Source organism: Aliishimia ponticola, from assembly GCF_004803475.1.
Classification (GTDB): Bacteria; Pseudomonadota; Alphaproteobacteria; order Rhodobacterales; family Rhodobacteraceae; genus Aliishimia; species Aliishimia ponticola.
Genome location: NZ_SRKY01000001.1, coordinates 794,855 through 851,428, shown reverse-complemented (window position 1 = coordinate 851,428; position 56,574 = coordinate 794,855). Strand labels below are relative to the sequence as shown.

Genomic DNA, 56,574 nt, shown 5'->3' with positions numbered 1-56,574 from the left:
AAAACCTTGCCCCGCTTCGCCGGCCCGCGCGGCCTCGACCCCGGCATTGAGGGCCAAGAGGTTGGTTTGAAAAGAGATATTGTCGATCACGGAAGTGATCTTGCTGATATCGCCCGAGGTCGCCTCAATCCGTTCGATTGCAAGCGCGGCCTTTTCCACGATGTTGCGGCTGTCATCGGTGGTTTGCTGCACGCGGCGGGTCACATCGGCGGCTTCGCCGGCGGTTTTCGAGGCAGAGGTCAGTTCGGCGGTCAGGGCTTCGATGGCGGCCACCGACCGTTCAAGGATCGCATTCTGCTCCTGCGTTTTGGAGTTCAGATCACTGGTGGCCGAGGTAATGGCTTCTGCCTCTCCACGCACGGTTTGGGTATTGTCGACCATAAGCGCAATCGTGCTGCGCAGCTGATCCACGGCGGCGGTGAAATCATGCGCGACTTCGCGATACTCGCTGGGCAGATCATTCGGCATGGTGACGGTCAGATTGCCGGCGGCAAGATTGCTCAACCCGACCTGAAGCGCATCCAGCACCGATTGCAGTTCTTCACGCAGACGGAGCTGCGTTTGTTCTGCCGCAGCAGCCTCTTGCGCCATTTGATCGGACATGGATTTGATCTGATCCTTGTCCTTTTCTGCCGCTAGACGGGCGCGCCGCGCTTCTTCGGCCAGTTCCTCGGTATGCTGGCTTTTCTCTTCGGCTTCAACGGCAAGCGCTTGCGCCTTTGCCGCGTTTTCATCGGCGGCCTGGCGGGCCTGGTCTGCGGCGTCACGTTCCTGCGCAAGGGCCGCGGTCATCTTCTGACGGGTCAGGACCACTGCAATGAGCGCAGTTGTTTCCATTGCCAGAACGACGCCGTGGAACAGGCTGCGCATGATGTTTTCCGCAATGGCCCCATCGGGGTAGACGAAGGTGGGCAGCAGAACCGTGAACCCGACATGGTGGGCGGCCACGATCAGCGTGGCAAAGACCAGCGGCCGCACAGCATTCAGCGAGACCAGCGTCGCGGTCACGGCAAAGAACAGCATATGCGTATCCAGCTGAAAGCTGTTGCCCGCAAGCGCGGCGGTGAACGCGATCGGTTGGCCAATCGCCGCAAAGGCGATCATGTCCTTGAGCAGCCCAGGACGCAGAAGTGCCACGGCCATGCCGATCAGCAGAAAACCCAGCGATATCGCGGCCACCGGACCCAGTGAATTGCCGTCGATCAGGCACGCCCCGAGCGAGATCGGAACGCCCAGGGCGATAATCATGAAGGCCTTGAATGTCATTGGTGTGTCGCTGTTATCTGCGGTGCTCATGTCAAGTTTCCTCAAGGGCGGGCGCACAAAGGGACCGCAGCTTGTTTGCTGGAATCATCCAGCTTGAATTGGCCTGAAGCGAGGAGAGTGTTTCGGGGGTTGTCTGGATGAGGGTCGCGAAGGGCGCAGTGAACGGCCCCACGGGATGCCCGCCGGTTTCAAGCGCAAGCCTGTGCACATCCTCCGGCGAAAAGGTCAGCACGACCCACAGATCGGACGGCGCGTCCGTGCGGGCAGCCTGCCAAAGCGCTGCGGCGGGCGTGCCGATAGCGACGATTGCCAGTAGTCCCGTGAGCAATGCGAAATCCTGAAGTCTCCTCATGGCGCGTACTGATAAGCGCATTCCTCTAATCATCAGTTAAAAGCGCCCGGGACATTTTGATGACAGGTGTTTCTATTTCCCGCTCAAGTGACTAGATTACGCTTCGTGCAGATGCTGGAGAGCCCATCCCGATGCGTGATCTGAAAATTCCCGCTCAACGACACCCTGAAAAAGCCCATCGGCCGGACAATGCGCAGCCGAAAAAGCCTGCGTGGATTCGCGTCAAGGCGCCGGGCGGCGAGGGCTATGCCGAAACGCGCAAGATCATGCGGGATAATAATCTTGTGACGGTCTGCGAAGAGGCCGGGTGCCCGAATGTCGGCGAATGCTGGAACCAAGGCCACGCGACGATGATGATCATGGGCGAGGTGTGCACGCGCGCCTGCAGTTTCTGCAATATCGCCACCGGCAAGCCGCCCGAAGACCTCGACCCGTTCGAGCCGGGGCGCGTCGCCCATGCGGTGCAAAAGCTGGGGCTGAACCATGTGGTCATCACCTCTGTCGACCGGGACGATGTCGAAGATGGCGGGGCGGATCACTTCGCGCAGACGATCCGGGCCATTCGCCACCGCAGCCCCGAGACGACGATTGAAATCCTGACGCCCGACTTCCTGCGCTGCGATCCTTCGGTACTGGAAACCGTGGTCGCGGCGCGGCCCGATGTGTTCAACCACAATCTTGAAACCGTGCCGGGCCTTTACCCGGAGGTCCGTCCGGGTGCGCGGTATTTCCACTCGCTCCGGCTGCTGCAGCGCGTGAAAGAGCTTGATCCGACGATGTTCACCAAGTCGGGCATCATGGTCGGGCTGGGCGAGACACGCCAGCAGGTCATTCAGGTGATGGAAGATATGCGCGCCGCCGATATCGATTTCCTGACCATCGGTCAGTACCTGCAACCGACGCCGAAGCACCATGCGGTGGACCGGTTCGTGACGCCCGAAGAATTCGCGGCCTATGAAAAAGCGGCCTATGGCAAGGGCTTTCTGATGGTCTCTGCCACGCCGCTGACGCGGTCGTCCTACCACGCGGGGGATGACTTTGCCCGGTTGCGCGATGCGAGGCAGGCAAAGGTCGCCGGGCGTTAAGCGGCACGGCAGCGCAAGGCCCACAACAAAGGCGGGCTGCGCTTACCCGTCGGTGAAGCGCACCTTTCCGATATAGGGCAGGTTGCGGTTCCGCTGGGCATAATCAATGCCATACCCCACGACAAATTCATCGGGGATTTCAAAGCCGGTCCAATCGGCCTTGACCTCGACCTCGCGGCGCACCGGCTTATCGAGAAGCGCGATGGATCGCAGCTTGCGCGGATGGCGCGCTTTGAGCAGGCCCAGAACGTGTTTCATGGTGAAGCCGGTGTCGATGATATCTTCGACCACCAGCACGTCGCGCCCTTCGATCGCGCCGCGTAAGTCTTTGAGAATACGAACCTCTCGCGAGGATTCCGTCGAATCGCCGTAAGAGGACGCCTCAAGGAAATCCACCTCTACCGGCAGGTCGAGCTCGCGCACCAGATCGGCGATGAATACGAAAGAACCGCGCAGCAGCCCCACCACGACAAGCTTGTCGGTATCCGAAAACTCGGTCTCGATCAGCGTGCTCAGATCCTCGATCCGGGCCGCAATCGCTTTGGCGGAAATCATCTGATCGATCACATAAGGCCGGTGCGTCATCGCGCCCTCCTTGATTCCATGGGGTTTTCGGGACACATGCAGGGAAACGACTATCGCAGACGGACCCGCATGCCCACCCATTCCGAGACGAAATTCCTGCCCTATAGCGCCCAGCAGATGTATGATCTGGTCGCGGATGTGGGCTCTTACCCGCAATTCCTGCCATGGTGCGCCGCCGCGCGTATCCGATCGACGCGCGACGTCGGCGAAAGCACGGTGATGGAGGCCGATCTGGTGATCTCCTTCAAAGTGTTCCGCGAGAAATTCGGCAGCCGCGTGGTGTTATGGCCCGACCAAAAGAAGATCGACACCGAATATCTGGACGGCCCGTTCAAGTTCATGAAGTCGAACTGGGCGTTTGAGGATGTCGAAGGCGGCTGCAATGTCTCTTTCTTCGTCGATTTCGAATTCAAGAACGCCATTCTGCAAGGCATCATCGGTGTCGTGTTCAACGACGCGATGCAGCGGATCGTGCGGGCGTTTGAGCGCCGGGCACAGGAATTGCACGGATGATGCTGGCGGCGCGCCTGTCCGATTTCGCATTGGGCGCCGTTGCGGGCGACGCTGCGGCCTCGGCAAAGCGGATCATGGCGCTATCGCTGTACGACTGGATGGCATGTGGGATCGCCGGCGTTGATGAGCCTGTGTCGAGGATTATGCGCCTTGCGAAACCTGAATTGCCGGATGGATCGCGCGTGTTCGGCAGCGATGCGACCTATGCGCCCGCCGATGCGGCCCTGATCAACGGGGCGACCAGCCACGCATTGGATTATGACGACACGCATTTCGCCCATATCGGCCATCCATCCGTCGCGGTGCTGCCTGCGGCTTTTGCAGCCGGGCAGGGTAACGGGGCAGATGTTCTGGACGCGGCTTTGATTGGCACGGAGCTTTCCGTGCGAGTCGGGGAATGGCTGGGCCGGACGCATTATCAGACCGGGTTCCACCAGACTGCCACCGCAGGCGCGTTTGGCGCGGCCGCGGCGGCGGGGCGCTTGTTGGGACTATCGCAGGGCCAACTGGTTGCCGCCTTTGGGATCGCCGCGACGCAGGCCGCCGGGCTGAAATCCCAGTTTGGCACGATGGGCAAACCGTATCATGCAGGCTTGGCCGCGCGCACTGGGGTCGAGGCCGCAACGCTGGCCCGCGCCGGGTTCGACACGCGCGGCGAGGGGCTGGACGGGGCGCAGGGTTTCGGGCCGACCCATCACGGCGAAGCAAACCTTACCGCATTCCACACGCTGGGCACGGCGTGGCGGATGGAGACGGTCAGTCACAAGTTTCATGCTTGCTGTCACGGGCTTCATGCGATGCTGGAGGCGTTGGCGACGGTCGCGGTCGACCCCGGCAGAATCGAAGCGGTGACAGTGACCACGCATCCACGGTGGATGAGCGTTTGCAACATTCCCGACCCCAAAACCGGGTTGGAGACGAAGTTCAGCTATCGGCACACGGCGGCGATGGCCCTCACCGGGATCAGCACGGCGGCGCTGGACAGCTATACCGATACGCTGGCCGGGGATGCGGGGCTTGCCGAACTGCGCGCCCGCGTGACGGTTGTTGCGGATGAGGCCGTGGCTGAAACCGCTTCTCGGGTAAATCTTACTCTGACAGGTGGGGAGGCGATAGCCGCCGACCATGATCTGAATGCGCCAATCTCGGCAGAGGCGCGCGCGGCGCGGCTGCGTGGCAAGGGGCGGGCGTTGTTGGGTGATCAGACGGAAGCACAGCTTTGGCAGGCGAGTGATCCGCAAAAAGCGCCGAATTTGGACGCGCTACTGGACCTTATGTCCGGCTGACCGGGCCGCCTTCGGCCTGTCGGTCCCGCGGTCGCTTCATGCAGCCGTGGCAGCGCGGGCGAACCTTAGCCCAATGCGCGCAGGAGAAGACCAAGCGCATGGTCCCGCGCGGCGCGTCGGACCTGCGCCCGGCCAAGCGCGCCGAATTCGATGGTTTCGGTCTGCGTGCCTTCGGGCGTCGCAAGGCCAAAGCAGACGCGCCCTTCGGGTTTGAACTCCGACCCGCCCGGTCCCGCAATCCCGGTGATGGACACGGCCAGATCGGCCCTGGCGGCACCGCGCGCGCCAATCGCCATTTCGCGCGCAACCTCTTCCGATACCGCGCCATGCGCATCCAGCGTTGCGGGGGCGACGCCGATCATCTCTGTCTTGGCGATGTTGGAATAGGTGACGAAGCCGCGTTCGAACACGGCGGAAGACCCGGCAATATCCGTGATCGCCGCGCTGACCATACCGCCCGTGCAGCTTTCTGCCGTGGTGAGGGTCAGGCCCGCGCGCGTCGCCCGTTCGACGATCTCGGCCGCGTCGCCAGATTCCGTCACAGTCCCAGCACCCCGTGCCAGAGGCCCGCCAATACGATGATCCCGAGGGCGGCAAAAAGCCCCGCGATCACATCGTCCAGCATCACGCCCAAAGCATCGCCGCGTCGATCCGCCCAGCCGACCGGACCGGGTTTCCAGATGTCGAAAAGCCGAAACAGCAGGAAGGCCGCGATCCAGCCGGGCCAAAGCACAAGGATGTCGAGGCCCATGGACCACGCCGGATAGCTGAGCGCCGCGACCGCGATCCATTGGCCGATCACCTCGTCGATGACGATTTCGGACGGGTCTTCATCCTCGCTGTCGCGCGTCATTACCTGGGTGGCCCACCAGCCCTTGGCAAAGCCGACAACAATCGCGAGCGCCAGCAGGGGAAAACCGCCAAGCACATGCAGCAGCCAGGCCCAAGGCAGCGCCACAAGCGATCCCCAGGTGCCGGGCGCGGGGCGGATATAGCCAACGCCCAGAACGGTTCCGATCATCCTTGCGAGGGTCATTTGCCCTCCAACATGCAGGTGGCCATGCAGGCGATGCCCTCGCCGCGGCCCGTGAACCCCAGTTTCTCCGATGTTGTCGCCTTGACGGAAACCACGCCGACATCCACGCCCATGATCTGGGCCATGCTCTCGCGCATCGCCTGCGCATGTGGGCCGATCTTCGGCGCCTCGCAGATGATCGTGCAGTCGATATTCCCGATGGTCAGGCCCTCTTGCGCCGCCAGATCGACCGCATGGCGCAGGAATACCGCGCTGTCCGCGCCCTTCCATTGCGGGTCCGACGGCGGAAAATGCTGCCCAATATCGCCCATCGCCAGTGCGCCATAGATCGCGTCGGTGACGGTGTGCATCGCCACATCCGCATCGGAATGGCCGACAAGCCCATGATCATGCGGGATTTTCACGCCGCACAGGGTCACGTGGTCTCCGGGTCCGAAGGCGTGAACATCGAAACCATTGCCAAGGCGTATCTTCATGCGTCCTCCCAATATCCGTTCTGCCCGCGCGAAATCGGAGGCATGTGTGATTTTCAGATTATCCTCATCGCCCGGCACGACGGAAACTTCGATCCCGGCAGCGCGGGCAACTTCGACATCGTCAGCGGCGGGGCCGTTGTAATGCGAATGGGCTTCGCGGATGGCACGGTAGCGAAAGCCTTGCGGCGTTTGCGCACGAAATAGGCCATCGCGCGGATGCGTGCCTGTCACGTGACCATCCATTCCGGTCCACAGAGCATCCGTGACGGGCAAGGCGGGCGCGGCGGCGGCGCTGTCATAGAGCGGCTCGATCACGTTCGAAATCAGCTTGTGAGAGACGCACGGCCGCGCAACGTCATGGATCAGAACGCCCTGCGCGGGGTTATCGCTGAGCGCGTCGAGACCCGCCCGGACCGAGGCCGCGCGGCTGGCGCCGCCATTTGCAAACAGGTCAGGCTGCGTTTGCAAAGTCTTGCAACGCTCTGAATCTTCAGGATGAATGACCAGCACGATCTTTTTGATATCGGGATGTGTGCGAAACGCGCGCAGCGTGTGTTCGACCACGGGCGCGCCGTGCAATTCGCGCCATTGCTTGGGTGTGCCACCCCCGGCGCGCAAACCGCGACCGGCAGCGACGATAATGGCATCTACGCCTTGTCTCTTCATTTTCGCGTCCCCTCCCTCCACGTTGCCGCGGGCACTCCTACTGCGAATTTGATTAAATTTTGTGCATATGCCAAAATTCTACAATCTCCGCCTTTGGTGGGGTGTTGAAGCCCCCAAGGGCAGGCGCTACGCCAGAATGAAGTACACATCAAGTTCCCGGTGCAAATCGCCCTGATGCTCACACTATCGCCACAAGTCACTTTGGACACGCCAGTTGCTCTTGCGCCGATGGCCGGGATCACTGATCTGCCGTTCCGCAATCTGGTCGCGTCTTTCGGCGCGGGGCTGGTCGTGTCGGAGATGGTGGCCAGCACGGATATGCTGAACGCACGCCCCGGCACGCGCGAACGGGCCGAACTGGCGCTTGGCGTCGCGGGCTCTGCGGTGCAACTGGCCGGACGCGAAGCGACCCCGATGGCCGAGGCGGCGCGTCTGGTCGCGGGGCAGGGCGCGCGGATCATCGATATCAATATGGGCTGCCCGGCCAAGAAGGTGACGAACGGGTATTCCGGCTCGGCGCTGATGCGGGATCTGGATCACGCGCTCCGGCTGATCGAGGCTGTGGTCGGCGCGGTGGATGTGCCGGTTACGCTGAAAACGCGGCTGGGCTGGGACGACGATCTGCGCAACGCGCCAGAGCTGGCCCGACGGGCCGAAGCGGCGGGCGTTGCGATGATCACGATCCATGGCCGGACGCGCTGTCAGTTCTACAAGGGTCATGCGGATTGGACCGCGATTTCAAAGGTGAAAGAGGCCGTGTCGGTTCCAGTCCTGGCCAATGGCGATATCGTTGATGAGTTGACCGCGCGGCGGGCCTTGCAGCGGTCGGAATGCGACGGCGTGATGATCGGGCGCGGCGCGCAGGGGCGGCCCTGGCTGCCCGCACAGATCGCCCATGCGCTTTGGGGGCGCCCTGCGCCCAAGGTTCCAACCGGCGCGGCGCTGGCCGACATGGTTGCAGGTCACTACGACGCGATGCTCAGTTTCTATGGCGCGCATCTTGGGGTGCGCTGCGCGCGCAAGCATCTGGGTTGGTATATGGACCGCTCCGATACGCCCATTGCCCTGCGGCGCGAAATTCTAACTTCGGTCGAGCCGAAAGATGTCTTCCGGCTGCTGCCGCAGGCGATTGGCCAGCCGTCCGCCGATCCGGCGGGCGCGGCGCGCGCGCATCAGGATGCGCAGGTGAACGATCAAGATGTGGTGTGTGCATGACGCCTGAAATGGATCTTTGGGCCTCGCTGCCGGTGCCGGCGGTGCGGATCGATGTGAATGACCGCATTGCCGAGGTGAACCCGGCGGGCGAAGGGTTTCTGAATTCGTCCTCCAAGGCGCTGACGGGGCAGCCTGTCTGGGACATGATCGCGGTGGATGCGCCGCTTGAAGAGGCGTTCGAACGGGCGCGCATCAACGGCACGCCGCTTTTCGTCAACGATGTCTATGTTGGGTCGGGCGTGCGTGCGCCTGTGCAATGTGCGCTTCAGATCGCGCCGCTGGTTGGGGCTGAAGACGAAATGCTGATGATGATCACCCCGCGCGAGCTGGCGGGGCGCATGACGCTGAACCATTCGGTCAAATCGGCGGCGCAATCGGCAATCGGGATGGCCGAGATGCTGGCCCACGAGATCAAGAACCCGCTGGCGGGGATCACGGGCGCGGCGCAATTGCTGAGCATGAACCTCAAGCCTGACGACCTTGAACTGACCGATCTGATCGTGGCCGAAAGCCGCCGCATCGTGAAACTGCTGGAGCAGGTGGAGCAGTTCGGCAACCTGTCGCCGCCCGACTTCAAGCCGGTCAACCTGCACGACGTGCTGGACCGCGCGCGGCGCTCTGCCTTGCTGGGCTTCGGCGCGCAGATGAAGATCGTAGAGGCATATGACCCCTCGTTGCCGCTGGCGCTTGGCGACCCGGACCAGTTGCTTCAGGTAATCCTGAACCTTCTCAAGAACGCGTCAGAGGCGGCAGGCAACAAGGGGGGCAAGATCACCCTGCGGTCGTTCTTTGAGCACTCTTTCCGCCTGCGCCGGTCCGATGGCTCGGGTCAGTCGCTGCCTTTGCAGATTGAAGTGATCGACGATGGTCCCGGTATTCCTGCCGATCTTCAGGAAGACATCTTCGACCCCTTCGTGTCGGGCAAAGAGAACGGCACCGGGCTGGGCCTTGCGCTCGTATCCAAGATCATCTCGGACCATAATGGCTGGATTTCAGTCAAATCGGTGCCGGGTCAAACGGTTTTTCGCATTTCCCTGCCGCGTGCGGCGGGCGTGCCTTATCATACGGAGTAACTCATGGACGGAACGGTTCTTGTCGCCGATGACGATCGCACAATTCGCACGGTGCTGACACAGGCCCTGACGCGGGCAGGATGCCGGGTGCATGCGACCTCTTCGCTGACCACGCTGATGCGCTGGGTCGGCGAGGGGAAAGGCGATGTGGTGATCTCGGACGTGATGATGCCGGACGGGAACGGGTTGGAGATGCTGCCGAAAATCCAGCAGGATCGTCCCGGCCTGCCGGTCATCGTGATCTCGGCACAAAATACGATCATGACCGCCATTCAGGCGGCTGAGGCAGAGGCCTATGACTATCTGCCCAAGCCGTTCGACCTGCCGGACCTGATGAAGCGCACGGCGCGGGCGCTGGATTCGCGCCAGAACATGCCGCGCGCCGAAGAGACAGAGCAGCCCGAGCGCCCCGAAGAGCTGCCATTGGTCGGGCGCACCGATGTGATGCAAGCGCTCTACCGTGTGGTGGCGCGGGTGATGAATACCGATCTCCCGGTGCTGATCTGGGGCGAAAGCGGCACGGGCAAAAGCCTGATTGCGCGGGCGATCCACGATTTTTCCGATCGGCGCACCTTGCCCTTCGTCAGCTGCACCGCGGCAGAGCTTCAGGACCTTGAAGGCCCGGCGCGGGTGCTGGCCCGCGTGAAGGGGGGCACGCTGCTGATCGAGGAAATCGGCGATATTCCGCCCGAGGTTCAGGCGCGCATCGTGCAGATGATGGACGCGCCCGGCGAATATGTGCCGCGCTTTCTCGCCACCAGCCAGACCGACCTGACTCAAGCGATGGAAGAGGGCGCGCTGCGCAAGGATCTGTTCTATCGTCTGAGCGGCGCAACACTGTCCGTACCGTCCCTGCGCGAGCGGGTCGATGATATCGAATTGCTGGCCGAGAACTTTCTTGCCAAGGCGGAAAAGGCGGGCGGAGCGCCGCGTCAATTGTCGCCCGACGCCACCACGATCCTGCGCCGTTATTCCTGGCCGGGCAATGTGCGTCAGCTTGAAAACGCGATCCGCCGCCTGTCTTTGACCTCGCGCGCGGCGGAAATCACTGCCGCCGAGGTGGAGCAGGTCTTGGGCGCGCAGCCCGAACTGGAGCCTATTCGCGGCAGTGCCGTGGCTTCGGAAAAGCTGGGCGCATCGGTGGAACGCCATCTGCGGCGCTACTTTGATCTGCATGGCAACATGCTGCCGCCCGCCGGGCTGTATGCGCGAATCCTGAAGGAGGTCGAACTGCCCCTGATCGAAATCGCGCTGGAAGCGACCGGTGGGAATCAGGCGAAATGCGCCGATCTGCTGGGCATCAACCGAAATACTTTGCGCAAGAAAATCACGGATCTCGATATTCAGGTGACACGCCGCCGCAAATTGATGTAAAACCGCCACATCAACCGTGGCATTCGGGGGACACCCCCGAGAACGACTACGAGATATGGCGGTCAGGCGCGAGCAGCGCCACAGATTTGGGTGGATGTCGGGTGGCAACCCAGACACGAAAATTGCGTTGGGAAACGCTTGGACGTCTGCGCCGTGTGCGGCGTTTGCGCAATCTTGCGACCTTTGGGTTGATGATCCTTGGGCCGCTGCTGGCGCTTGTGACCTTCCTTGTGCTGGGTCCGCTGGATCAGGGCGCGTCCTCAATGGGGCTGCGCCTCGTTCTGTTGACGGACCTTGTTTATGTTCTGGTGGTGGCGGCGCTGGTGCTGGGGTCGGTCGCGCGGCTGATTGCGGCGCGCCGCGCCAAATCGGCAGGGTCGCGGTTGCACCTGCGTCTTACCGGCGCTTTCGCGATGCTGGCGCTGATCCCGACGGTGACAGTGGCCGTCTTCGCAGCGCTCACCGTGAATATCGGGCTTGAGGGCTGGTTTTCGGACCGGGTGCGCAATGTGGTCGGCACGTCTCTTGCGGCGGCGCAAGCCTATGAGAACGAACAACGCCAAGACCTTGTCGAAGATGCGCGCGACCTGGCCCGTGCCTTGGAAGAGGCGCGGCGGGTCGATGTGTTCGTGGCCGATGGCGATCTGCTGGCGCAGGGGCAGGCGGTTATTCAGCGGGGCCTGCGTGAGGCGTTTCTGATCGACGGCACCGGGCAAATCCGCGCGCGCGGAGAAGGCTCATACCTTTTCAACTTCGAGGAACCCACCGCCGAGCAGATTGCGCAGGCGGCCGCGTCCGAGAATGGCGTGGTGATCATCGAAGACTGGGCCAATAACGAATTCCGGGCGCTGCTGCGAATGCCGTCATCGCTGGATCGCTATCTCTATGTCAGCCGCGACGTGGATGGTGAAATCCTCGCGCTGCTGGATGACACGCAGGAAACGGTGCGGCTGTATCAGCAGCTTGAAAGCGAACGTGGGCGCGTGCTCTTTGAATTCGGTCTTCTGTATCTGGGGTTTGCGGTGATCCTGATCCTTGCGGCGATCTGGACCGGGCTGTGGTTTGCGGAACGTCTGTCCGGCCCGGTCGGGCGGCTGACCGGTGCGGCGCAGCGGGTCGGGGCCGGTGATTTGGATGTGCGCGTGACCGAGGAACAGGGCGATGACGAAATCGCCATGCTGGGCCGCTATTTCAACCAGATGACGCGGCAGCTTAAAGGCCAGCGCGAAACCTTGCTGGAAAACACGCGGCAAATCGAACGGCGGCGGCGTCTGTTCGATTCCGTGCTCAGCTCCGTCACCTCCGGCGTTGTGGGGCTGGACGCGGATGGGCGGATCGCCTTCGTCAACCGCTCTGCCGAAAGGTTGCTTGATTGGCACGAGGATCGGCAGGCGCTGGACCTTGCCGTGGCCGTACCCGAATTCGGTCCGCTCTTTGCGGAGCTGAAGAATTCGCCGTCGCAGGTGGCGCAGCGCGATATCAAGGTGACGCGGCAGGGGCGGCTTGAGAACCTGTTGGTGCGCATGTCCACCCGCCAGACGGAAGACGGGCGGCTGGAAGGCTATGTGGTGGCCTTCGACGATGTGACGGACCTTGTTTCGGCCCAACGGATGGCCGCATGGGGCGATGTTGCCCGGCGGATCGCGCATGAGATCAAGAACCCGCTGACGCCAATCCAGCTGTCGGCAGAACGGATCAAGCGCAAATTCTCGCGCGAGGTCGCCGATAGCGAAAAGCTGGACCAATTGACCGATGTGATCGTGCGGCAGACCGGCGATCTGCGGCGCATCGTTGACGAGTTTTCCAAATTCGCGCGGATGCCGGAACCGGACCGGCAGGCGCAAGACCTCGTCGATGTGCTGCGCGACGCGGTTGTGCTGCAACGGCAGGGCCAGCCGGGTGTCGACATCGCGGCGGAGCTTCCTGACGCGCCGATCGCGGCGGAAATCGACGCGACAATGATCGGGCAAGCGCTGACCAACCTGATCAAGAACGCGGGCGAAGCCATTGAATCGCTGCAAAAAGAAGGCGCGCCCGAAGGCCATGTGCCGCGGATCGAGGTGTCATTGACCCAAGATGCGGGGCGCGCGGAAATTCGCATTGCCGATAACGGGATTGGCCTGCCGGAAGACCGGGCGCGGCTATTCGAACCCTACGTGACGACGCGCGCGGAAGGCACCGGACTGGGCCTGCCGATCGTGAAGAAAATCATCGAAGAACATGGCGGAACGCTGGTGCTGGAAGACGCGCCGGTTTTCGCCGGAGCAACTGACCATTTTGGTGCGATGGCGGTCATTCGGCTGCCCTTGTCGCCCGTGACATGAACGAGGAAGGGAACAGTATGAGCGATATTCTGATTGTGGATGACGAACGCGACATCCGTGAGTTGATCTCGGACATTCTCGAAGATGAAGGCTACACCACCCGGCTGGCGGGAACGTCGGACGAGGCAATGAACGAGATCAACGCCGAGCCGCCCGCGCTGCTGGTTCTGGATATCTGGCTGAAGGATAGCCGGATGGACGGGATCGACATTCTGACGACGGTCAAGCGGGATAACCCGGATGTGCCGGTGGTGATTATCTCGGGGCATGGCAATATCGAGATCGCGGTCGCGGCGATCAAGCAAGGCGCTTACGATTTCATCGAAAAGCCGTTCAATATCGAACAGCTGCTGGTGGTGATCCGGCGCGCGATGGAAACCTCGCGCTTGCGCCGCGAAAACCAGACGCTGCGCCGCAAGGAAGTCACCGCGGCCGAGATGATCGGCAATTCCGGCGCGTTCCGTGCATTGGTGGGGCAATTGGACAAGGTGACGAAATCCAATGGCCGGGTCATGCTGAGCGGTCCCGCCGGGTCCGGCAAGGAGGTCGCCGCGCGCTATATCCACAGCAACTCCAACCGCTCGGGCGCGCCTTTCGTCAGCGTCAATTGCGCCTCGATTGAGCCGGAGCGCATGGAAGAAGTGCTATTCGGGCGCGAATCCTCGGAACGGGGGGTCGAACCGGGCCTGCTGGAACAAGCGCATGGCGGGGTCATCTATTTCGACGAAGTGGGCGACATGCCCCTTGGCACGCAGTCCAAAATTCTGCGCGTGCTGGTCGATCAGCAGTTCCAGAGGGTCGGCGGCAATGACAAAGTGCGCGTCGATATCCGGGTGATTTCCAGCACGAACAAGGACTTGCAGGCCGCCATCGACAGCGGGGATTTCCGGCAGGAATTGTATCACCGGTTGAATGTGGTGCCGATTTCGGTGCCGTCGCTGGAAGAGCGGCGCGAGGATATCCCGGTGCTGGCAGAGCATTTCATAGAAACCTTCAATGCCGGGCAGGGTTTGCCGTTGCGCGCGATCAGCGAAGACGCGGCCGCGCTGTTGCAGACGATGATCTGGCCGGGCAATGTGCGGCAACTCAAGAACCTGATCGAACGTGTGTTGATCCTGGGCGAAGGCACCGGGCCCATCGAAGTGCGCGAATTGCCCCGCGATGATGGTGCCCCGACCGATGAAGGGCGCGTGATCCTGTCGGGCGGCGTGGCGACATTGCCACTGCGCGAGGCGCGCGAGGCGTTCGAACGGGAATACCTGCTGACTCAGATCAACCGCTTTGGTGGCAATATCTCGCGCACGGCGAGTTTCGTCGGGATGGAACGCAGTGCGCTGCACCGCAAGCTGAAGTCGCTGGGTGTGGTGACAACGGCGAAGTCGGGCGCGCGCGTGGCCCATATCGAAGAGGCGGACGAGATCACCTGAGACCGGTCCATCTGGTCAGATCTGCGATGGGGTCAGGGCGCGGCGGGCGCGCCCTCCACGATGGCGAAACCGCCGGTCTCAAGCCGCACCGCGCAGCTACGCTCGGTCAGGGGGGGCAGCACGTTTGTCGGCCCGCTGACCTTGGTGCCCGGTGGGCAAAGCGGGATTTGCGCGGGCCGGTAGCCTTTGGAGGCCATGCATTGCGCTTCGATCCGCCGCCGCAGGCCGGCATTCACATCCACCGTATAGATATTGCCCGGCCGCCAGTATCCGCCATGCGTCCGGCAATGGCCGTGGCGTCCGCAGACCCGGCGCGGCGGCACGAAGATCGGCGGGTCCTGGCGCAGTTCATTGGCCACGGGGGCGTCGCGCAGGGCGCGGGTCTCGCAGGTCAGCTCATCCTGTTGCAGCCGGGCGACCGAAACGCCGGGTTTGTGATACAAGGTCAGCGGGCCGCAAGTCGCCAGCAGCGCCAGAAGAGGCAGGGAAAAGGCCAGGTGTCTCATGGTTTCATCATGGCGCGAAGTGTGGCGATCGGCAACCGGCACCAGCAAGACATTGAGATTGACCACCTTCCCGGCTTCTGTCATGCAAATCCGGGTATCCTACGCGGCAGTAAGGCGGGACCATGAAGGTCATCATTTGCGGGGCAGGGCAGGTCGGTTGGCAAATCGCACGGCACCTGTCCGGGGAACGCAACGACGTTACGGTCGTCGACAATAACGCAGATCTTGTACGCCGCGCGACGGAGTCGCTGGATGTGCAGGGTATTGCCGGATTCGCCAGCTATCCAGAGGTTCTGGACCGCGCTGGCGCGCGCGATGCGGACCTGATCATCGCGGCCACCCATTCAGACGAGGTCAACATGGTCACCTGTCAGGTGGCCCATTCGGTCTTTGGCATTGATCGCAAGATCGCGCGTCTGCGCAGCCAGTCCTACCTGACCGCGATCTATTCGGACCTGTACCGGCGCGATCACATGCCCATCGATGTGGTGATCAGCCCCGAGCGCGAGGTCGCCTCGGCCGCGTTGCAGCGTTTGTCCGCGCCCACGACATTCGACACCGAAACCTTCATGGACGGGCAGGCGCAGCTTCTGGGGATCAATCTGACGCAGGATTGCCCGGTGGTGAACACGCCGCTGCGGCAATTGACCGAACTTTTCTCGACCCTGCGGGCTGTCGTCGTCGGGGTGCGCCGCGATGGCACGCTTTTCGCGCCGGAATCCGGGGATCAGCTTTTCGTGGGCGATGAATGCTATGTCTTTGCCCATATCGAAGACGTGGATCGCACGCTGGATATTTTCGGCAAGAAGGCGACACGGCTGGACCGTGTTGTGCTGATCGGTGGCGGCAATGTGGGCCTTGCGGTGGCGCAAGAGCTGGAAAAGAGCAAGGCGCGGGTACGCACCAAAGTGATCGAGATGAACCGCAAGCACGCGGAAAACGCCGCCGAAGCGTTGGAGCGGACGATCGTTCTGAACGGCGATGGTCTGGACATGGCGCTGCTGGCAGAAGCCGGGGTGGCGCGCGCCGATGCGGTGCTGGCGGTGACGGATGACGACAAGACGAACCTGCTGGCTGCGGTGCGGGCGAAATCCGCCGGGTGCCGTTACACCATCGCGCTGGTCAATGATCCGTCGCTGGTCCCGCTGATGGAACCGCTGGGCATCGACGCCTATATCAACCCGCGCGCCACGACGGTCAGTTCGATCCTGCGCCATATCCGCCACGGGCGGGTGCGCGGGCTTTATTCCATTGGCGACGCAGAGGCGGAAGTGATCGAGGCCGAAGTGCTGTCCACCTCGCCGATGGCGGGCAAGCAGATCGGCGAGATCGATTTCCCCGAAGGCGTTCTGGTCGGTGCCGTGCGCAAAGGGGACGAGATCATCCGCCCCTCGGCAGAGACCCGGATCGAAGAGGGCGACGTGGTGGCGATGTTCGCGCTTGCCGAAGACGTGCCGGAGGTCGAGCGCCTGATGCAGGTCTCGATCGACTTCTTCTGATGGGGACCATTCGGCCCCAGAAACTGCGCCGCACGCCCGGATTCTGGCAGCAGGTGTCAGAGCTTCCGATTTTCCTGCTGGCCTTCGGGATCGCGGCGATCTCCATGCTTGTGCCAGCGCTGCATGGGCTCATTCTGGAAGACTTCATCGCCGCGCGCATGTTCTTTTATGCGTCGATCCTTGGCACGATCCTCTTCGCTCTGATCGGCATCGCCCTGTCGGGGCGCGAGCCTGCAACAGGCCCGTTGGGCCCGTTGCTGTCGCTGTTTTCGATCATGGTGATTTTGCCCGTGGGTCTGGCGGTGCCGTTTTTCGAGGCGCTGCGCACCACCGCGTTCTTCAACGCCTATCTGGAGATGGTCAGCGCCATTACGACAACCGGCGCGCCGGTCTTCGACGATCCCACGCGGCTGTCCGACACGTTGCACCTGTGGCGCGCGCAGGTGGCGTGGATGGGCGGTTTCGTGATGTGGGTCGCGGCTGTGGCGATCCTTGCGCCGCTTAATCTTGGCGGGTTCGAAGTGACCGCCCGTGCAGAGCCGGGCCAAAGCCAGGATGACGCCGCGCGGATCGACCGGGCCGATACACATAAGCGGCTGATCCGCTCTGCCGGGGCGCTGCTGCCCATCTATGTTGGGCTGACGCTGCTGCTATGGGTCGTTCTGCTGGCGGCAGGCGACCGGTCGCTTGTGGCGCTGGTTCATGCCATGTCGGTGATGTCGACCTCGGGGATTTCGCCCATCGACGGGCCCGCCACTGCGGGATCGGGCCTGACGGGGGAAATCCTGTTGGTGCTGTTCATGGTCTTTGCCGTGTCGCGCCTGACCTTTTCGACCGATACCGTGACCGTTGTGGGCAAGGGGCTGCATACGGACCCGGAAATCCAGCTTGCGGTGGCGATCGTGGTCTCTGTTCCGCTGCTGTTGTTCCTGCGCCACTGGGCGGGCGCGTTCGAAGTGGATCAGGAAGAGGACATCGTCAGTGCGGCGCTTGGGCTGTGGGGCAGCTTTTTCACGGTCACGAGTTTTCTGAGCACCACGGGGTTCGTGTCGTCCCATTGGGGCGCGGCGCAGGGCTGGTCCGGGCTGGAGACGCCGGGACTGATCCTGATGGCGGTGGCGCTGGTCGGGGGCGGTGTTGCGACTACGGCGGGCGGGGTGAAGCTGCTGCGGGTATTCGCGCTGTATCGTCATGGCCTGCGCGAGATGGACCGGCTGGTCTATCCGTCCTCTGTCAGCGGCGCGCGCGGGCAGGGGCGGCGGCTGCAACGGCAGGGCGCATTCATCGCGTGGATCTTCTTCATGCTCTTCGCGCTGTCGCTGACGGCGGTGAGTTTGCTGCTCGCCAGTCTGGGGCTGGGCTTTGAAGAAGCGATGGTGCTGAGCGTTGCCGGGTTGGCCAATACCGGGCCACTGATCGACGCGGCGGGGGAAAACCCGATACCCATGGTCGAACTCTCTGGCGGGGCAAAGGCGGTTTTTTGTGCAGCAATGGTCGTCGGACGTATGGAAACACTGGCGATTATCGCGCTTTTGACCCCTGAACTGTGGCGTACCTGACGCGGAAGTGAGCGTGTCAAGGCAAGCTGTTGGAAATGGGGCTGGAAACTTCCAAACCTTACCGACATACTCGCTCGGAGGGACGGTTCGCGCCAAGCGCGTACAGCAAGAACAAAGGCAATATATAAAATGGCTTCTGACAAACAGAATCTGCAGGACGCATTTCTCAATCATGTCCGCAAGACGAAGGTTCCGGTAACGATCTTTCTGATCAATGGCGTCAAGTTGCAGGGCGTCATCACATGGTTCGACAATTTCTGTGTTCTGCTGCGCCGTGATGGACAGAGCCAGCTGGTCTACAAGCACGCGATCTCCACGATCATGCCGTCGCAGCCGATCAGCCTTTATGAAGGCGAAGACGCAGATTGAGCGAACCCACCGCTGCCGCAGTGACCCGCGCATGGGTCCTGCATCCCGACATTCGCAAGAACGAACACCGGCGCGCCGCGGCACCCGCGCTGGAAGAAGCCGTGGCTTTGGCCAAGGCGCTTGGCGAGCTTGAGGTCGTCGGGCAGGAAATCGTGCCGCTGCCCAAGCCGCAACCGGGCTATCTGTTCGGCTCTGGCAAGGTCGAGGAACTCGGCCAGCGCTTGAAGGCGAATGATGTCGAACTGGTCCTGATCGACGGGCCGGTGACGCCGGTGCAGCAACGCAATCTTGAAAAGGCGTGGAACTGCAAGCTGCTGGACCGCACCGGGCTGATCCTTGAGATTTTCTCTGACAGGGCGGCGACGCGCGAGGGCGTGTTGCAGGTCGAGATGGCTGCGCTCAGCTATCAGCGCACGCGGCTGGTCCGGGCCTGGACGCACCTTGAACGGCAGCGTGGCGGGCTTGGTTTCGTGGGCGGCCCCGGCGAGACCCAGATCGAGGCCGACCGGCGCGCCATTGACGAACAGCTTGTGCGTTTGCGCCGGCAGTTGTCCAAAGTGGTCAAGACCCGTGGTCTGCACCGCGCGGCGCGGGCCAAGGTGCCTTATCCGATCGTCGCGCTGGTGGGCTATACCAACGCCGGAAAATCCACTTTGTTCAACCGTCTGACCGGGGCCGAAGTCATGGCCAAGGACATGCTTTTCGCCACGCTGGACCCGACGATGCGGCGGGTTGAACTGCCCGAAGGGCCAGAGGTGATCCTGTCCGACACGGTGGGCTTCATCTCGGACCTGCCGACGGAACTGGTCGCGGCATTCCGCGCCACGCTCGAAGAGGTGCTGGAGGCCGATGTCATCGTGCATGTGCGGGACATTTCCCACGCAGAGACCGACGCGCAGGCCCGCAATGTCGAGGATATCCTGACCTCTCTCGGGGTCGATGACGAACGCCCGCGCTTTGAGCTGTGGAACAAGGTCGATCAGTTGGAACCTAGCACGGCAGAGGCGCTGCGCACCAAGGCCGCGCGCGAGGACCATATTTTTGTGACCTCCGCGCTGACCGGCGAAGGGCTCGATGCGCCATTGGCCGCGATTGCCGAGACCCTGCGCGGCGCGGTGAGCGAGGAAGAAATCCGTCTTGGCCATAATGAAGGCCGCAAACGCGCATGGCTTTATGAGCGTGATCTGGTGCAGGACGAAGAGATGGAAGAGGACGGCGTCGCCCTGCGTGTGCGCTGGACCGCGCGCCAACGGGATGATTTCGGCAGGTTGTAGGCCGTGATGCGCCCCGCGCGGGCGTGTCCGATCATTGGTTCGTCACGGTGCCGGGGCGCGCGGCCCCGGCCTTGACCGCCGCCATCAGCCGAAGCGGCGTTTTAACCAGCTTGTCGCCTGCATCGGCGCCTTTAGCGGTCCGATAAACTCGACATTGTCGATATGGGTCAATTCCGCCAGATCACGTTGGAAACGTTTGTTCAGGGATTGCCGCTGTGCCCGTGTGAAAAGATCGGGCGTGCCGTTCCACCGGCTGCGCGGATTATCGAACAGGATATCATCCGCTTGTTCGCGCGTCAGTTCCGTGCCGCGCAAGCGTTTGAATTCCTTGAGCGCTTTGGCCGACATACCGGGCCGCGCCACTTCGTCGAGCCATTCGATCTGTCCGGCGCGCTGTTTGCCGACATTCAGCATCCGTTCCGACACTTGCCGCCAGATCGTCGGGTAATATTCGAACTGCCATAGGCAGATCTTTACCCCCGGCGCTGCCTTTGAGATACGGCGCACCAGATTGGACCAGCGCATTTTCTTGAGGTCGTCCCCATCCACGTAGTCTTCGAACGGGATATAGCCTGAATGGCGCACCGCCTCGCAATAGCTGGAGGTGATGAAATCCGCCGGGTTCCGGATCGCAAGAAAAACAGTCACGTCATACCCGGCCAGCAGGCGCTTTACACGGCGCATCCGGCGTTCCGCGTTGGGGTAGAACTGATCCTTCTCAAACAGGGATGTGGTGGTGCCAAGGATGTTCTCGTCGGACACCACGATGGTGGATTTACGCCGCAACAGCTTCGTGACCCCCGCGATCAGTTCGGGCGACAATTCTTCCTTGTGCTTGACCTGATCCAGCTTGCTGGTGATGGCATCGCGGATGTCGCGCTTTTTCGCCACGCGAATTTCGCTGAAGCCATGCGCGCTCACATTCTGCCGCAGCATCCGTTCCAGATGCGTCGATGCTGTTTTATGCGCGCCGAGATGGAGGCTCACTTTTACCATTTCTTACCCTCGTTCATGGACCGCCGGTAAAAACCGGTACCGTTTGCGACACCGTTCACGCCGCATACCAGAGTGTTTCCCGCTGGCTGTGCCTTGCGTTTCTCACTCCGGCGTCGGACCTTCAGTCGATATTTTTTCCAGCGTTTTTACAACCCGAGGTTTTGAACGCAACCGCGGATTCCCACTTTTTGGCGCCGGCGCGGGGGTCTCTTTGGGCGGTGCGGGTTTTTCAGGCTTCGCGCCATTGTCCCGGGTCCAGCCCGGCCAGCGACCAGTCGCCGATGGACCAGCGGATCAGGCGCAGGGTCGGGTGGCCGACATGGGCTGTCATCCGCCGGACCTGCCGGTTGCGCCCTTCGGTAATCGTCAGTTCAAGCCATGTGTCGGGCACGGATTTGCGCACGCGGATCGGCGGCGTGCGGGGCCAGAGCCATGGCGGCTCTGTCACCATGCGGGCCTTGGCGGGACGGGTCGGGCCGTCTTTGAGTGTGACGCCCTTGCGCAGGGCGGCGATGGCGTCGGGCGAGGGGGTGCCTTCGACCTGTACTAAGTAAGTCTTGGGCGCTTTGAATTTCGGGTGGGCGATGCGGGCTTGTTCGCGCCCGTCATCGGTCAGCAACAGCAGGCCCTCGCTATCGCGGTCAAGCCGTCCCGCCGCATAGACGCGCGGCGGCAGCCCGAAATCGGACAAGGTCGCGCGCGGACTGTCCTGCGTGCCCTTGTCGGTGAACTGGCTGAGCACGCCGAAGGGTTTGTTGAACCGGACCAGCATGGCGGGCTTAGCGCGGGCGCAGGGTCGTGATGCCGACGGCCGCGGCGCGGGCAAGATCCGGGTCGAGGGACATCGGGATATACTCCCCCCGCCGCCAAAGCTGCGCCAGATCGTCGTAATACCGCGACAGGAAGTGCCCCGATTGCCCGGTAGAGATGATAAAGACCGAGCTGTCCGGGTCGGCGAAGTCATAGACCCCGCGATACCCCGCGCCATGCACGTTGAAGAACGGGTCCGGCTCGACGCCGCTGGTCCGGCCTCGCAGCAGTGTGTTGTCGCCGCCCGATGTGGACTGGCGAATGTTGAAGATGCCGCCGATCAGGGGAATTTCGCCCAAGACCTGATGGTCATGCGTGGCTTGGTGCGCGTCGCCCCAGCGCAGCGCTTCGAAATTGTCGCCCCAGCGCTCTTCGATCCAGATCAGCGCATCATCCAGTGCGGCCCGCGCGATATCGGTGCAGGTTTCCACCGGGGCGGATTGTTTGACGTCGCACCAGATCGACGCGCCATCGATATCGCGGAACACACGTTCGATGAAAAGGGGGTCCACATGGGTGAATTCCTTCTCCAACGGGCCCAGATCGTCTTGGATCAGCCGGGTTTGCAGGGCGCGCAGCCACGCCGCGTAAAGCAGCGGCTCTGGCAGGTGCTCGTTCATCTCGCCGTTCCAACTGGCCAGCAACGAGAGCGCGCGCTGGCGTTTGCGTTCGGGGGTGCCGTCGGGGGCGGCGTCACCGGTGAACCACAGATCCGCGCCGATCAAGGGCAGCAGCGACCGCGCCGTATAGCTGACCGTATCAAGCTGCGCCTCGATAAAGCTGTCGCGCGTGTGGACTTCGCGGCTTTGCATCAGGTTCTGCCAGCGCCGTACCCGCTGCGCATCGCCCCACATGAACGAGATGTGGTTGGGGAAAGGGCGTTCGACCGTCTTGTTGTTGGTATTGCCCAACAGTCCCGATACGGGCGCCACGAATTCAGGGTTGGACAGATAGGGCATCCGCCCATCCCACCGGTTTTCAGCCCGCCACCCTTGCGAGGGGATGCGCCCTTGGCTGGCGTGGCGTGCGTCGCGGCGCGGCACATAGCCGATGGTTTTGAGCGCGATGGTTTCGGTATCCACCAAAGTCAGATTCTGCGCCGGCGCGACATAGACTTCGGCGGCGCGGATCGCTTCCTCGACGCTTTGGGCACGCATGACGCCAAGCGCGGCGCTGACCGAGGTGTCTTCGCCCGTCAGCACCGTCCAGGCCACGCTCGCCACATGCCCCGGCGGTGTGATCAGGCCCAGCCCATAGCGGCTGGGGGGCAGCACCGGGCCGTTTTCGGTCCAGCGCAGCTGCACGGTGATCGGTGCCGCATCCTTGATGTTGATGATCGAAGCGCGGCTTTCGAACGGTTTGTATCCGTCGGGTGTCAGATATTGGCCGGTATCGTCGGGGTTCAACTTCTCGATATAGACGTCCTGATCGTCGACATAGGCTGTGGTCAGGCCCCAACCCAGCCGGGCGGAGCGCCCCGTCAACACGGCGGGCATTCCGGGAATGGTGCCGCCGATCACGCCGCCGCTTTCCAGCTCCAGCCGGGCAAGAAACCAGATCGCTGGCGCAGAAAAGCCCAGATGCGGGTCATTGGCCAAAAGCGTGCCGCCCGCCGCGGACCGGTTCGGGGCGGCGGCCCATGCGTTCGAAGCCCCGGCAAAGCCGCGTTCGGGCACCGGGTCCAGCGGGTGGCGTTGTTCCATGCGGGCCTTGGCGTGCCGTTCCACTGTCGGGAAAAGCTGCGCATATTCCGGCAGCACTGCGATACCGGGGCCGGGGTGGTCGGGCATCACGTCGGCAACACGGGACGGATCGTCGAGCGCGAGAGAGACCCTTGCCCGCAGCACTTCCTCTTCGAGATGGCCAGAGAGTTGCACCGCCAGCAGCTTCGAAATCGCGAGGGAATCGGTTGGCACCCACGGGGCAATCGGTGCGTTGAAGACGAACATCTCGGGCGCGCCGCGTCCCAGCGCTTCGGCGTTGATCTGTTCCAGCCGTGCATTGACCCCGGCGGAATACGCCTTGAGCGCGGCGGTGGTATAGGCGTCCTGCACGCTTTGGCTTTGGCGGGCGTACCCATAAAGATCGAGCCGCCGCAGAAAGGTGTCGACGCCAAGGGTCGCTTCGCCGAACAACTCGCTTAGCCGGCCCTGCGCGGTGCGGCGCAGCATGGTCATCTGCCACAGCCGATCCTGCGCATGGGCGAATCCAAGGCCGAAAAAGACATCCTCGTCACTCGCGCCAAAGATATGCGGCACATTGGCGTTGTCGCGCACGATCTCTACCGGCGCGCCAAGGCCGGCGGTTTCGATGGTGCGGTCATAGTCCGGCAGCGACCGGGAGGCGAAGTAATAGACCCCCAAAAGCGCCAGAAGCACCAACAGCACCAACCCGCCTGCTATGCGCAGCAGCCAGCGAAACACATGCGCCATTGTGGTCTCCTTCTCCCGCATTTGGTTTCCAGACTGTTAGGCAGACCGGGGGGGCGATGCAACCAGCCCCGCTGAAACAGCGCCGACGTTAAACGGATCGAAACGGTTGGCATGCAAGAAAACGTTCAGTTCACGTCAGCAAAAGGCGGTTTTGGTTGTGCAGAGTGATAAGTCCAATATGCGTTTCAAGCTGGAAGACCTGTTCTTCTCGCGCACCGATAATCGCGGGATTATTCAGGCGGGGAACCAGGTGTTTCAGCATGTCAGCCACTTTCCATGGGACAAGCTGATCGGCGCACCGCACAAGATCGTGCGCCACCCTGACATGCCACGCGGGGTCTTTTCCCTGATGTGGCGGATGATCCAGAACGGCGAGCCATTCGGCGGTTATGTGCTGAACCGGGCGGAAGATGGGATGCCTTATTGGGTCTACGCCGTCGTTCTGCCGCAGGAAGACGGGTATATCTCTTTGCGGCTGAAGCCGTCTTCCGGGCATCTGGACAAGGTCATCCCGATCTATGAGCAAATCCGCCGGCAGGAGAACGACAATGACCTGAAGCCAGAGGCAGCGCGCGACCAGATCGTCGAGGCGGTGCAGCAACTGGGCTTCCGTAGCTATCAGGAATTCATGACGCGGGCCTTGTGCGACGAGGTGGCGTCGCGGGAGACCAAGCTTGGCCTCACCCGCTTCGAGTTGCGCGAAACGCTGACGCGGATGCTTCGGGATGTGGGGGAGCTTGAGACCCTTGCCATCAAGGTCGACAAGACTTTCGCCAAAACTCATCAGATCCCCTATAACATGCGCCTTCAGGCGGGGCGTCTTGAGGGCAGCGATGGGCCGATCAGCGTGATTTCCGGCAATCACCGGATGATGACGCAGACGCTGGAGGAACATTTGGTCAAGTTCAGCCGCGAATCCGCCGTGGGCGCAGAGGAAGTGCGCGATTCACTGTTCCTGACGATGGTGGTGCATTTGGTCCGGGAAGTTACCGCCGCTTTGAACAAGGAACCAAGGCTGAAGCCCGACACGCGAGACCGGGAAAACAAGGTTCTGACGGAGCTTGTCGAGGCCTACGAAACACGCGCGGTAAGCGAAGTGCGCGGCATGGCGGAACGTGTGCGCCGCTTTGGCGATCAGTGCCGTGACATGCGGCGCATGATGTCCGGGCTCGAACTCACGCGGATCATGTGCAAGATCGAGCGGTCGAAATTTTCTGGCGAACATTCGGGACTAGACGAGATCGTCAACCGTCTCGCATCCGCGCAGGAAAACCTGTCGGCTGAATTCGATCAAATCCTCAGCACGGTTGCCGAAATCCTGCAGTGTAGTGAAGAGGTAGAGCGCGCGGCCCAGTATGGGAACTGGGCCAACGTCGCCTAAGCCATGCGCCGGATCAGGGAATGATCCGGGTGTATTTCGTGCCTTCCAGCGTTGCGCCGACGCGCAAACCGGCACGGCCAAAGACTGCCGCCAGAACCGGGGACAGAACGGTGGTCGTATCGGCGGCAACGCTGTCGCCGCGATCGGAAATCACGTATTCCAGATCCGCACCTGCCGCCCAACCGGGGGATTTGCGGAATTCGCTCAGCGCCGCTTCGGTCATGAAGAACAGAACATGCGCATATTGTTGCGCGCCGATCTGCAACCCGCCGGAACCTTTGACGACCGAATAGTAATCCACCGTCACGCCGCCGACGCGCAGGGCGCCGCGGCCATAGGCACCGCCAAAGCCAAGGCCGGCCTCGGTGACCAGCGGCATGACCAGCATGCCATTCGCCTTTTGCGCCAGCTGCGCCGTGTTCGGGTAGAGCCGGTACATCTCTTGCAGCGTGGCATCCACGCGCGCATCGATCACCGCCGGGCCGCGCCCGCCGATACCGTTTCCGCAAGCAGCAAGCGTACCCGCGCCTGCGACGAGAGAGAGCGCGAAGCCGCGCCGTGTCAGATCCGTCATTTGTCCTGAACCGCCTGTGATTTGAGTTGCTCTGTGCCGGGTTCGCCGGTCTTGCGCGCAACTATAGCGGCCTGTGGGGGCGCTGTCACGCGCCAACAGTCCCGATCGCGCTGCGCCGCCTACGCCCCCGATCAGGCGGACCGCCAATCCGATCCGGCCAGCAGTTTCGCGGCGGCGGGCGCGAAATAGGTCAGCACGCCATCGCAGCCCGCGCGTTTGAAGGCCATCAGGCTTTCCATCATCACCTTGTCGCCGTCCAGCCAGCCATTCTGCGCTGCCGCCTGCAACATCGCGTATTCGCCGGACACCTGATAGGCGAAAGTGGGTGCGCCAAAGGCGTCCTTCACGCGGCGGCAGATATCCAGATAGGGCATGCCGGGCTTGACCATCACCATATCCGCGCCCTCGGACAGATCGCGTTCGACCAGACGCAAGGCCTCGTCCGAATTTGCCGGGTCCATCTGATAGGTTTTCTTGTCGCCGGTCAGCGCGCCCGATGCCCCCACCGCGTCGCGGAACGGGCCGTAAAAGCCGCTCGCGTATTTTGCCGAATAGCTCAGGATCGATACCTTGTCGTGGCTGCCCGCTTCCAGCGCGGCCCGTATCGCGCCGATGCGCCCGTCCATCATGTCCGACGGCCCGATGATATCCGCGCCCGCTTCGGCCTGTGCGACGGCCATCTTGACCAGCGCCTCAACCGTGCGGTCATTCACGATCTCGCCATTCTCGACGAAGCCGTCATGGCCGTTGATGTTATAGGGGTCGAGCGCGACATCCGTCATCACGACCATGTCGGGCACCGCGGCCTTGATCGCACGAGTGGCACGATTGGACAGGTTCTGCGCGCTCCAGGCTTCGGCGCAATCCTCGGTCCGGTCGGCGGCCTCGGTATAAGGGAAAATGCACATGGCCGGGATGCCAAGATCGGCAGCCTCGCGCGCGGCCTCGGCGATTTTGTCGACAGAGCGGCGCAGCACGCCGGGCATGGAGGGGATCGGTTCCTCGACCCCGTCGCCCTGGCGCACGAAAACGGGCCAGATCAGATCGCCGGCGGACAGGTAATTTTCCCGCACCAAGGCGCGTGTCGCGGCGGATTTGCGCGTGCGGCGCAGGCGTGTGGCGGGATAGGGGGCTTGGGTCGGGCGCATCGGCAAATCCTGTCAGATCGGCTTGGGAGTTTCCTAGCTGCCACGGTTGCGCAAACTACTCAAGCCTCGGGTCTACCATTCCGGCGCGGCGGGCGCTAAAGGAGCAAGAGTCACCCAACGCGCGAGGACCCCCTTTGGACCTGCAACAGACTATTTTCGAACAGATCGACATGCGCTCTTTCTCGAACCTGTGGTTCTGGATCGCCCTTGCGGTGCTGTGGTCCACCGCCAGCCATTGGGTGCTGGGCGTTCCGCATGACATGGTGGCGCGCGCGCGCAAGATCGAAGGGCAGGCTCAGGTGGATCTGGAGGACGTGGTTCGCGTCAATGTGAATCGGCTGATCTATATCGTGCAGGTGTCGGGGCTGTGGCTGCTGGGCTTCGTGTGTTTCCTGATTACCGGGCTGGGCATTCTGGGCTTCATCTATGATGTGGAATTTGCGCAGGCCGTGTTCCTGCTGGCGTTCCCGATGACCATTCTTGGCCTGATGAGCTACAACGCTGCGCTGCAAATCTATCACCAGGACCTGTCTGGGGAGCCGCTGCGCGCCCGCCTGATGCGGCACCGGGTGCATACGCAGATCTTGGGCGTGATTTCGATTTTCTGTACCGCGCTCTGGGGGACTTACCAGAATGCGTCCTTCGGCGCGCTCTGACTGTTGACAATAGCGGCGCAAACGCCAGATAGCCCTTAGCGCATGTCCGACCCCTCCAAAATAACCGTTTCCGGCGCCCCCGAGGGGTTCGACGCGAAGCTGATCCTCGACGAGGTGGCGGCGCGCGGTCCGGTATTGCACGTGGCGCGGGACGACAAGCGGCTGGCGGCGATGCAGTCCGCACTGCGGTTCTTTGCGCCCGAGATGCCGGTCTTTGTTTTCCCCGGATGGGATTGTCTGCCCTATGATCGGGTGTCGCCCCATGCGGATATTTCGGCGCAGCGGATGGCGACGCTTGCGGCACTTGTTCACAAGATGCCCGATGCCTTCGTGCTGCTGACAACGCTGAACGCGGCCACCCAGCGGGTGCCAGAGCGGGCGCTGCTGCAAGAGGCGGCATTTTCGGCCCGCGTTGGCGACCGCATCGATGAGGCGGGGCTGCGGAATTTCCTTGTGCGGATGGGCTTTGTGCAGTCGCCCACGGTGATGGAGCCGGGCGACTACGCGGTGCGCGGCGGCATCATCGACATCTATCCGCCCGGTGATCTGGGGCCGGTTCGGCTTGACCTGTTCGGTGATGTGCTTGACGGGGCGCGCCGCTTTGATCCGGTGTCACAGCGCACCACGGAAAAGCTTGATCTGGTCGAATTGGCGCCGGTGTCCGAGGTGATCCTTGACGATGCGGCGATCACGCGGTTCCGGCAGAACTACCGGTTGGAATTTGGTGCGGCGGGTACGGATGACCCGCTGTATGAGGCGGTCAGCGCAGGGCGTAAGCACCAAGGGGCAGAGCATTGGCTGGCGCTGTTCCATGAACGGCTTGAGACGCTGTTCGATTACTTGCCGGGCGGAACGATTTCACTGGACGATCAGATCACGCCCGCGCGCCTGTCGCGTTGGGAAAGCGTTGTCGACCAATATGAGACCCGCAAGATCGCCATGGGGCAGCGCGGGACGATGGACACGGTCTACAAGCCCGCCGCGCCAGAGGGGCTTTATCTGGACGAGGCCGCGTGGGCCACGGTCGTCGAGGGGCGCAGGGTTCTGCAATTTACCGCATTGCCGCAACCAACCGGACCGGGCGTTATCGACGCGGGTGGCCGGATCGGGCGCGATTTCGCGCCGGAGCGACAGCAGGAAAATATCAGCCTTTTCGGGTCATTGGCGTCACATGTTAAGGCAAAGCTTGAGGATGGGCCGGTCGTTATCGCATCCTATTCGGAAGGCGCGCGAGAGCGTCTGACCGGACTGATCGAAGACGAAGGGCTGGCCGAGGCGATCCCGATCGCCAATGGCACGCGCATTGGCAAGCGTGGTCTGCATCTGGCGGTGTGGGCGCTCGATCACGGGTTCCAGGCGCCGGGGCTCACGGTTATTTCCGAACAGGATGTGCTGGGCGATCGCCTGATCCGCCAGACCCGCAAGAAGCGCCGGGCCGAAAACTTCCTGACTGAAACGCAATCGCTCTCTCCCGGTGATCTGGTGGTCCATGTGGATCACGGTATTGGCCGGTTTCTTGGGCTGGAGGTCGTCACCGCGCTTGGCGCGGCGCATGAATGCCTGACGCTGGAATATGCCGAAGCGGCAAAGCTGTATCTGCCGGTCGAGAATATCGAACTGTTGTCGAAATACGGCCATGAGGAAGGGCTTCTCGACAAGCTTGGCGGCGGTGCGTGGCAGGCCAAGAAGGCCAAGCTGAAAGAGCGCATCCGCGAGATGGCCGACCGCCTGATCCGTGTCGCGGCAGAGCGAGCCTTGCGAAAGGCGCCGATATTGGAGCCGCCGCCGGGGATGTGGGACGCCTTTGCCGCGCGCTTCCCCTATGAAGAGACCGAAGACCAGCTGCGCGCGATTGCGGATGTGATGGGGGATATGACCTCGGGCAGTCCGATGGACCGGCTGGTCTGCGGCGATGTGGGCTTCGGCAAGACCGAAGTTGCCATGCGCGCGGCCTTTGTCGCGGCCATGTCTGGTGTGCAGGTCGCGGTGATCGCGCCGACGACCCTGCTGGCACGGCAGCATGCGAAATCCTTCAAGGAGCGGTTCCGGGGCTTCCCGATCAATGTGCGTCAATTGTCCCGCTTCGTCAGCGCCAAGGATGCCGCCGATACCAAGAAGGGCATGGCGGATGGCACCGTTGATATCGTGGTCGGCACCCATGCCTTGTTGGCCAAGGGCATCCGCTTCAACAATCTGGGGCTGCTCATCGTCGATGAGGAACAGCATTTCGGTGTGACGCATAAGGAGCGGCTCAAGCAGCTTCGGTCGGACATTCACGTTCTGACGCTGACCGCGACGCCGATCCCGCGCACGCTGCAATTGTCGCTGTCCGGGGTGCGGGATTTGTCGATCATCGGCACGCCGCCGGTGGACCGGTTGGCGATCCGCACATTTGTCAGCGAATTCGACGCGGTGACCATCCGCGAGGCGCTGCTGCGCGAACGCTATCGCGGCGGGCAAAGTTTTTATGTGGTGCCACGGATCAACGATCTGCCGGATGTCGAGGCGTTCCTGAAGGAACAACTGCCAGAACTGACTTACGTGGTTGCGCATGGGCAGATGGCGGCGGGGGAACTCGATGACCGGATGAATGCCTTCTATGACGGTAAGTTCGACATCCTGCTGGCCACGACCATCGTGGAATCCGGGCTGGATATTCCGGCGGCCAATACGATGGTGGTGCACCGCGCCGATATGTTCGGTCTGGCGCAGCTGTACCAGATTCGCGGCCGGGTCGGGCGTTCCAAGACGCGGGCCTATGCCTATCTGACGACCAAACCGCGGGCCAAGCTGACCCCGGCGGCAGAGAAACGTCTGCGCGTTCTGGGCAGTCTTGATACGCTGGGGGCGGGCTTTACGCTGGCCAGTCAGGATCTGGATATTCGCGGCGCGGGCAACCTTCTGGGCGACGAACAATCCGGCCAGATGCGCGATGTGGGCTTTGAGCTTTATCAATCCATGCTGGAGGAGGCGATTGCCAAGATCCGCTCCGGCGAGATGGAGGGGCTGTCAGAGGCAGATGACCAATGGGCGCCGCAGATCAATCTGGGCGTGCCGGTGCTGATCCCGGAAGACTACGTGCCGGACCTTGACGTGCGTCTGGGCCTCTATCGCCGGCTGAGCGCCCTGTCGACGAAGGTGGAGCTTGAAGGCTTTGCCGCCGAGTTGATCGACCGTTTCGGCAAGCTGCCCAAAGAGGTGAACACGCTGCTGCTGATCGTGCGGATCAAGGCGATGTGCCGCAAGGCGGGGATCGCCAAGCTGGACGGTGGGCCCAAGGGCGCGACGCTTCAGTTCCACAACGACAAGTTCGCCTCGCCCGAGGGGCTGGTGGAATTCATCAAGGCGCAGAACGGTCTTGCCAAGGTGAAGGACAACAAGATCATCGTGCGTCGGGACTGGAAGAAAGACAGCGACAAGATCAAAGGCGCCTTCGCCATCGCGCGCGATCTTGCGGAAAAGGTCGTGGCGAAGCGGAAGAAATCTCAGCCCGCCTGAGCCGCCTCGCGGGTATTGAGCCGCCACATCAGCAGCAGACCGACCGTCGCCAATGCCAGTTCAGACCAAAGCAGCGGCAGCACCGTGCCGTTGAACAACGTGCCCACATACATCGCCGCAAGTGAGGCGATCATCGTGCCGATTGCACCGGTCAAAGAGGCGGTTAGCCCCGCGATATGGCCCATCGGCTCCAACGCGATGGCGTTCAGATTGCCGACGCTCAGCCCGGTCAGCCAGATCACCATGAATTGCCAGATGACAAAGCTGAGGAAGGCGAATTTCGGCGCGAGCGTTGTGACCAGCAAGGTAATGGAGGCAAAGATGACTTGCCCGCTCAGACCTATCGTCACCATGCGCCGCATCCCAAAGCGTGTCACCAGCGATGCATTGACCAGCGAAGTCGACGCGGCCGAAACCAAAGCGATGCCGCCGAACCAATAGGGGAAGCTGTCGGCAAGGCCGAAAATCTGGTCATAGATCGGCTGCACTTGCACCAGCAGGCAGATGATCAGGGATGTTGCAACGCCTTGGATCAGGATCGCCAGCCGGACGACCGGATGGGTGACGACCTCGGATGCGGCGGCGATCAACAGGCCGGGGCGGAAGGGGCGGCGCTCTTCCTTGGGCAACGACTCGTCCAGCCGGAGCCACAGCCAAAAGGTCGAGAAGACCATGAAGCAGACAAAGGCCAGAAGGATGCTGCGCCAGCCAAAGGTCGAGGCCATCATGGCCCCCATGGCCGGGGCGATGGTGGGGACGATGGCGAACAACACCATGGCCAGCGACACGATCCGCGCCATGGCCGCGCCGGAAAACAGGTCGCGCACAATGGCGAGCGACACGACGCGCGGGCCCGCAGCGCCCACGCCCTGCAAGAAGCGGGCGATCAGGATGGCGTGGAAATTATCACTTTGCCAAGCGAACAGCCCGGCGCCGATATAAAGGAAGGCGCCCAGATACATGACGGGCTTTCGGCCCAACGCGTCCGAGATCGGCCCGGCAAACAGCGTGCCCACCGCAAGGCCGCCCATGAACAGGGTCAGAAGTTGATAGGCAAGACCGGGCGCGTCCAGCTCTGCTTCGATCTGCGGGATTGCAGGCAGCAAGGCATCGACACTGAATGCGACCGTAGAAAAGAGCATGGCGACAAGTGCGACAAACTCGGACTTCGACATGCGTTGGCTAGAATTACTCGTCATCAGCAACCTTATGAAATCAATAGCACGATAACCATAAGTTGCTAAATCGTTAAAGTGGAAATCGACGCTGTTCCGCGTCACTTCCGTTAGGTTAATCTGACTGGGATCGCGCCGGGCTTGAGCCCTTTGCCGGGATTGCTTTTTGGGGGCGATGTCAGGCGGTCGTGTCCAATTGGCTGGTGATCTCGTCAATCACCTGCGCCCAAAGTTCGGGCGGCTGCGCGCCGGGGACCGCGTGTTTGCCTGCCACGATAAAGGTCGGAACGGCAGAAATGCCCATATCCCGCGCGGCGGCATCGCGCTGGCGGATATCCTCCAGATCGGAATCCGTGCCCAGAAGGCGGCGCACCACGGCGGCGTCCATTCCCGCGTTATCAGCGATATCGGCCAGCACATCGGTATCGCCAATGTCGCGCGCATCGATGAAATAGGCATGGAACAGCGCATCGAGCACTTCGGTCTGGCGCTGCTCGATCCCGGCCCAATGGATCAACCGATGCGCATTGAGCGTGTTGGGCGTGCGCTTCATCCCGTCGAAATCAATGGCGATTCCAAGCGCTTTGGAATGTTCGACCACCGGCGCATAGGCGCGCATGGCACCATCCTTGCCGCCGAATTTCCGCTCCAGATAGGTGCGGCGGTCCATCCCTTCGGCGGGCATGTCCGGGTTCAGTTGGAACGGGTGCCATTCGATGGTGAACGGGTGATCCGGCCGATTGGCGAGGGCGCGATCAAGCTGCGTTTTGCCGATCAGGCACCAGGGGCAGATCGGGTCGGAAAAGATGTCGAGCTTGATCATTCGTGTCTCCAATATGCGGCAAGCGCCTTGCGGGATATCTTGCCGTTCGGTCCGGTAGGCAGCTCGGTCAGCCGCACATAATCGCGCGGCAGCTTGTATCCGGCCAATCGCGCGCGTGCAAAGGTGTCCAGAGCGGTTTTATCCAATTCTGACGCGGATGTGTAGAACGCGACGATAATCTTGGCGTCCTGCTTTGCTTCGATTTCGGTCACCGCGACGGTTTCGATCCCCGGCGCACCGGCCAGCGCGGCTTCGACCTCAAGCGGGGATACCCGGTAGCCGCCCGCATTCATCATGTCGTCGGCGCGTCCAAGATAGCTGATTTGTCCATCGGATTGCATCGCGCCCTGATCGCCGGTCAGGAACCAATCCCCGGCGAACCGAGCGGCAGTCGCCTCTGGCGCGTCGAGATAGCCCAGCATCAGACCGGGATCGTCCTTATGCACGGCAATCGTGCCGGGCGCACCGCGTGGGGTCGGGATGCCGGTGTCATCCACGATCGCCACGTGCCGCCCCGGTTGCGGTTGCCCGAGCGCATCGCCCGTGGCGGGATGGTCCGGGCAGGCGGACAGGAATGTGGAACATTCGGACATGCCGTAAGCTTCGTAAATCCGGGTGTCCGTGGCGTCCTGCCATCCTTGGCGCACGGTATCGCTGAGCTTTTCGCCGGCGCTGAGCCCATGCCGCAGGTAAGGAAGGTTAATCTTGTCGTGATGCTTGAGGATTTTTCGGTAAACACCTGGAGCGGCGGCGAAAAGTGTCGCCTCATGTTTGGCGAGCAGGCCGGGAAGCGCCTCCGGCGCGGTGCCGGGCGCCGGGATCAGCGCGGTGGCCCCAACGCTCCACGGATCCATCAAGCCGGTGCCCATGGTAAAGGTCCAATTGAACGCACCGGCATGGAGTAGCCGGTCATCCGGGCGCAGCCCGTACCAGCCGTCATGCATCATTTGGCGCGCCCAGATCGCCCGGTGCGCATGAAGCACGGCGCGGGGCATCCCCGACGTGCCGGAGGTATAGACGATATAGGCCGGGCGGTCCGGCGCGCCCATCACGAATTCGGCCGGGGGCAGGTCCATCATGGCGCGCAAGTCCGACAGATCGACACGCGCCGGATGGTCCGGGCAGGGCACGTCGGTATCGTGCAGGATCAGGGTGGGGGAAAGCTGGTCGATGATCTTGGCGGTTTCCACCTCGGTCAGTTGGGCCGAGGTCGGGACCGGGATCATGTCCACCGCGATGGCGGCCAGATAGGCGAAAGGCGTTTCCGGTGTGTTGCCAAGACGCAGCAGAATACGGTCGCCCGCGCCAAGCCCGCGCTGGCGCAGCCCTGTGGCGATGCCGCGGATGGCGGCGCTGATGTCCGCAAAGCTCCAGCTTTGGACATGGTCGCTGTGCAGCACGCTCAGCGCCTGCTTGTCGGCCAGGTCCTGGGCGCGGCGCAGCACATGCGCGGCCATGTTGAAAGGGGTCGGAACGGGTGGCGGCGGGCCCTGATCGAATATGGACAACATGGCGGCGGCGTAGCGCAGCGCCGAGACGCTTGCAAGTTTGCAGACACGGTGCCAGAAGATCGCCCCATGACATCGAAGGACCCCAAATCCCTGATCCGCATTGCGCGGGAGGGCGGCGAAGCGGAACGGGCAGAGCCGTTGGACCTTGGCGCGCGCGTGCGCGATCTGCGCAAGTCGCGGAACTGGACGTTGGAGCAGGCCGCCAACAAGGCCGGGCTGGCGCGCTCGACCCTGTCCAAGATCGAGAACGGGCAGATGTCACCGACCTATGACGCGCTCAAGAAGTTGGCCACCGGGCTGGAGATTTCCGTGCCGCAGCTTTTCACGCCTCCGGTCGAAGGGCAGGTCGGCGGGCGGCTTGCGGTGACCAAGTCGGGCGAGGGGGCGGCGGTCGCGACGGTGACCTACGAGCATGAGATGCTTGCCGAAACGCTGACCAAGAAGGCGATGCTGCCATACCGGGCGCGCGTGCGGGCGCGGTCCATGGAGGAGTTCGACGGCTGGGTGCGCCACGCGGGCGAGGAATTCCTGTACGTACTGACCGGCGTGGTCCGGTTCTACACCGAATATTACGAGCCAATCGAAATGCGCCGGGGCGACAGTGCCTATTACGACGCCACGATGGGACATAATGTCGTTTCGATCAGCCAGGAAGACGCGACGATCCTGTGGGTCACATCCCTGGGTTAAGCGGCTTTTTCGTCGGCATCCTGCAACAGCAGTCCAAGGCAGCGGTCTTCCAACGTTTCCAGCGCCTCATCCGGGGTTAGGTCGTGGGTCCGCGCCAGCCGGTCAATCAGACTGTCCCAAAGTGCGCCATGCGGGAAAATGTCGGGAATCTGCGCGTGCGGGAAATCCTTTTGCAGCGCGGCTGTCAGGCCGGACCACTGCGATTGGATGATCGCCTTATCCATGCGGGACGCTCCTTGTTTTCAAAATCCCCACAACCCTGCCTGCAAGGTCTTAAACTTCGATGAACAAGGCCTCACGGGCGCAAATCGGCGTGCTTAGTCCTCCCACCACCATGCTTGCGGCATGTATTCCGGCCCATCTCCATAGATCGGCAGCGTCGGCGGGTGTTTCATCTGCCGTATGTGGGCGATCCGGTCGCGGTCGAAGCTGGCGAAAGGGATCACATAGCGCCCCGCCGTCAGAACCCGGTCCAGCGCGCGCACGGCGCGGGTGAAATCCTCCGGCTCGGTCGCGTCCAGCATCGCGTCGATCATCGCGTCCACGACCGGCAGGGCGATACCGGGCAGATTGCGGCTGCCGTCCTGCGTGGCGGCCTCGCTGCCCCAGTAGAAGCGCTGTTCATTTCCGGGGGACAGCGACAGCGCACGCCGGAACGAGATCATATCGAAGTCGAACCCGTTGCTGCGCGCGGTGAACTGCGCATTGTCGACCCGCTGGATGTCCAGCGCGATGCCCAGCCGTTCCAGCCCCTGCGCATAGATATCGGCGATGGCCTGATCGTTCCGGTTGTTCTTGTTCAGCACCAGTTCAAGCCGCAGCTGTGTGCCGTCGGGGGCGGTCATGACGCCTTCTTCAACGGTGAACCCCGCATCCGCGAGGTATTTCAGGGCTTTGCGCAGATTGCGCCGGTTGCTGGCTGACCCATCCGATTGCGGCAGCGCGTAGCCGTCCAGCGTTCCGGGCGGCAAATCCGCCGCAAACGGGGCCAGAAGCGCAGCCTCGTCTTCCGGCGCGGGGCCGGGGGCATAGGCCAGATCGGAGCCGGAGAAATAGGATGTGATGCGCGGCTGCACGCCGCCTGTCAGCGCGTCATTGATATATTCGAAGTTGAACGCATGGATCAACGCGGCCCGTACCCGCCAGTCATCCAGCGGTGGCCTGCGCGTATTCATCGCGAAGCCAGTCATGCCGGAGGGCTTTTCATTGGTGATTTCGGTCTTGGTGATCTCGCCCCGCTGCGCCGCCGGAAAATCGTAATCGCGGGCCCAGGCCTGCGCATCGAATTCCCGCAGCGCCGAAAGTTCCCCGGCTTTGAAGGCTTCGAACAGGATCGCGCCATCGGCATAGAAGTCCAGTACGATCTCGTCGAAATTATGGGTGCCCCGGCGCACCGGCACATCCGCGCCCCAGTAATCGGGATCGCGGCGCAGGGTGACGCGGCGGTTGGCCTCGTAACTGTCGATGACATAGGGCCCCGCACCGATGGGCAGCGTGGTCAGCCCCGCATCTGCGAAAGACTGCCCCTCCCATTGCGCTTTTTTCAGGATCGGACGCAGACCGGCAATCAGGGCAAGTTCGCGGTTCTGTTCGGCAAAGGTGATCCGCAGGCTGCGCGGGCCGGTCGCCTCGATCCGGTCGATCTGGTTCCACAGGCTCAGATAGCGCGGGTGGCCTTCGGTGCCGAGCGTTTCATAGGACCAGATTACATCCTCTACCGTCACTGGGCTGCCGTCGGAGAATCGCGCCTCTTCGCGCAGGGTGAATTCGACCCAGGCGCGGTCCTCGGGCACCTCGACTGATTCTGCCAACAGACCGTAAAGCGTGAAAGGCTCGTCCCAGGACCGGGCCATCAGGCTGTCATGGGTCAGAAAGCGCAGCTGCCACGGAACGGTCCCGCGCCGCACGAACGGGTTGAGACTGTCGAAGCCGCCGGTATTGCCCAGAATGATGCGCCCGCCCTTGGGGGCCTGCGCGTTGGCATAGGGAAGCGACACAAAATCTGGGGGCAGGGCGGGGGTGCCATACATGGATATCCCATGCGCCGGTTCGGCATGTGCCGCAGCGCCGGAGAGAATCATTAACAGACCGAGCGCCAAACCCTGCCGCGCGGCCCGCAATTTGCGGAAAAAATCACTGTTCATTTCGTGAACAATCCTGACCTGCCCTTGTTTTCTTGGTCCAGACGGTACTGGCGCTTTGCTGTATTTTCAAACTTTTAACTTGGCTTTCGGCCTCAACTGCGTCTATATTAAGGGCACTGCTCGATAGGTTTCTTGCCTGTATGAAACCTGCCTCAATAACTTAACCCCGGCTTCGTGCCGGGGTTTTTTTTGTGCCGCAGGATCGGGCGATCCCATCAAATCTGCCCCGGCTGCGTCCTGCGTTCAAACCGCGACCCGGCCTGTCCGTTCCGGCCCATGCGCTGGCCGCGTGATTGCCATGCGCCCAATGCGGGTGCGTCCGGGCCGGTGCAAATCAGTTGTAAACGATTTGGAACGGATTTATTTCGGGAAGATGGACGGTGCAACACAAATGCAGCAAGGCGCGCAAACCATTTGTCTCGACACGGCGGACAAGATCCGCAGCGGTGCGGGCGCGATGGTGTTTTGGCATCCCAACCAGCCCGGATCGTTGATCAAGATCACGCGGCCTCCGGCGAAAAAGAGCTTTCAGTGGTTGCGGCACCTCTTTGAAAGCCGCCGCCGTCGTTTTGGCGCGATGTACCTGTCACTGGTCGAACTCGAAGAATACATGCTCGGCGTTTCCCGCAAGGGGGAGGTTCCGCCCTTCATGCCCGAATTTCGCGGCGTGGTGCAGACCAATCTTGGCCCTGGGCTGGTGTTCGAAGCGATTCAAGGCCCGACCGGCGATGTGGCCGAGACTGTTCTGGAATATGCGCAGCGCGAAGGTATGACGCCGCAGCTTCAGGATGCCCTCTACCAGCTGTTCAGCCAAATCGCCGAATGGCGCCTTGTGGCCTGGGACATCAATCCCAAGAACATCGTCGTCGTTCCGGGTGAAGGCGGGTCGTTGAGCCTTTTTCTTGTGGACGGGCTGGGCGAACGGACGTTCATCCGCGTCCTGTCCATGTCGGACAAGGCATTCCGCCGCGATCTGGACGCCAAGCTTGAGGTGCTGACAGGGCAAATCCACAAGGCTGCCCAAGCCAGTTAGGGCGGACCGCCGCGCAGGCGCAGGCAAATATGCGCAGCCAATCTTTTGCACCCGCAGCATTTGCACTAGGCTTCACGCAAACGGGCTCCATGTGAATGGGCCTCAGGCAAATGGAGGGCTGATATGGCTTACGAGATTTCCTTGGCGGGCAAGACCGCTGTCATCACCGGATCGAATTCCGGCATCGGACTTGGCATGGCGTGGGAACTGGCGCGTGCCGGGGCGGATGTGGTGCTGAATTCTTTCACCGACACCGAAGAGGATCACGCGATCGCCGCCGAAATCGCCAGCGAAACCGGTGTTACGGCGAAATATGTTCAGGCCGATATGTCAAAAGGCGATGATTGCCGCCGCCTCGTAGTGGCCGCGGGCGGGTGCGACATCCTGATCAACAATGCGGGCATTCAGCACGTGGCCGCGATCGAAGAATTCCCCGCCGACAAATGGGATGCGATCATCGCGATCAACATGTCATCCGCTTTCCACACCACCGCCGCCGCTCTGACCGGTATGCGCGAGCGTGGCTGGGGCCGGGTGATCAACGTTGCCTCCGCGCATGGGCTCACCGCCTCGCCCTTCAAATCCGCATATGTCGCGGCCAAGCACGGCGTCGTCGGGCTGACCAAGGTGACCGCACTGGAAACGGCAGAGGATCCGATCACCTGCAACGCCATCTGTCCCGGCTACGTGCTGACCCCGCTGGTCGAGTCGCAAATCCCCGACACCATGAAGAAATACAACATGGACCGGGAAACGGCGATCCGCGAGGTCATGCTGACCCGCCAGCCCTCGCGCGAATTCGCAACCACCGAACAGCTGGGCGGCACCGCCACTTTCCTGTGCTCCGATGCCGCTGCCCAGATCACCGGCACCACCATCTCCGTCGATGGCGGCTGGACGGCGCTCTGATCCGGCCTTCGCCTGTTCAAAATACTTCGGGGAGCGCGAGGGGCAGCGCCCCTCGCATTGGTCGGATGGGCGTCAGCCCATCCGAAAAACCATCGAAACCGACATGGCCTTGGATTATTCCGCCGCCGCAATCGCGGGCGCGCCGGCGGCCAGCCCGGCCAGAAACGCGGTGACCTGTTCCAGAGCGACGTCCGATGGCGCACGGGGCGCGCCCTTGTCGGCATAGGTCATGCGCAGCACGGTTCCGGCGCCTGCATCGCGGTCCCCACGGTCCCGCCAGTCGGCGTCCAGATGGTCCGACAAGTGCATCATCGCAACCTCCTGCCCATCACGCCAATGGCGCAGGACCGGATGAATGAACGGGTCGGGTGCCCCGCCAAAGGCGTTGTGGCTTCGGTTCACATGCAAGGGGTTCTCCCCGAAATCACCGAATTCCAGCGTCAGCGTCAGGTAATCCCCTTCGCGCAGCACGGTCTCTTTCGCCCAATCCAGCGGCATGGCCGCGTGGCAGGCTCCGGCCTGCGGGCCACTCAGGCATATGACATCCGCAAGAAACCCCGGCTGCAGGAACAGCGCGGCAGAGATCGACGCGCGCTCCACCAGCATGGGGGCCAGCGTTTCCGGCGCCAGGTCCACCTGCTGCACCGGAAGCTCCGTGCCCTTGGCGCGCGCTTCCACGAAGCGGGCCAGCGCGTCGATATTGTGCCGGAACCCATGGACGAACCCCGACATGGTTTTCTTGAAGTCACGGCATTGCATGATCGTTCCGGCAAACCAGATGCCCGGCGCGCCTTCCAATTCCCAATTCGCGCTCATCTTGGGGAATTTGCCCATATGCGCCATGTCGGGCCGGATCTCGTCGTCAAAGATCGACGCATCGAAGCGCCAGCCGGTGCAACAGATAACCCGGTCATAGGTCAATACGATCTCATGCCCGCTCGCGGCGGTCATCTCGGCGGTGACAACAAAAGTGTCGCCGTCCTTTTCGATCTTGATCGGACGCGCATCCAGCACGGCGTTCTGGGATTTGAGCTGATAGGTGTCGAGGAAATTGGTGTTCACCGCCCGCAAATGCCCGACGAAATGGGTGTTCCACGCGAATTTCAGCTTGTTGGGCGACATCACATGGGTCGCCTGCGTGGTCTCGATCAGCTTCTCGGCGGTCTCGAAGGCGGAGTTGCCCTTGCCCAGGACCAGAACCCGCTTGTTGATGAAGCTCTCGGGCGAGGTATCGAAATCGTTATAGATTTCGACCAGATCGATCCCCTCGACATCCGGCAGCCATGGCAGGGTGACGCCGCTGGCCACGATGATCTGACGGGCGCGGCGCGAAAGGCCATCTGCGCTTTCGATGACATAACCGTCGCCGTCGCGGCCGATACGGGTGATCTTGCAATTGGCATGGATGATGTCGCCCAGCGTGTCTGCAAACCCCTCAAGGTAACCCACATACTCATCCGCGGTCGGAAAGTATTTCGGGCTATGGGTGGTGAACCGGGGGACCGGATCGCCCAGCAGGCTGTTCCAGTCATAGCGCAGCTGCGCTTCGGGATCGCTGAGCCCGGTATGGACCTTGTTGATCGAAATCAGGTTCCGGTGCCGTGGAAAGTTGCGGAAAAACTCACCCACCGCACCGCGTTCAAAAATCTCTACCGTCAATCCGCGCCCCTGAAGCGAATAGGCCGCTTGCAGCCCCGCGGGTCCGGCACCGATGATCGCGACGTCGAGTTGGTCCTTGTTTTCAGGCATTTCTACGTTCATTCCCCTTGCTTTCCCAAGCCTACAATCCAAACGTGTGTCCGGCACGTCAACCTTTGCTTTTGGGTTCGAGGTTGATTTTTCGCCGCATCGCGGCAAGTTTCGTCACAAGACCGTCTTCATAAAAAGGGTCCAACATGGGCAAAATCCGCAGGATCAATCTCGCGCTTCAGGGCGGCGGCGCGCATGGCGCGTTCACATGGGGCGTGCTGGACCGGCTGCTGGAAGACGACGAGATCGAGATCGTCGGCATATCGGGCACTTCAGCGGGGGCGGTGAATGGGGCGGCTTTGAAGGCGGGTCTGGTGACGGGCGGGCGCGAGGGCGCGCGTGAGAACCTCGATTGGCTGTGGAACAAGATCGCTGGCGTGACCTCGGACCAGATTTCCGCCTGGATGTGGCCGTTCAGCCCGATGGCCATCAGCCGCAGTATCGAATTTTCGTTGCCCTATGCCCTGAGCGATACGGTAAGCCGCGTGCTTTCCCCCTATGCGTGGGGGCCGTTCTACAAGAACCCGCTGGAAGACGTCGTCTCGCAGTTCGATTTTGACAATGTGTGCAGCAAATCGGGGCCTGCCTTCTATGTCTGCGCCACCCGTGTGCGGAACGGCAAGATCCGCATCTTCAAGGGCGACGAGATCACGACCGATGCGATCATGGCCTCTGCCTGCCTGCCGACCGTGTTCCAGTCGGTCGAGATCGACGACAGCGAAACCGGGCGACGCGAGGCGTTCTGGGATGGCGGGTATACCGGGAACCCGGCGCTGTTCCCGCTATTTCCGTCCGAGTTGCCCGAAGACATCGTGGTGGTGAACATCAACCCGCTGGAACGGGACGAGATACCGATCACGCCGCAGCAGATTCAGAACCGCGTGAACGAGATCAGTTTCAATTCGTCTTTGCTGCGCGAATTGCGGGCCATTTCCTTTGTGCAGCGCCTGATCGAAGAAGGCACGATCGATACGGGCCGGATGGCGCGCGTTTTCATCCACATGATCGCGGATGATGATCTAATGAATGACCTGAGCGTGGCGACGAAACTGGTGCCGAATGCGCAAATCATCCACCAGTTGAAAGACGCCGGACGCGCGGCGGCGCATCGTTTCCTTGACGACCACAAGGCCGATCTCAACCACCGCAGCACGGTCGATATGCAGGACATGTTCGGTTAGGGACCAGAGAGGTCCGGGCCGACCGGTCAGCGGCTTTCGGGCGGAACCGTCGGGTCTTTGGAGTTCGGATAGACCAGCCCGGCAGAGATCACCAGCTTGGCCGCATCTTCGATGCTCATATCCAGTTCGATCACGTCTTCGCGGGGGAAGAACAGCAGGAAGCCAGAGGTCGGGTTTGGCGTGGTCGGGACGAAGACGGACATCAGATCGCCCTCGGACTGTGCCTTTCGGCTCACCTCGCCCTTGGCCGTGGTAGAGATGAAGCCAATCGCCCAAATCCCCCGACGCGGATACTGGATCAGGCAGGCGCGCTCAAAATTACGGTCTGATTGCGCGAAGACCGTCTCGGAAATCTGTTTGATCCCGGAATAGATCGACCGCACCACCGGTGTGCGTTCTACCAATGTCTCGGCTGAGCGGATGAGCGAGCGCCCGATATACCCCTTGGCCATCCAGCCGATGAGGATCGTGAACAGCAAAAAGACGACAACGCCAACGCCGCGCACATCGATCTGCACCTCTGGCGGCAGGCCGAACCAGTCCTGAACCAGCTTGTCCGGCTTCCACCCATCAGGCACTAGTGGCAGCACGACACCATCAATCCAGCCGACGACGCTCCAGATCAGCCAAATCGTCAACCCGACGGGAAGGATCACCACCAGACCGGTCAGGAACGACGCCCGCAACCGGGCAAACAGGCCGGGGCGTCTGGGTTCTTCAGGATCGAACGGGGTATTCATCTATGATCGTATCACACGGAATTGCGTTACCTAGGTAAGCAGTTTGCCGGGGCGCGGCAATGGCTGGTGAAGGCGAAGTGCCTATGATGCGGGCGATTTGCTCATTTCAAGGGCAATTGCCGCTGCAAGCCGGGCGTTATTGCGGACCAAGGCGATATTTGCCTCTAGCGACTGGCCATCGGTCAGTTCGAAAATCCGCGCCAGAAGGAACGGGGTCACCGCCTTGCCGCTGATGCCTTGGGCATCGGCCTCGGACTGGGCTTGGGCGATGATCGGCCCAAGCGTTTCGGCGGCGATCTCGTCCGTTTGCGGGATCGGATTGGCGACAAGCTGTCCGCCGGGCAGACCCAGCTTGGCGCGCATGACCTGCGCGGCGGCGATGTCGGCGGGGCTGTCAAGGCGCAGCGGCGCGGCAAGGCCAGAGCTGCGCGACCAGAAGGCCGGGAAATCGTCCTGACCGTAGGCAATCACCGGAACACCATAGGTTTCAAGGACTTCCAGCGTCTTGGGAATGTCCAGAATGGCCTTGGCACCGGCGGCCACAACCGTAACCGGGGTTTGAGCCAGTTCCGCCAGATCGGCAGAGATGTCAAAGCTATGCTCGGCGCCTTTATGCACGCCGCCAATCCCGCCAGTGGCGAAAACAGAAATGCCAGCCAGATGCGCGGCGATCATGGTCGCGGCGACGGTGGTTGCGCCGGTGCCGCCGCGCGCCATGCAAATCGCCAGATCGGCGCGCGACAGTTTGGCCACGTTCTGCGCCTGGGCCAGGGCCTCAAGCTGGGCGTCTTCCAGCCCGATATGCAGCGTGCCATCCATGATCGCGATCGTGGCAGGTGTGGCCCCGGCGGCGCGGATGTCAGCCTCGACCGTGCGGGCGACCTCAAGGTTCTGCGGATAGGGCATGCCATGGGTGATGATCGTGCTTTCCAGCGCGACGATTGGTGTGTTTTTGGATTTCGCTTCAGCGACTTCCGATGCGATCTTCATGTTGATCAAGCGGGGTTCCCTCCCGATACATAGGTTGCGGCCGCTGTCAGCGCGCGCTGCAGGGCCTCTTCTCTGTTTGCGCCGCGTGTTTCGGCGGCAATATGCGCGGCCATGAACGTGTCGCCTGCGCCGGTGACGCGGGTGACAAGAACTTTGGGCGGCGTTTGCGTGATGACACCGGCCGGACTGCCTTCGCTGGCGGAGTTGCCGCCATCCGTCACCAATGCGCGGGCCGCGCCGCGGTCCAGCAGGGCCTGTGCGGCGTCGGCAGAACTGTCGAACTGCGCGCTGCACAGCAGCCCGGCTTCCTCAAGGTTCACATATAGCGTTCCGTTGCCGGTACGCAGAAACGGCATCAGGCGATCCGCCTTGCCGGGAGAGGCTGGCGCCACGCGCAGATCGGCCTGCTGCAGCAGCGGGCTGGCGGCGATGTCGGACAGCAGGTCGATGGTCAGGTTCCCATCAAGCGCCACCGGACCCGTCCAGGGGCGGGCCAGGCTGCCATCGGACAGGGGGGCGAGGATCTTGGCCCCGGCAGCCTCAAGCGAGTGCGCATCGGCAATCGCGGCGATCAGGCCGTTCGCGCCTTCGACAGCCATATAGCGGTCCGTCGGCAAATCATCCGACCGATAGATCGTGTCCGTCATCATACCGCGGGCTTTGCAGGCGGCGATCAGTTCGTCGCCTTCTGCGTCGCGGCCAATCGCGGTCAGCAGCGCGGGTGTCAGGCCGAAGCGGGACAGGGTCATTGCGATATTCATGGCAACGCCGCCGGGCAGGCGGGAGATCCGACCGGCCACGTCCGACCCTTGCCGCATGGCAACGGGCGCGCGGCCGATCACGTCCCACAGGACGGAGCCGATACAAAGAATGTCAGGTGTCTGGGTCATGTTGCGGGTTCTGGACGCGAACCGCGCGCGGTGCAAGGGGCAGCGTCACCGGGCGGGCACGGCAAATGTCAGTGCGGCCCAATATGTGCGCCAGACGATCTGGCCATCATCGGCAGGCTCCAGCGTGACGGCATCCAGAAGATAGCGATGCCCCGGCTGCGTGGCGATAACGGCCTGTCCGGCAGAATCCGTGCGCGCCAACCGCACATCGGTCGTACCGTCTGGCCCCGTATCGAAAATTTCGACCTGCGCATCGGGCCTGATCTGCCCTTGGTAATAGAGGTTAACCTTCATCTCGCCCGTGAAGTCCGGCGTGTAAGGGTTTGTCCGCGCGACAAATTCTGTCACCATTCCAAGTTCCTGATCGGCCCCGTTAACCTTTCCTACCGTGACCAGCGCCTTGGCGTGGCGCGAATAGCCTTCGCGGAAATTCTCTGCCGGCAGGCCGCGATCCATGTGCCGCTGCTGAATGTCGGCAAAGTCCTTATGCGCGGCGAATCCGGCGAATTTCTCCCATTCGCGATAGGTCAGCCGGGACATGGTCGTCTCATGCGCCAAAACGTGCAGCCCGTCGCCCATGGGCGCTTGATTGATCGCCGGACGGTCACCGGCACGCGGGGTCAGATCGCGGACGTCGCCCTTATGCGCCATCTGCAATCGCGTGCTGTTCCGGTCGAAAAAGGCAAGCTGCACCCCTTCGAAATTCTCGCCATTCCGGAAATCAGCGACGATGTTTTCGCCCGGTGGGACTTGATACCGGACTGGATCAATCCAGAATTCATGGGCATTAAGGGGGCGCGCCAGCATAAGCAACAAACTGGCGCCGATCAGGGGTGTGAACGCGATGCGGATAAGGTCTTTCATGGGGTGTAAACTGTCTTTGGCGGCGCTGCTGTCAACGTTATTCGCATTTTCCGCCGCCGCCCACGAGGTTCTGCCTGCGATTGCTGATCTTCGGGCTGAGGACGGCGACGTTTCCCTGACCATCGATCTGAACCTCGAAGCCTATCTTTCGGGCATCGATCTGGATGGATTGGAAAACACCGACGATGCAGAGCAGAACGACAGCTATACAACGCTGCGCTCTGCTGAACCCGATGTGCTGCGGGATCGGGTGCCGTCGCTTATCGCGCAGTGGAATGCCTTGCCCCTACTGGCTATCGATGGTGCCCCCGTGACGCTGGAGCCGGCAGAGATCCTGATCCCGGAGGTTGGCAATACCGATCTGCCGCGCCCGTCCCGCATCGTGCTGCGCGGCGCGGCGGACGGGGCTGTGATGCAGGTGGCCTGGCCCAAGGGCGCGGGCGAATTGCTGCTGCGCGAGGCGGGCGTGGACGATCCGTTCACCGGCTATATCCGGGGCGGCGCAACCTCGCCCGAATTGGCGATTGGCGGCGGCAACGCGCTGACCGGTTGGGGCGCCTTCGCGCAATATATCCCGGTTGGTTTCGATCACATCCTGCCGAAAGGGCTGGATCACATTCTGTTCGTGTTGGGGCTGTTCTTCCTGTCCGCCAAGCTGGGCGCGCTGCTGTGGCAGGTGACGGCCTTCACGGCCGCGCATACGGTCACGCTGGCGCTTGGTGCGCTTGGCTGGGTCAATGTGCCCGGTTCGATTGTGGAGCCGCTGATTGCCGCCTCTATCTGCTATGTCGCGATCGAGAATATCCTGATCGGGCGGCTGACCCCGTGGCGCCCGGCACTGATCTTTGGGTTTGGCTTGCTGCACGGGCTGGGATTCGCATCTGTTCTGGGCGAATTCGGGCTGCCTGAGGGCCAGTTCATTCCGGCGCTGCTTGGCTTCAATGTCGGGGTGGAGCTTGGGCAACTCACCGTCATTGCCATTGCGGCGCTTCTGGTGGGCTGGTTCGCGGGGCGCGATTGGTATCGGCCCGTCATCGCGATCCCGGCCTCTGCCGTAATCGCGTTGATCGGGGCCTATTGGGTGGTGGAGCGGACGCTGCTGTAAGCGCCGGCGGCGGACAGGCCTTAGCCCAGCGGGGCCAGCAGGGCTCGCAGTGCTGTCACCGGATCGTCGCCTTCCCAAATCTCGGACACGCCAAAGAAGTCGGTGCAAGGGGCCAGTGTGGTCACCAGATCGGTGGTCAGCGCCCCCTCGGCCACGACAGGCAGCTCGATCATTTCGGACCACCATTGGAACAGCTCGGTTTCCGCCTGTTCGCCGCCACCAAGGGTCGTCGCGCCCACAGGGCCAAAGCTGATGTAATCCGCGCCCGCTTCGCCCGCGGTCATCCCGTCATGGCGCGAGGTGCCACAGAATGCGCCAACGATGGCATCGGTGCCCAGCGTCTTGCGCGCGGCGCGCACCGAACGCGAGCCATCAGTCAGGTGTACGCCGTCAAGGCCAAGACGTTCGGCCAAAAGCCAGTGGTCATCGATCACAATGGCCACGTCACGGGCAATTGCCACATCGCGGCAGGTATCGGCGGCGCGGGCCAGCGCGTCTTCGTCCCGGTCGGCCAGCGCCAGCCTGATACAGGCGATATCGCGCGAGTCGAGAACGCGCGCCAACGCTTCGGGAAAGCTGTGAAGGTCGATCCGCGGCGGCGAAATGAGATAGATTTGCGGCTGCTGGTCTTGGGACATGCTCTGGCCTCTTGGCTACGTGGCGCATCGCTTACCCCATTGCTGCGCATTTGCAAATGGCCCGGAATGAGGAACGGGGATTGAATGCGCCCTTGGCTTGGCGATATGGGGCAGGGCATGACGCAGAACCCTGGTACAATCCTTGTGCGCCCGCAGATGGGCGAGAATATCGGCGCCGCCGCGCGGGCCATGTTGAACTTCGGTCTTGACCACATGCGGATCGTTGCGCCGCGCGATGGCTGGCCAAACCCGGCGGCGGTGGCCATGGCCTCTGGCGCGGGGCGGGTGCTGGATGCGGCGCTGCTATGCGATGACCTGCCTGCCGCGCTTGGCGATTTCCATTTCGTCTTTGCCACCACGGCGCGCCCGCGCGACATGACCACGCCGGTCTATTCGCCTGAAGCCGCGATGCGCCTTGCCGCCGAAAAGATTGCCGCCGGACAGCGGGTGGGGATCATGTTCGGCCCCGAACGCGCCGGGCTGGAAAATGACGACATTGCCCGTGCCAATGCGATCATCACCGTGCCTGTGAATCCCGAATACCCCTCTCTCAATCTGGCGCAATGCGTGCTGCTCGTCGGCTATGAGTGGCGGCGCGCCACGCAAGAGATCACGGCGGTCGAGCCGTCGATGCCGGGCACGGAACCTGCCACCGCCCAGGAGATCGCGCATCTGGCCGATCACTATGAAGACCGTCTGGAAGAGGCAGGTTTCTTCTTTCCCGCGCATAAAGCGCAGGCGATGAAGCTGAAGCTGCGCAACATGTGGAGCAGCTTTCCCATGACCGCGCAGGACGTGCGCATGTTCCACGGGATGATGCGTCAATTGGTGCGGTGGAAAGACAGCGCAGACTGACTGGACCTTGCAGGGGGTCAGCCCTACTGTCCCATTCGAGCGACGAAGAGGCGAGAGATGAGCGGAAAACGCAGTATTTTCGAGGAAGTCGGCAGCGAGACAGACGCCCGTCCAGTGGCGCAGGCCGGGGGCATCGATCGCGGGCGCAGCTATGCGCGGCGCGGCATTCGCATCTGGCTGATGATCCTGTTTTCCCTCGTGGTTCTGATGATCGCTGTCGGCGGGCTGACGCGGCTGACCGATAGCGGGCTGTCGATCACGGAATGGCGTCCGCTGACCGGGGCCATTCCACCGATGAACGAGGCCGATTGGCAGCAGGAATTCGCGAAATATCAAGAGATCGACGAGTTCCGCATCCAGAACCAGTGGATGGAACTGTCTGATTTCAAGGTCATTTACTGGTGGGAATGGGGCCATCGGCAGCTTGGCCGCGTGATCGGCCTTGTCTGGGCGGTTGGCTTTTTGTGGTTCCTTGTACGGCGCAAGATCCCGCCGGGATGGGTGCCGCGTTTGATTGGCATTGGCGCACTTGGCGGGCTGCAGGGCGCGGTGGGCTGGTGGATGGTCCATTCCGGCGTGACGCAGGGCGAGGGCATGACCGACGTCGCCTCGTACCGGCTTGCGACGCATCTGGGGCTGGCCTTTGTGATCCTTGGTTTCATCGCGTGGTACGTGATGCTGCTGGGCCGGGAAGAACGTGACCTGATGCAGGCGCGGCGCGGCAAGGAACGGGCCGCATGGGGCATGTCCACGGGGCTGCTGCATTTCGCCTTCCTGCAAATACTGATCGGTGCGCTGGTGGCGGGGATCGACGCGGGGCGGTCCTACACCGACTGGCCGTTGATGGGCGGGCAGGTCTTTCCGCCCAATGCGTTCTATCTGGAGCCGGTCTGGCGCAACTTCTTCGAAAGCCCCGGCCTGGTGCAATTCGTACACCGGATTGTCGGCTATCTGCTCTTTGCCCTTGCAATCGGCGTCTGGATCGTGGGGCGTCGCAGCCCGCATAAGCGCACGCGTTTTGCCTTTAACGCGGCCTTTGCCGCCATCGTGTTGCAGATCGTGCTGGGCATCATGACGGTGCTTTACGGCGCGCCGTTGCAGGTCGCGATCCTGCACCAGTTGCTTGCCGTGGCGGTCTGGGTTCTGATCCTGCGCGCCCGTTTTCTGGCCGGGTATCCGGTCGCCTCCAGTATCCGGGAAGGATAAGTGATGAGTGCATATGATGAACTGATGGCCTTCAGCCGCGAAACGCAGGCTCTGGGCCAGATTCTGGGACGGCTTGGCTGGGACCAGGAAACCGTGATGCCCTCCGGGGCTGCACCGCAGCGGGGCGAGGAAATGGCCGCGCTGGAATCCGTGCTTCATGCGCGGCGCAGCGATCCGCGCGTGGGCGACTGGCTGGAGGCGGTCGATACCGCTGCGCTGGACGCGGTGGGCAAGGCGCAGATACGCGAAATCCGCCGCGCCTTCGAGCGGGCCAACAAGGTGCCCGGTGCGCTGGCTGCCCGCATTGCACGGGTCACGTCCGAGGCTCAGGGCAAATGGGCCGCCTCCCGCGCCGACGAGGATGTCGCGGCCTTCCTGCCCGTGCTGGAAGAGGTCGTGATGCTCAAGCGCGACGAGGGTGCGGCACTGGCCTCTGACGGCGATATCTATGACGCGATGCTGGACGACTACGAACCGGGCATGACCGGCGCGCGGCTGGACGAGATTTTCGGCGACATGCGCCCGGCGCTGGTGGAACTGCGCGCCGCCGTGCTGGAGCGTCCCGCCCCCACGGGGCTAAGCGGCAGTTTCGACGAAAGCGCGCAGATGCGTCTGACGCGGGAAGTGGCCAAGGTCTTTGGCTACGACATGAAGCACGGGCGCGTCGACAAGGCGGTGCACCCGTTCTCCTCCGGGTCCGGGCTGGATGTGCGCATCACCACGCGGACCAGCGCGACGGACCCGTTTAATTGCCTGTATTCGACGATCCACGAGGTTGGTCATGCGTCCTATGAGCAAGGGATCGACCCGGCCTATCTGCTGACGCCGCTTGGGCGCGGCGTGTCGATGGGGGTGCATGAAAGCCAAAGCCGGATCTATGAGAACCAGCTGGGGCGCAGCAAAGCCTTTTGCGGGTGGCTTTTCGGGCGCATGTCCGAAAGCTTCGGCGATCTGGGCGTGGCCGATGCCAAAGGGTTCTATGCGGCGGTGAACAAGGTGGATCGTGGCTTTATCCGCACCGAAGCGGACGAGGTTCAGTACAACCTGCACATCATGCTGCGGCTCGATCTGGAGCGTCAGTTGATGCGCGGTGAAATCGGGGTCGTCGATCTGGAAGAGGCGTGGAACACGCGCTTTGCCGCCGATTTCGGTTACGCGGTGGACAGGCCGTCCAATGGCGTCCTGCAGGATGTGCATTGGTCGGTGGGGCTGTTCGGCTATTTCCCGACCTATGCGCTGGGGAACGTCTATGCCGGGTGTCTGCACGAGGCGCTGCGCATGGCGGTTCCCGAACTCGACGGGCAACTGGCCGCGGGCGATCTTGGACCGGCAACGACATGGCTGCGTGAAAACCTGCAACAGCATGGCGGGCTTTATGCCCCGGCAGAGGTGATCGAGCGCGCCAGTGGGCAAGCGCCCAGCGTCGCGCCGCTGCTGTCCTACCTGCAAACCAAGTTTGGCGGTCTGTACGACCTTTAAGCGCAGCACGCTGTTACCAAGCGGAGCGGGCCGGTGGCCCGCACGCCGTTCATGGGGATAGCGGGCCCCGTGCGATCAGAAACGCGATACGCCGCGCGGCTGGGCTGTTACAGAAGGGCCATCCGCTCTGCGCGTTCTTCATCGGGGAAGGGGCGGTACAGCCCGAAATCGGCGGACGCGATCAGATCATGCACGGCGCGATGCAGCTGTTCGATACGCTCGTCCTTTTGACCGGTAAGGCGGAAGGCGCTGTCCAACTGGGCAAGATCATCAACTTCGACCTCAAGCAGGAAATCACGGTGATTGTCGCTGGCGAGGTTGAGCTTGCGCCGCATCAGCCGCCAATTGCGGATGGTGCCCCGATCCATAAGGAATTCCATCCAATCGGCAATCGCACCGGCGAAGGCGAGGGCCTTCGCCTCCTGTTTCAGGTCAATCTGGCAGGTATACATGTTCATGGCCGCGAGCATAGCCCGCAGCCGTGAATCTCACGTTAAGAGGCGTCGTCTGCCCCGGCCTCTTCTTCATCGCCCTGTTCGGCGATCCAGGCGACCGAAACGACCTCTTCGCCCTTGCCGGTGTTGAACACCTTCACCCCGCCAGCAGAGCGCGAGCGGAAGGAAATGCCGTCCACCGGCACGCGGATCGACTGACCCTTGGACGTTGCAAGCATGATCTGGTCTTCCATATCGACCGGGAAGGAAGCCACAAGCGCCCCGCCGCGCATCGCCTTGTCCATCGCCATCACGCCCATGCCGCCGCGCCCACGCAGCGGGTAATCATGGGAGGAGGACAGCTTGCCCGCGCCCCCGGCGGTGATGGTCAGGATCAGGTTTTCCGCCGCGGACATTTCCGCATAGCGTTCCTGCGGAAGCGGCGCGTTTGCGTTGCCTTCTTCCTCATCCGATACATCAGCTTCATCCGCCAAGCCCGCCATTGCACGGCGCATTTTCAGATAGGCAGCCCGTTCGTCAGAGGTGGCTTCGAAGTGCCGGATGATCGACATGGACACGACACGGTCCGAACCGGACAGCTTGATGCCGCGCACACCGGTCGACGCACGAGAGTTGAAGACCCGCACATCGGTGGCCGAGAAGCGGATCGCCCGGCCCGAATTGGTGACAAGCATCACGTCATCATCGTTGGAGGCGATGCGCGCATTGATCAGCTTCCAGCCTTCGCTTTCGCCTTCGAACTTCATCGCGATCTTGCCGTTGGCCTTCACATTGGTGAAGTCGGACAGCTTGTTGCGGCGCACCGTGCCGTGATCCGTGGCAAAGACCACTTGCAGGTCGTCCCACTCTTTTTCGTCCCGATCCACCGGCATGATCGCCGCGATGGAAACGCCGGTCGGGATCGGCAGGATGTTCACGATCGCCTTGCCCTTGGAGGTCCGTCCCCCTTGCGGTAGGCGCCATGTCTTGAGCTTGTAGACCATCCCATCGGTGGTGAAGAACAGAAGCTGCGTATGGGTATTGGCCACGAAGAGCGTGGTAACCACGTCTTCTTCCTTGGTCTGCATCCCTGCAAGCCCCTTGCCACCCCGGCGCTGTGCCCGGAAATCGCCCAGCGGCGTGCGTTTGATATAACCGCCCGAGGTGACCGTCACGACCATATCTTCGCGCTCGATCAGATCCTCGTCTTCCATATCGCCGGACCAATCGACGATTTCTGTCCGGCGGGGCACGGCGAAGAGTTCGCGCACTTCGCGCAACTCGTCCGAGATAATACCCATGATCCGCTCGCGGCTGCCAAGGATTTCAAGGTATTCCTTGATCTTGCTTGCCAGTTCTTCAAGCTCGTCCGTGACTTCCTTGACGCCGATCTGGGTCAGTCGTTGCAGGCGCAGTTCCAGAATGGCGCGGGCCTGCGTTTCGGACAGGTTATAGGTGCCGTCGTCATTCATCTTATGCGTCGGGTCGTCGATCAGACGGATATAGGCGGCGATATCGGCAGCAGGCCAGCGGCGCTCCATCAGTTTCTCGCGCGCTTCGGATGCGTCGGCAGAGGCGCGGATCGTGGCGACGACCTCATCGACATTGGATACCGCGACGGCCAGACCACACAGGATGTGGCTGCGTTCGCGCGCCTTGCGCAGTAAATAGGCCGTGCGCCGCGCCACGACTTCTTCGCGGAAGTCGATGAAGCAGGTCAGGAACCGGCGCAGCGTCAGTTGTTCGGGGCGTCCGCCATTCAGCGCCAGCATGTTGCAGCCGAAAGAGGTCTGCATGGGCGTGAAACGGAACAGCTGATTGAGAACGACCTCTGCCGTGGCATCGCGCTTGAGTTCGACGACCACGCGGACCCCGTTCCGGTCGGATTCGTCCTGAACATGGGCGATGCCTTCGATCTTCTTGTCGCGCGCGGCCTCGGCGATCCGCTCGATCATGGTGGCCTTGTTCACCTGATAGGGGATTTCGTCCAGCACGATGGCATAGCGATCCTTGCGGATTTCCTCTACCCGCGTCTTGGCGCGGATGGTGACGCTGCCGCGCCCTTCAAGATAGGCTTTGCGCGCACCGGACCGGCCCAGCATGATGCCCCCGGTGGGGAAATCCGGGCCGGGGATGTAGTCGATCAACTGCTCGGAGCTCAAATCCGGCTCTTCGATCAGCGCAAGGCAGGCATCCACGACCTCACCCAGATTATGCGGCGGAATATTGGTCGCCATCCCGACGGCAATACCGCCCGCGCCGTTGACCAGCATGTTGGGAAAGCGCGCGGGCAGAACCGTTGGTTCGCGGTCCTTGCCGTCATAGTTGTCCTGAAAATCGACCGTTTCCTTGTCGATATCGTTCAGCATGTAGGCGGCGGGCTTGTCCATGCGCACTTCGGTATAGCGCATCGCCGCTGCGTTATCGCCATCCATCGAGCCAAAGTTGCCCTGACCATCCAGCAGCGGCAGCGACATGGAGAAATCCTGCGCCATCCGCACTAAGGCGTCATAGATCGCGCTGTCGCCATGGGGGTGATATTTACCCATGACATCGCCAACCGGACGCGCCGATTTGCGGTAGGGCTTGTCATGCGTGTTGCCGGTTTCGTGCATCGCGTAGAGGATCCGCCGGTGGACCGGCTTCAACCCGTCGCGCAGATCGGGGATCGCGCGGGACACGATGACCGACATCGCGTAATCAAGGTAAGACGTCTTCATCTCGCGTTCGATCGAGATGGTCGGCCCGTCATGGACAGGACGTGCCGGTGTGTTTTCGTCCCCGTTTTCAGGAGTTTGCGCGTCGTCGCTCACGTTGTTCTGCCTGTTATTTGTGCGCCGCTATATCTTGCGGTGCAGCTTACCTCAAAGCGCATATGAAGTGCAATCTCTGAGCTTTGACAAATCTGGCAGCCGCGCCATTCAAGTGATAACATACTGTTTTTGTTGAAAATTAGGATTCAGCGCGCAAACTCGGTTCTACAGGCATTAAGAGTGAGGTCAATCATGACAATGTGCGAAACGGAACTGATGCTGAAAGGCTATGGGCTGACCACGGCGGAGATGTTCTATCACATGCCCGATTACGAACATGTGCTGAATACATTCGTCTGGCAGGAATACGATCTGGCGCCGGACCATCCGCGCCTGTTCAAGTTCATCGAGTTCTGGCGCGAGGAGATCGAGGGCGCGCTGCATTCGGTGCGATTCACCCATCGCAAGCTGCTGCGCTCTGGCGAGTGGCGCAATGTGGTGGGGGAGTTCACGCTCCACTGATACGCCATCTGACGTTACGTGCCCGGTGACGCAGCGGCGCGGCTCGGTCTAGGCTCTCCTTGCTCAAGCAAGGGGGAGGAAACCATGCGGCGCATGTTGGTGGATCAATCGGATATTACGAAGACGCGGATGGAAGACGTGCCGCGTCAGGACCTGGAACCGGGGCAGGTGCGCCTGCAGATCGAACGATTCGCGGTGACGGCGAATAACGTGACCTATGCCGCCTCTGGCTTTGCGATCGGATATTGGAAGTTCTTTCCCACCGGGATCGACGGGCAGGGCCTGCTGCCGGTGTGGGGATTTGCCGAGGTTGTCGAGACGCGCTCTGAACTGTTGGAGGAGGGCGCGCGGCTATACGGCTTCTACCCGCTGGCGGAAGAGTTGATCATCACGCCGGAAGAGCAGGGGCCCGTGATCCTTGACGCCAGCCCGCACCGCGCCGCGTTGCCCGTCGTCTATAACCGTTATGTGCGGGCCAAGGCCCGCTCCGCGCTGGACGAAGGCATGCAATCGCTGCTGCAACCGCTTCTGGCCACGTCTTATCTGTTGAGCGACTGGCTTCAGGATCAGCAGTTCTTCGGCGCGCAGCAGGTCATCGTGGGCAGCGCATCGTCCAAAACCGGGCTGGGGCTTTGCCTGTATCTGGCCGAGCTTGACCCGCGCCCGGTGCAGGTGATCGGCCTGACTTCTGCCGGGAACAAGGGCTTTGTGGAAGGGCTGGGGGCGTGCGACGCGGTTGTGACCTATGACGAGATCGAAAGCCTTGCCAAATTGCCGTCCGTCTATGTTGATATGGCGGGGAATGCCGAGGTAAAGCAACGGCTTCACGCGCATCTGGATGCAGAGCTGCGCCATTCTTGTGCGGTTGGCACCAGCCATTGGGATCAGTTCAGGCCCAAGCAGGACCTTGCCGGGCCGAAGCCGCAATTCTTCTTTGCGCCGTCCCAGATCGAAAAGCGCCGGGCCGATTGGGGGCCGGGGGTGATTGAACGGCAGATCGGTGCGGCATGGCAGCGGGTGGCCGAGCGCGCCGATGACTGGCTGGACCTGCGCGAACATCAGGGCATCGACAGCGCCGAAGCGGTCTATGCGGATGTGGCGGCCGGGCGTGCCCAGCCGCGCGATGGTCATGTGATCGCGTTGTGATCAGCCCCGGCGGCGGCGGCCACCGCGCCGTGCGCGCGGCTCTGCCGCGTCGTCGCCGGTGCCATCGCTATCGGAACTGAACGCGCCAAGCGCCTCCACGATCTCGTCCAACGACGGGGTGTCGCCGCGCGGCCGCGTGTCGAGCGCTTCGCGCATGGCGACCAGGTGTGCGGGCGTCGTGCCGCAGCATCCGCCAACGATTCGCGCGCCGCTATCGCGGGCCATGGCCGCGTAATCGGCCATCAATTCCGGTGTCCCGTCATAGTGGATGTGGCCATCGACATATTTCGGGATGCCCGCATTGCCCTTGGCGATGATCGGGCGGGCCGGATGTTCGGCTGCAAAGCCCTGAACGGT

General features: G+C 62.3%; 51 protein-coding genes (2 of these 51 only partly in view). 25 read left to right on the top strand and 26 right to left on the bottom strand.

Going from position 1 to position 56,574, the window contains the following annotated elements:
• Both E4Z66_RS04055 and E4Z66_RS04050 read right to left on the bottom strand, forming a co-directional pair.
• On the bottom strand, positions 1 to 1,266 hold the 5' portion of the coding sequence (locus E4Z66_RS04055) for a methyl-accepting chemotaxis protein (protein ID WP_168797713.1). Its footprint begins 399 nt before the window's first position; only the first 1,266 of its 1,665 coding nucleotides appear in the window; its start codon is at positions 1,264 to 1,266; its stop codon lies off the left edge, out of view.
• 31 nt (positions 1,267 to 1,297) lie between these two features.
• Positions 1,298 to 1,618: a hypothetical protein gene (locus E4Z66_RS04050; RefSeq protein ID WP_136461640.1), complete on the bottom strand. Its 321-nt coding sequence runs from the start codon at positions 1,616 to 1,618 to the stop codon at positions 1,298 to 1,300.
• Positions 1,619 to 1,749: 131 nt separating this feature from the next.
• Between E4Z66_RS04050 and lipA the strand changes: the two genes are divergently transcribed.
• Positions 1,750 to 2,703, top strand: a complete 954-nt coding sequence (gene lipA / locus E4Z66_RS04045) for a lipoyl synthase (protein ID WP_136461639.1) — start codon at positions 1,750 to 1,752, stop codon at positions 2,701 to 2,703.
• A 42-nt stretch (positions 2,704 to 2,745) separates the two neighbouring features.
• On the opposite strand, the gene hpt is transcribed toward lipA, so the two are convergent.
• Positions 2,746 to 3,288 carry a hypoxanthine phosphoribosyltransferase gene (gene hpt / locus E4Z66_RS04040; protein WP_136461638.1) on the bottom strand — a complete coding sequence of 181 codons (543 nt, stop codon included), beginning with the start codon at positions 3,286 to 3,288 and terminating at the stop codon, positions 2,746 to 2,748.
• A 69-nt stretch (positions 3,289 to 3,357) separates the two neighbouring features.
• Here hpt and E4Z66_RS04035 point away from each other — a divergent pair, with 69 nt between their 5' ends.
• On the top strand, positions 3,358 to 3,801 hold the full coding sequence (locus E4Z66_RS04035) for a type II toxin-antitoxin system RatA family toxin (RefSeq protein ID WP_136461637.1): 444 nt from the start codon (positions 3,358 to 3,360) through the stop codon (positions 3,799 to 3,801).
• Entirely contained in the window at positions 3,798 to 5,087 is a 1,290-nt protein-coding gene (locus E4Z66_RS04030; RefSeq protein WP_136461636.1) for an MmgE/PrpD family protein, read from the top strand. The genes E4Z66_RS04035 and E4Z66_RS04030 overlap by 4 nt, the downstream gene beginning before the upstream one ends.
• Positions 5,088 to 5,152: 65 nt before the next feature.
• Here E4Z66_RS04030 and E4Z66_RS04025 read toward each other — a convergent pair whose 3' ends face one another.
• Genes E4Z66_RS04025 through E4Z66_RS04015 form a run of 3 tightly spaced genes read right to left on the bottom strand, consistent with a single transcriptional unit; the run spans position 5,153 to position 7,265 of the window.
• A complete protein-coding gene (locus E4Z66_RS04025; RefSeq protein ID WP_136461635.1) occupies positions 5,153 to 5,629 on the bottom strand; it encodes a CinA family protein in 477 nt (158 codons plus the stop codon).
• Complete coding sequence (locus tag E4Z66_RS04020; protein WP_136461634.1) at positions 5,626 to 6,123, bottom strand: phosphatidylglycerophosphatase A family protein; 498 nt, start codon at positions 6,121 to 6,123, stop codon at positions 5,626 to 5,628. The genes E4Z66_RS04025 and E4Z66_RS04020 overlap by 4 nt, the downstream gene beginning before the upstream one ends.
• Positions 6,120 to 7,265 carry a bifunctional 2-C-methyl-D-erythritol 4-phosphate cytidylyltransferase/2-C-methyl-D-erythritol 2,4-cyclodiphosphate synthase gene (locus E4Z66_RS04015; RefSeq protein ID WP_136461633.1) on the bottom strand — a complete coding sequence of 382 codons (1,146 nt, stop codon included), beginning with the start codon at positions 7,263 to 7,265 and terminating at the stop codon, positions 6,120 to 6,122. Before E4Z66_RS04015 ends, E4Z66_RS04020 begins: the two co-directional genes overlap by 4 nt.
• 174 nt (positions 7,266 to 7,439) lie before the next feature.
• On the opposite strand from E4Z66_RS04015, the gene dusB reads away from it, so the two are divergent.
• From dusB to ntrX, 5 genes are all read left to right on the top strand, one after another.
• A complete protein-coding gene (dusB, locus tag E4Z66_RS04010) occupies positions 7,440 to 8,480 on the top strand; it encodes a tRNA dihydrouridine synthase DusB (RefSeq protein ID WP_136461632.1) in 1,041 nt (346 codons plus the stop codon).
• Positions 8,477 to 9,553 carry a two-component system sensor histidine kinase NtrB gene (locus E4Z66_RS04005; RefSeq protein WP_136461631.1) on the top strand — a complete coding sequence of 359 codons (1,077 nt, stop codon included), beginning with the start codon at positions 8,477 to 8,479 and terminating at the stop codon, positions 9,551 to 9,553. The genes dusB and E4Z66_RS04005 overlap by 4 nt, the downstream gene beginning before the upstream one ends.
• Before the next feature lie 3 nt (positions 9,554 to 9,556).
• Positions 9,557 to 10,927, top strand: coding sequence for a response regulator (locus E4Z66_RS04000; protein WP_136461630.1), 1,371 nt, complete (start codon positions 9,557 to 9,559; stop codon positions 10,925 to 10,927).
• Between the two features lie 101 nt (positions 10,928 to 11,028).
• Positions 11,029 to 13,251 (top strand): sensor histidine kinase NtrY-like, encoded by a 2,223-nt coding sequence (locus E4Z66_RS03995; protein WP_425456099.1) that lies wholly within the window; start codon positions 11,029 to 11,031, stop codon positions 13,249 to 13,251.
• A gap of 17 nt (positions 13,252 to 13,268) precedes the next feature.
• Entirely contained in the window at positions 13,269 to 14,678 is a 1,410-nt protein-coding gene (gene ntrX / locus E4Z66_RS03990; protein WP_136461629.1) for a nitrogen assimilation response regulator NtrX, read from the top strand.
• A gap of 32 nt (positions 14,679 to 14,710) precedes the next feature.
• On the opposite strand, the gene E4Z66_RS03985 is transcribed toward ntrX, so the two are convergent.
• A complete protein-coding gene (locus E4Z66_RS03985) occupies positions 14,711 to 15,268 on the bottom strand; it encodes a hypothetical protein (RefSeq protein WP_246035871.1) in 558 nt (185 codons plus the stop codon).
• 38 nt (positions 15,269 to 15,306) lie between these two features.
• Between E4Z66_RS03985 and trkA the strand changes: the two genes are divergently transcribed.
• The 4 genes from trkA (at position 15,307) to hflX (ending at position 19,885) form a co-directional block, all read left to right on the top strand.
• A complete protein-coding gene (gene trkA / locus E4Z66_RS03980; protein WP_136461628.1) occupies positions 15,307 to 16,683 on the top strand; it encodes a Trk system potassium transporter TrkA in 1,377 nt (458 codons plus the stop codon).
• A complete protein-coding gene (locus E4Z66_RS03975) occupies positions 16,683 to 18,242 on the top strand; it encodes a TrkH family potassium uptake protein (RefSeq protein ID WP_136461627.1) in 1,560 nt (519 codons plus the stop codon). Before trkA ends, E4Z66_RS03975 begins: the two co-directional genes overlap by 1 nt.
• Before the next feature lie 129 nt (positions 18,243 to 18,371).
• A complete protein-coding gene (gene hfq, locus E4Z66_RS03970) occupies positions 18,372 to 18,611 on the top strand; it encodes an RNA chaperone Hfq (protein WP_136461626.1) in 240 nt (79 codons plus the stop codon).
• Entirely contained in the window at positions 18,608 to 19,885 is a 1,278-nt protein-coding gene (gene hflX, locus E4Z66_RS03965) for a GTPase HflX (protein WP_246035870.1), read from the top strand. Before hfq ends, hflX begins: the two co-directional genes overlap by 4 nt.
• Positions 19,886 to 19,969: 84 nt before the next feature.
• Here the strand turns inward: hflX and E4Z66_RS03960 are convergent, their stop codons facing one another.
• From E4Z66_RS03960 to E4Z66_RS03950, 3 genes are all read right to left on the bottom strand, one after another.
• Entirely contained in the window at positions 19,970 to 20,872 is a 903-nt protein-coding gene (locus E4Z66_RS03960; RefSeq protein ID WP_136461625.1) for a hypothetical protein, read from the bottom strand.
• Positions 20,873 to 21,110: 238 nt separating this feature from the next.
• Positions 21,111 to 21,653 (bottom strand): pseudouridine synthase, encoded by a 543-nt coding sequence (locus tag E4Z66_RS03955; protein WP_136461624.1) that lies wholly within the window; start codon positions 21,651 to 21,653, stop codon positions 21,111 to 21,113.
• Positions 21,654 to 21,660: 7 nt separating this feature from the next.
• On the bottom strand, positions 21,661 to 24,123 hold the full coding sequence (locus E4Z66_RS03950) for a penicillin acylase family protein (protein WP_136461623.1): 2,463 nt from the start codon (positions 24,121 to 24,123) through the stop codon (positions 21,661 to 21,663).
• 157 nt (positions 24,124 to 24,280) lie between these two features.
• Here E4Z66_RS03950 and E4Z66_RS03945 point away from each other — a divergent pair, with 157 nt between their 5' ends.
• Positions 24,281 to 25,504 carry a PAS domain-containing protein gene (locus E4Z66_RS03945; protein WP_136461622.1) on the top strand — a complete coding sequence of 408 codons (1,224 nt, stop codon included), beginning with the start codon at positions 24,281 to 24,283 and terminating at the stop codon, positions 25,502 to 25,504.
• Between the two features lie 13 nt (positions 25,505 to 25,517).
• Here the strand turns inward: E4Z66_RS03945 and E4Z66_RS03940 are convergent, their stop codons facing one another.
• Positions 25,518 to 26,078, bottom strand: a complete 561-nt coding sequence (locus E4Z66_RS03940) for a lipid-binding SYLF domain-containing protein (RefSeq protein WP_136461621.1) — start codon at positions 26,076 to 26,078, stop codon at positions 25,518 to 25,520.
• 131 nt (positions 26,079 to 26,209) lie between these two features.
• Positions 26,210 to 27,226: a porphobilinogen synthase gene (gene hemB / locus E4Z66_RS03935; RefSeq protein ID WP_136461620.1), complete on the bottom strand. Its 1,017-nt coding sequence runs from the start codon at positions 27,224 to 27,226 to the stop codon at positions 26,210 to 26,212.
• Positions 27,227 to 27,360: 134 nt separating this feature from the next.
• On the opposite strand from hemB, the gene E4Z66_RS03930 reads away from it, so the two are divergent.
• Together E4Z66_RS03930 and mfd are read left to right on the top strand one after the other, a co-directional pair.
• Positions 27,361 to 27,882, top strand: a complete 522-nt coding sequence (locus E4Z66_RS03930) for a component of SufBCD complex (protein WP_136461619.1) — start codon at positions 27,361 to 27,363, stop codon at positions 27,880 to 27,882.
• A 42-nt stretch (positions 27,883 to 27,924) separates the two neighbouring features.
• Positions 27,925 to 31,380, top strand: coding sequence for a transcription-repair coupling factor (gene mfd, locus E4Z66_RS03925; RefSeq protein WP_136461618.1), 3,456 nt, complete (start codon positions 27,925 to 27,927; stop codon positions 31,378 to 31,380).
• Here mfd and E4Z66_RS03920 read toward each other — a convergent pair.
• From E4Z66_RS03920 to E4Z66_RS03910, 3 genes are all read right to left on the bottom strand, one after another.
• Positions 31,368 to 32,579, bottom strand: a complete 1,212-nt coding sequence (locus tag E4Z66_RS03920) for an MFS transporter (protein WP_136461617.1) — start codon at positions 32,577 to 32,579, stop codon at positions 31,368 to 31,370. The two genes, mfd and E4Z66_RS03920, sit on opposite strands and share 13 nt — an antisense overlap.
• A 154-nt stretch (positions 32,580 to 32,733) precedes the next feature.
• Entirely contained in the window at positions 32,734 to 33,378 is a 645-nt protein-coding gene (locus E4Z66_RS03915) for a DsbA family oxidoreductase (protein WP_136461616.1), read from the bottom strand.
• Positions 33,375 to 34,889, bottom strand: coding sequence for a class I adenylate-forming enzyme family protein (locus E4Z66_RS03910; RefSeq protein WP_136461615.1), 1,515 nt, complete (start codon positions 34,887 to 34,889; stop codon positions 33,375 to 33,377). The genes E4Z66_RS03915 and E4Z66_RS03910 overlap by 4 nt, the downstream gene beginning before the upstream one ends.
• A gap of 66 nt (positions 34,890 to 34,955) precedes the next feature.
• Between E4Z66_RS03910 and E4Z66_RS03905 the strand changes: the two genes are divergently transcribed.
• On the top strand, positions 34,956 to 35,579 hold the full coding sequence (locus E4Z66_RS03905; RefSeq protein WP_136461614.1) for a helix-turn-helix domain-containing protein: 624 nt from the start codon (positions 34,956 to 34,958) through the stop codon (positions 35,577 to 35,579).
• On the opposite strand, the gene E4Z66_RS03900 is transcribed toward E4Z66_RS03905, so the two are convergent.
• On the bottom strand, positions 35,576 to 35,803 hold the full coding sequence (locus E4Z66_RS03900; protein WP_136461613.1) for a hypothetical protein: 228 nt from the start codon (positions 35,801 to 35,803) through the stop codon (positions 35,576 to 35,578). The two genes, E4Z66_RS03905 and E4Z66_RS03900, sit on opposite strands and share 4 nt — an antisense overlap.
• Before the next feature lie 93 nt (positions 35,804 to 35,896).
• Positions 35,897 to 37,723: an extracellular solute-binding protein gene (locus tag E4Z66_RS03895; RefSeq protein ID WP_168797712.1), complete on the bottom strand. Its 1,827-nt coding sequence runs from the start codon at positions 37,721 to 37,723 to the stop codon at positions 35,897 to 35,899.
• A gap of 373 nt (positions 37,724 to 38,096) precedes the next feature.
• On the opposite strand from E4Z66_RS03895, the gene E4Z66_RS03890 reads away from it, so the two are divergent.
• Positions 38,097 to 38,756 carry a YrbL family protein gene (locus E4Z66_RS03890; RefSeq protein WP_168797711.1) on the top strand — a complete coding sequence of 220 codons (660 nt, stop codon included), beginning with the start codon at positions 38,097 to 38,099 and terminating at the stop codon, positions 38,754 to 38,756.
• Between the two features lie 123 nt (positions 38,757 to 38,879).
• Complete coding sequence (locus E4Z66_RS03885; protein WP_136461611.1) at positions 38,880 to 39,665, top strand: 3-hydroxybutyrate dehydrogenase; 786 nt, start codon at positions 38,880 to 38,882, stop codon at positions 39,663 to 39,665.
• Positions 39,666 to 39,779: 114 nt separating this feature from the next.
• Here the strand turns inward: E4Z66_RS03885 and E4Z66_RS03880 are convergent, their stop codons facing one another.
• Entirely contained in the window at positions 39,780 to 41,426 is a 1,647-nt protein-coding gene (locus tag E4Z66_RS03880) for an NAD(P)-binding domain-containing protein (protein ID WP_136461610.1), read from the bottom strand.
• Between the two features lie 134 nt (positions 41,427 to 41,560).
• Between E4Z66_RS03880 and E4Z66_RS03875 the strand changes: the two genes are divergently transcribed.
• Positions 41,561 to 42,595, top strand: coding sequence for a patatin-like phospholipase family protein (locus E4Z66_RS03875; protein ID WP_136461609.1), 1,035 nt, complete (start codon positions 41,561 to 41,563; stop codon positions 42,593 to 42,595).
• Positions 42,596 to 42,621: 26 nt separating this feature from the next.
• On the opposite strand, the gene E4Z66_RS03870 is transcribed toward E4Z66_RS03875, so the two are convergent.
• The 4 genes from E4Z66_RS03870 to E4Z66_RS03855 all read right to left on the bottom strand — a co-directional run bounded on the left by E4Z66_RS03870 (position 42,622) and on the right by E4Z66_RS03855 (position 46,079).
• Positions 42,622 to 43,335 carry a DUF502 domain-containing protein gene (locus E4Z66_RS03870; protein WP_136461608.1) on the bottom strand — a complete coding sequence of 238 codons (714 nt, stop codon included), beginning with the start codon at positions 43,333 to 43,335 and terminating at the stop codon, positions 42,622 to 42,624.
• 81 nt (positions 43,336 to 43,416) lie between these two features.
• Positions 43,417 to 44,325, bottom strand: a complete 909-nt coding sequence (locus E4Z66_RS03865; protein ID WP_211097105.1) for a pseudouridine-5'-phosphate glycosidase — start codon at positions 44,323 to 44,325, stop codon at positions 43,417 to 43,419.
• 5 nt (positions 44,326 to 44,330) lie between these two features.
• Positions 44,331 to 45,215, bottom strand: a complete 885-nt coding sequence (locus tag E4Z66_RS03860) for a PfkB family carbohydrate kinase (RefSeq protein ID WP_136461606.1) — start codon at positions 45,213 to 45,215, stop codon at positions 44,331 to 44,333.
• A 45-nt stretch (positions 45,216 to 45,260) separates the two neighbouring features.
• Complete coding sequence (locus E4Z66_RS03855) at positions 45,261 to 46,079, bottom strand: DUF4198 domain-containing protein (protein WP_246035869.1); 819 nt, start codon at positions 46,077 to 46,079, stop codon at positions 45,261 to 45,263.
• Between E4Z66_RS03855 and E4Z66_RS03850 the strand changes: the two genes are divergently transcribed.
• Positions 46,078 to 47,184: a HupE/UreJ family protein gene (locus E4Z66_RS03850; protein WP_246035868.1), complete on the top strand. Its 1,107-nt coding sequence runs from the start codon at positions 46,078 to 46,080 to the stop codon at positions 47,182 to 47,184. The genes E4Z66_RS03855 and E4Z66_RS03850 overlap by 2 nt on opposite strands.
• A gap of 20 nt (positions 47,185 to 47,204) precedes the next feature.
• Here E4Z66_RS03850 and E4Z66_RS03845 read toward each other — a convergent pair whose 3' ends face one another.
• Positions 47,205 to 47,822: a thiamine phosphate synthase gene (locus E4Z66_RS03845; protein WP_136461604.1), complete on the bottom strand. Its 618-nt coding sequence runs from the start codon at positions 47,820 to 47,822 to the stop codon at positions 47,205 to 47,207.
• An 84-nt stretch (positions 47,823 to 47,906) separates the two neighbouring features.
• Here E4Z66_RS03845 and E4Z66_RS03840 point away from each other — a divergent pair, with 84 nt between their 5' ends.
• Genes E4Z66_RS03840 through E4Z66_RS03830 form a run of 3 tightly spaced genes read left to right on the top strand, consistent with a single transcriptional unit; the run spans position 47,907 to position 51,362 of the window.
• Positions 47,907 to 48,677, top strand: a complete 771-nt coding sequence (locus E4Z66_RS03840) for an RNA methyltransferase (protein ID WP_246035867.1) — start codon at positions 47,907 to 47,909, stop codon at positions 48,675 to 48,677.
• Positions 48,678 to 48,734: 57 nt separating this feature from the next.
• On the top strand, positions 48,735 to 49,883 hold the full coding sequence (gene ctaA / locus E4Z66_RS03835; RefSeq protein ID WP_136461603.1) for a heme A synthase: 1,149 nt from the start codon (positions 48,735 to 48,737) through the stop codon (positions 49,881 to 49,883).
• A gap of 3 nt (positions 49,884 to 49,886) precedes the next feature.
• Positions 49,887 to 51,362: a carboxypeptidase M32 gene (locus E4Z66_RS03830; protein ID WP_136461602.1), complete on the top strand. Its 1,476-nt coding sequence runs from the start codon at positions 49,887 to 49,889 to the stop codon at positions 51,360 to 51,362.
• Between the two features lie 107 nt (positions 51,363 to 51,469).
• On the opposite strand, the gene E4Z66_RS03825 is transcribed toward E4Z66_RS03830, so the two are convergent.
• Both E4Z66_RS03825 and gyrA read right to left on the bottom strand, forming a co-directional pair.
• Positions 51,470 to 51,820: a DUF6614 family protein gene (locus E4Z66_RS03825; protein WP_136461601.1), complete on the bottom strand. Its 351-nt coding sequence runs from the start codon at positions 51,818 to 51,820 to the stop codon at positions 51,470 to 51,472.
• Positions 51,821 to 51,855: 35 nt separating this feature from the next.
• On the bottom strand, positions 51,856 to 54,609 hold the full coding sequence (gyrA, locus tag E4Z66_RS03820) for a DNA gyrase subunit A (RefSeq protein WP_136461600.1): 2,754 nt from the start codon (positions 54,607 to 54,609) through the stop codon (positions 51,856 to 51,858).
• 192 nt (positions 54,610 to 54,801) lie between these two features.
• Between gyrA and E4Z66_RS03815 the strand changes: the two genes are divergently transcribed.
• Together E4Z66_RS03815 and E4Z66_RS03810 are read left to right on the top strand one after the other, a co-directional pair.
• Positions 54,802 to 55,071 carry an usg protein gene (locus tag E4Z66_RS03815; protein ID WP_136461599.1) on the top strand — a complete coding sequence of 90 codons (270 nt, stop codon included), beginning with the start codon at positions 54,802 to 54,804 and terminating at the stop codon, positions 55,069 to 55,071.
• Between the two features lie 84 nt (positions 55,072 to 55,155).
• The gene (locus E4Z66_RS03810) at positions 55,156 to 56,217 is read left to right on the top strand and encodes a DUF2855 family protein (protein ID WP_136461598.1); all 1,062 of its coding nucleotides are present in this window, start codon (positions 55,156 to 55,158) and stop codon (positions 56,215 to 56,217) included.
• On the opposite strand, the gene bmt is transcribed toward E4Z66_RS03810, so the two are convergent.
• Positions 56,218 to 56,574 carry the 3' portion of a betaine--homocysteine S-methyltransferase gene (gene bmt / locus E4Z66_RS03805; RefSeq protein WP_136461597.1) on the bottom strand. It continues 663 nt past the right edge of the window, so the window shows 357 of its 1,020 coding nt (coding positions 664-1,020); its start codon lies beyond the right edge, outside the window; the stop codon is at positions 56,218 to 56,220.

What these genes read in the sequence shown, in the direction of transcription:
- ctaA (WP_136461603.1), top strand. Translation starts at nt 48,735, where the DNA reads ATGAGCGGAAAACGCAGTATTTTCGAGGAAGTCGGCAGCGAGACAGAC.
- E4Z66_RS03950 (WP_136461623.1), bottom strand. Translation starts at nt 24,123, where the DNA reads ATGGCGCATGTGTTTCGCTGGCTGCTGCGCATAGCAGGCGGGTTGGTG.
- E4Z66_RS04050 (WP_136461640.1), bottom strand. Translation starts at nt 1,618, where the DNA reads ATGAGGAGACTTCAGGATTTCGCATTGCTCACGGGACTACTGGCAATC.
- E4Z66_RS03920 (WP_136461617.1), bottom strand. Translation starts at nt 32,579, where the DNA reads ATGACGAGTAATTCTAGCCAACGCATGTCGAAGTCCGAGTTTGTCGCA.
- E4Z66_RS03880 (WP_136461610.1), bottom strand. Translation starts at nt 41,426, where the DNA reads ATGAACGTAGAAATGCCTGAAAACAAGGACCAACTCGACGTCGCGATC.
- E4Z66_RS04030 (WP_136461636.1), top strand. Translation starts at nt 3,798, where the DNA reads ATGATGCTGGCGGCGCGCCTGTCCGATTTCGCATTGGGCGCCGTTGCG.
- E4Z66_RS03830 (WP_136461602.1), top strand. Translation starts at nt 49,887, where the DNA reads ATGAGTGCATATGATGAACTGATGGCCTTCAGCCGCGAAACGCAGGCT.
- E4Z66_RS03855 (WP_246035869.1), bottom strand. Translation starts at nt 46,079, where the DNA reads ATGAAAGACCTTATCCGCATCGCGTTCACACCCCTGATCGGCGCCAGT.
- lipA (WP_136461639.1), top strand. Translation starts at nt 1,750, where the DNA reads ATGCGTGATCTGAAAATTCCCGCTCAACGACACCCTGAAAAAGCCCAT.
- E4Z66_RS03900 (WP_136461613.1), bottom strand. Translation starts at nt 35,803, where the DNA reads ATGGATAAGGCGATCATCCAATCGCAGTGGTCCGGCCTGACAGCCGCG.
- E4Z66_RS03825 (WP_136461601.1), bottom strand. Translation starts at nt 51,820, where the DNA reads ATGAACATGTATACCTGCCAGATTGACCTGAAACAGGAGGCGAAGGCC.
- E4Z66_RS03910 (WP_136461615.1), bottom strand. Translation starts at nt 34,889, where the DNA reads ATGTTGTCCATATTCGATCAGGGCCCGCCGCCACCCGTTCCGACCCCT.
- E4Z66_RS03810 (WP_136461598.1), top strand. Translation starts at nt 55,156, where the DNA reads ATGCGGCGCATGTTGGTGGATCAATCGGATATTACGAAGACGCGGATG.
- E4Z66_RS03955 (WP_136461624.1), bottom strand. Translation starts at nt 21,653, where the DNA reads ATGCTGGTCCGGTTCAACAAACCCTTCGGCGTGCTCAGCCAGTTCACC.
- trkA (WP_136461628.1), top strand. Translation starts at nt 15,307, where the DNA reads ATGAAGGTCATCATTTGCGGGGCAGGGCAGGTCGGTTGGCAAATCGCA.
- E4Z66_RS04005 (WP_136461631.1), top strand. Translation starts at nt 8,477, where the DNA reads ATGACGCCTGAAATGGATCTTTGGGCCTCGCTGCCGGTGCCGGCGGTG.
- E4Z66_RS04020 (WP_136461634.1), bottom strand. Translation starts at nt 6,123, where the DNA reads ATGACCCTCGCAAGGATGATCGGAACCGTTCTGGGCGTTGGCTATATC.
- E4Z66_RS03885 (WP_136461611.1), top strand. Translation starts at nt 38,880, where the DNA reads ATGGCTTACGAGATTTCCTTGGCGGGCAAGACCGCTGTCATCACCGGA.
- E4Z66_RS03890 (WP_168797711.1), top strand. Translation starts at nt 38,097, where the DNA reads ATGGACGGTGCAACACAAATGCAGCAAGGCGCGCAAACCATTTGTCTC.
- E4Z66_RS03905 (WP_136461614.1), top strand. Translation starts at nt 34,956, where the DNA reads ATGACATCGAAGGACCCCAAATCCCTGATCCGCATTGCGCGGGAGGGC.
- E4Z66_RS04000 (WP_136461630.1), top strand. Translation starts at nt 9,557, where the DNA reads ATGGACGGAACGGTTCTTGTCGCCGATGACGATCGCACAATTCGCACG.
- ntrX (WP_136461629.1), top strand. Translation starts at nt 13,269, where the DNA reads ATGAGCGATATTCTGATTGTGGATGACGAACGCGACATCCGTGAGTTG.
- E4Z66_RS03870 (WP_136461608.1), bottom strand. Translation starts at nt 43,335, where the DNA reads ATGAATACCCCGTTCGATCCTGAAGAACCCAGACGCCCCGGCCTGTTT.
- E4Z66_RS03865 (WP_211097105.1), bottom strand. Translation starts at nt 44,325, where the DNA reads ATGAAGATCGCATCGGAAGTCGCTGAAGCGAAATCCAAAAACACACCA.
- E4Z66_RS03915 (WP_136461616.1), bottom strand. Translation starts at nt 33,378, where the DNA reads ATGATCAAGCTCGACATCTTTTCCGACCCGATCTGCCCCTGGTGCCTG.
- E4Z66_RS03895 (WP_168797712.1), bottom strand. Translation starts at nt 37,723, where the DNA reads ATGAACAGTGATTTTTTCCGCAAATTGCGGGCCGCGCGGCAGGGTTTG.
- E4Z66_RS03975 (WP_136461627.1), top strand. Translation starts at nt 16,683, where the DNA reads ATGGGGACCATTCGGCCCCAGAAACTGCGCCGCACGCCCGGATTCTGG.
- dusB (WP_136461632.1), top strand. Translation starts at nt 7,440, where the DNA reads ATGCTCACACTATCGCCACAAGTCACTTTGGACACGCCAGTTGCTCTT.
- E4Z66_RS03845 (WP_136461604.1), bottom strand. Translation starts at nt 47,822, where the DNA reads ATGTCCCAAGACCAGCAGCCGCAAATCTATCTCATTTCGCCGCCGCGG.
- E4Z66_RS04035 (WP_136461637.1), top strand. Translation starts at nt 3,358, where the DNA reads ATGCCCACCCATTCCGAGACGAAATTCCTGCCCTATAGCGCCCAGCAG.
- E4Z66_RS03985 (WP_246035871.1), bottom strand. Translation starts at nt 15,268, where the DNA reads ATGACAGAAGCCGGGAAGGTGGTCAATCTCAATGTCTTGCTGGTGCCG.
- E4Z66_RS04015 (WP_136461633.1), bottom strand. Translation starts at nt 7,265, where the DNA reads ATGAAGAGACAAGGCGTAGATGCCATTATCGTCGCTGCCGGTCGCGGT.
- hpt (WP_136461638.1), bottom strand. Translation starts at nt 3,288, where the DNA reads ATGACGCACCGGCCTTATGTGATCGATCAGATGATTTCCGCCAAAGCG.
- mfd (WP_136461618.1), top strand. Translation starts at nt 27,925, where the DNA reads ATGTCCGACCCCTCCAAAATAACCGTTTCCGGCGCCCCCGAGGGGTTC.
- E4Z66_RS03940 (WP_136461621.1), bottom strand. Translation starts at nt 26,078, where the DNA reads ATGACGGATCTGACACGGCGCGGCTTCGCGCTCTCTCTCGTCGCAGGC.
- E4Z66_RS03850 (WP_246035868.1), top strand. Translation starts at nt 46,078, where the DNA reads ATGGGGTGTAAACTGTCTTTGGCGGCGCTGCTGTCAACGTTATTCGCA.
- E4Z66_RS03840 (WP_246035867.1), top strand. Translation starts at nt 47,907, where the DNA reads ATGCGCCCTTGGCTTGGCGATATGGGGCAGGGCATGACGCAGAACCCT.
- E4Z66_RS03875 (WP_136461609.1), top strand. Translation starts at nt 41,561, where the DNA reads ATGGGCAAAATCCGCAGGATCAATCTCGCGCTTCAGGGCGGCGGCGCG.
- E4Z66_RS03815 (WP_136461599.1), top strand. Translation starts at nt 54,802, where the DNA reads ATGACAATGTGCGAAACGGAACTGATGCTGAAAGGCTATGGGCTGACC.
- hemB (WP_136461620.1), bottom strand. Translation starts at nt 27,226, where the DNA reads ATGCGCCCGACCCAAGCCCCCTATCCCGCCACACGCCTGCGCCGCACG.
- E4Z66_RS03860 (WP_136461606.1), bottom strand. Translation starts at nt 45,215, where the DNA reads ATGACCCAGACACCTGACATTCTTTGTATCGGCTCCGTCCTGTGGGAC.
- hfq (WP_136461626.1), top strand. Translation starts at nt 18,372, where the DNA reads ATGGCTTCTGACAAACAGAATCTGCAGGACGCATTTCTCAATCATGTC.